Source organism: Flavobacterium sp. ACN6 (assembly GCF_002304005.1).
Taxonomy (GTDB): Bacteria; Bacteroidota; Bacteroidia; order Flavobacteriales; family Flavobacteriaceae; genus Flavobacterium.
Window position 1 is genome coordinate 115,343 of sequence record NZ_MRCQ01000014.1, and the last position, 46,849, is coordinate 162,191.

At 35.8% G+C, this 46,849-nt stretch carries 38 protein-coding genes and 2 pseudogenes (1 of these 40 only partly in view); 21 read left to right on the forward strand and 19 right to left on the reverse strand.

The genetic code is table 11. The features are described from left to right. On the reverse strand, nt 1-371 hold the 5' end (the start) of the coding sequence (locus BSF42_RS18725) for a PcfJ domain-containing protein (protein WP_095954628.1). 946 nt of this gene lie to the left of the window's left edge; 371 of the gene's 1,317 nt are visible here — the first part of the coding sequence; it begins with the start codon at nt 369-371; its stop codon lies off the left edge, out of view. Further along, nucleotides 368-874, reverse strand: a complete 507-nt coding sequence (locus BSF42_RS18730) for a Cas9 inhibitor AcrIIA9 family protein (RefSeq protein WP_095954629.1) — start codon at nt 872-874, stop codon at nt 368-370. Before BSF42_RS18730 ends, BSF42_RS18725 begins: the two co-directional genes overlap by 4 nt. Before the next feature lie 735 nt (nt 875-1,609). Between BSF42_RS18730 and BSF42_RS18735 the strand changes: the two genes are divergently transcribed. The 7 genes from BSF42_RS18735 (at nt 1,610) to BSF42_RS18760 (ending at nt 9,193) form a co-directional block, all read left to right on the forward strand. Beyond that, nucleotides 1,610-3,010 (forward strand): N-6 DNA methylase, encoded by a 1,401-nt coding sequence (locus BSF42_RS18735; protein ID WP_095954630.1) that lies wholly within the window; start codon nt 1,610-1,612, stop codon nt 3,008-3,010. Continuing rightward, a complete protein-coding gene (locus BSF42_RS18740) occupies nt 3,003-4,742 on the forward strand; it encodes a restriction endonuclease subunit S (RefSeq protein ID WP_172426722.1) in 1,740 nt (579 codons plus the stop codon). The genes BSF42_RS18735 and BSF42_RS18740 overlap by 8 nt, the downstream gene beginning before the upstream one ends. Then, nucleotides 4,729-6,261, forward strand: a complete 1,533-nt coding sequence (locus BSF42_RS18745) for an AAA family ATPase (protein WP_141248484.1) — start codon at nt 4,729-4,731, stop codon at nt 6,259-6,261. Before BSF42_RS18740 ends, BSF42_RS18745 begins: the two co-directional genes overlap by 14 nt. Beyond that, nucleotides 6,258-7,130 (forward strand): hypothetical protein, encoded by an 873-nt coding sequence (locus BSF42_RS18750; RefSeq protein ID WP_095954633.1) that lies wholly within the window; start codon nt 6,258-6,260, stop codon nt 7,128-7,130. The genes BSF42_RS18745 and BSF42_RS18750 overlap by 4 nt, the downstream gene beginning before the upstream one ends. A gap of 60 nt (nt 7,131-7,190) precedes the next feature. Continuing rightward, a complete protein-coding gene (locus BSF42_RS22535; protein WP_172426723.1) occupies nt 7,191-7,328 on the forward strand; it encodes a hypothetical protein in 138 nt (45 codons plus the stop codon). Nucleotides 7,329-7,507: 179 nt separating this feature from the next. Next, nucleotides 7,508-8,551 (forward strand): hypothetical protein, encoded by a 1,044-nt coding sequence (locus BSF42_RS18755; RefSeq protein WP_095954634.1) that lies wholly within the window; start codon nt 7,508-7,510, stop codon nt 8,549-8,551. Between the two features lie 27 nt (nt 8,552-8,578). Next, a complete protein-coding gene (locus BSF42_RS18760; protein ID WP_216360292.1) occupies nt 8,579-9,193 on the forward strand; it encodes an NADAR family protein in 615 nt (204 codons plus the stop codon). 22 nt (nt 9,194-9,215) lie between these two features. Here BSF42_RS18760 and BSF42_RS18765 read toward each other — a convergent pair whose 3' ends face one another. From BSF42_RS18765 to BSF42_RS18775, 3 genes are read right to left on the reverse strand one after another with little or no spacing between them, the layout of a single operon-like run. Beyond that, nucleotides 9,216-9,890 carry a hypothetical protein gene (locus tag BSF42_RS18765; RefSeq protein ID WP_095954635.1) on the reverse strand — a complete coding sequence of 225 codons (675 nt, stop codon included), beginning with the start codon at nt 9,888-9,890 and terminating at the stop codon, nt 9,216-9,218. Continuing rightward, nucleotides 9,868-10,896 (reverse strand): adenylate/guanylate cyclase domain-containing protein, encoded by a 1,029-nt coding sequence (locus BSF42_RS18770; protein WP_095954636.1) that lies wholly within the window; start codon nt 10,894-10,896, stop codon nt 9,868-9,870. The genes BSF42_RS18765 and BSF42_RS18770 overlap by 23 nt, the downstream gene beginning before the upstream one ends. Before the next feature lie 7 nt (nt 10,897-10,903). After that, complete coding sequence (locus BSF42_RS18775) at nt 10,904-11,476, reverse strand: hypothetical protein (RefSeq protein ID WP_095954637.1); 573 nt, start codon at nt 11,474-11,476, stop codon at nt 10,904-10,906. 62 nt (nt 11,477-11,538) lie between these two features. Here BSF42_RS18775 and BSF42_RS18780 point away from each other — a divergent pair, with 62 nt between their 5' ends. Genes BSF42_RS18780 through BSF42_RS18795 form a run of 4 tightly spaced genes read left to right on the forward strand, consistent with a single transcriptional unit; the run spans nt 11,539 to nt 13,910 of the window. After that, nucleotides 11,539-12,147 (forward strand): hypothetical protein, encoded by a 609-nt coding sequence (locus BSF42_RS18780; RefSeq protein WP_095954638.1) that lies wholly within the window; start codon nt 11,539-11,541, stop codon nt 12,145-12,147. Continuing rightward, the gene (locus tag BSF42_RS18785; protein WP_095954639.1) at nt 12,144-12,539 is read left to right on the forward strand and encodes a hypothetical protein; all 396 of its coding nucleotides are present in this window, start codon (nt 12,144-12,146) and stop codon (nt 12,537-12,539) included. The genes BSF42_RS18780 and BSF42_RS18785 overlap by 4 nt, the downstream gene beginning before the upstream one ends. Then, nucleotides 12,539-13,312: an ImmA/IrrE family metallo-endopeptidase gene (locus tag BSF42_RS18790; protein ID WP_095954640.1), complete on the forward strand. Its 774-nt coding sequence runs from the start codon at nt 12,539-12,541 to the stop codon at nt 13,310-13,312. The genes BSF42_RS18785 and BSF42_RS18790 overlap by 1 nt, the downstream gene beginning before the upstream one ends. 28 nt (nt 13,313-13,340) lie before the next feature. Further along, a complete protein-coding gene (locus BSF42_RS18795) occupies nt 13,341-13,910 on the forward strand; it encodes a hypothetical protein (RefSeq protein ID WP_141248485.1) in 570 nt (189 codons plus the stop codon). A 99-nt stretch (nt 13,911-14,009) separates the two neighbouring features. Here BSF42_RS18795 and BSF42_RS18800 read toward each other — a convergent pair whose 3' ends face one another. The 3 genes from BSF42_RS18800 to BSF42_RS18810 form a co-directional block, all read right to left on the reverse strand. Next, nucleotides 14,010-14,693: a hypothetical protein gene (locus tag BSF42_RS18800; protein WP_095954642.1), complete on the reverse strand. Its 684-nt coding sequence runs from the start codon at nt 14,691-14,693 to the stop codon at nt 14,010-14,012. Between the two features lie 977 nt (nt 14,694-15,670). Then, nucleotides 15,671-16,138: a hypothetical protein gene (locus BSF42_RS18805; RefSeq protein WP_095954643.1), complete on the reverse strand. Its 468-nt coding sequence runs from the start codon at nt 16,136-16,138 to the stop codon at nt 15,671-15,673. A 9-nt stretch (nt 16,139-16,147) separates the two neighbouring features. Beyond that, nucleotides 16,148-17,752 carry an RHS repeat-associated core domain-containing protein gene (locus BSF42_RS18810; RefSeq protein ID WP_253251124.1) on the reverse strand — a complete coding sequence of 535 codons (1,605 nt, stop codon included), beginning with the start codon at nt 17,750-17,752 and terminating at the stop codon, nt 16,148-16,150. A gap of 629 nt (nt 17,753-18,381) precedes the next feature. Between BSF42_RS18810 and dinB the strand changes: the two genes are divergently transcribed. After that, entirely contained in the window at nt 18,382-19,563 is a 1,182-nt protein-coding gene (dinB, locus tag BSF42_RS18815; protein ID WP_095954644.1) for a DNA polymerase IV, read from the forward strand. Between the two features lie 4 nt (nt 19,564-19,567). After that, entirely contained in the window at nt 19,568-22,621 is a 3,054-nt protein-coding gene (locus BSF42_RS18820; protein WP_095954645.1) for a DNA polymerase III subunit alpha, read from the forward strand. 54 nt (nt 22,622-22,675) lie between these two features. Here the strand turns inward: BSF42_RS18820 and BSF42_RS22645 are convergent, their stop codons facing one another. Beyond that, nucleotides 22,676-22,840, reverse strand: coding sequence for a hypothetical protein (locus BSF42_RS22645; protein ID WP_216360293.1), 165 nt, complete (start codon nt 22,838-22,840; stop codon nt 22,676-22,678). A 74-nt stretch (nt 22,841-22,914) separates the two neighbouring features. On the opposite strand from BSF42_RS22645, the gene BSF42_RS18825 reads away from it, so the two are divergent. Continuing rightward, complete coding sequence (locus tag BSF42_RS18825) at nt 22,915-23,538, forward strand: SOS response-associated peptidase (RefSeq protein ID WP_095954646.1); 624 nt, start codon at nt 22,915-22,917, stop codon at nt 23,536-23,538. An 11-nt stretch (nt 23,539-23,549) separates the two neighbouring features. After that, complete coding sequence (locus BSF42_RS18830; protein WP_095954647.1) at nt 23,550-24,005, forward strand: hypothetical protein; 456 nt, start codon at nt 23,550-23,552, stop codon at nt 24,003-24,005. Nucleotides 24,006-24,248: 243 nt separating this feature from the next. Here BSF42_RS18830 and BSF42_RS18835 read toward each other — a convergent pair whose 3' ends face one another. The 3 genes from BSF42_RS18835 to BSF42_RS18845 all read right to left on the reverse strand — a co-directional run bounded on the left by BSF42_RS18835 (nt 24,249) and on the right by BSF42_RS18845 (nt 26,180). Further along, nucleotides 24,249-24,689, reverse strand: a complete 441-nt coding sequence (locus BSF42_RS18835) for a DUF1810 domain-containing protein (protein ID WP_095954648.1) — start codon at nt 24,687-24,689, stop codon at nt 24,249-24,251. Nucleotides 24,690-24,911: 222 nt separating this feature from the next. Continuing rightward, nucleotides 24,912-25,328, reverse strand: coding sequence for an Imm51 family immunity protein (locus tag BSF42_RS18840; protein WP_095954649.1), 417 nt, complete (start codon nt 25,326-25,328; stop codon nt 24,912-24,914). Nucleotides 25,329-25,568: 240 nt separating this feature from the next. Continuing rightward, nucleotides 25,569-26,180, reverse strand: coding sequence for a hypothetical protein (locus BSF42_RS18845; protein WP_095954650.1), 612 nt, complete (start codon nt 26,178-26,180; stop codon nt 25,569-25,571). A 312-nt stretch (nt 26,181-26,492) separates the two neighbouring features. Between BSF42_RS18845 and BSF42_RS22540 the strand changes: the two genes are divergently transcribed. Both BSF42_RS22540 and BSF42_RS18850 read left to right on the forward strand, forming a co-directional pair. Further along, nucleotides 26,493-26,663 carry a hypothetical protein gene (locus tag BSF42_RS22540; protein WP_172426724.1) on the forward strand — a complete coding sequence of 57 codons (171 nt, stop codon included), beginning with the start codon at nt 26,493-26,495 and terminating at the stop codon, nt 26,661-26,663. A gap of 477 nt (nt 26,664-27,140) precedes the next feature. Then, nucleotides 27,141-27,359 carry a hypothetical protein gene (locus tag BSF42_RS18850; protein WP_095954651.1) on the forward strand — a complete coding sequence of 73 codons (219 nt, stop codon included), beginning with the start codon at nt 27,141-27,143 and terminating at the stop codon, nt 27,357-27,359. Nucleotides 27,360-27,604: 245 nt separating this feature from the next. Here BSF42_RS18850 and BSF42_RS18855 read toward each other — a convergent pair whose 3' ends face one another. Next, nucleotides 27,605-28,828: a hypothetical protein gene (locus BSF42_RS18855; RefSeq protein ID WP_095954652.1), complete on the reverse strand. Its 1,224-nt coding sequence runs from the start codon at nt 28,826-28,828 to the stop codon at nt 27,605-27,607. A gap of 612 nt (nt 28,829-29,440) precedes the next feature. Here BSF42_RS18855 and BSF42_RS18860 point away from each other — a divergent pair. Continuing rightward, nucleotides 29,441-30,058: a hypothetical protein gene (locus BSF42_RS18860; RefSeq protein ID WP_095954653.1), complete on the forward strand. Its 618-nt coding sequence runs from the start codon at nt 29,441-29,443 to the stop codon at nt 30,056-30,058. 225 nt (nt 30,059-30,283) lie between these two features. Here the strand turns inward: BSF42_RS18860 and BSF42_RS18865 are convergent, their stop codons facing one another. From BSF42_RS18865 to BSF42_RS18875, 3 genes are all read right to left on the reverse strand, one after another. Continuing rightward, entirely contained in the window at nt 30,284-31,567 is a 1,284-nt protein-coding gene (locus BSF42_RS18865) for an amidohydrolase family protein (RefSeq protein ID WP_095954654.1), read from the reverse strand. Nucleotides 31,568-31,570: 3 nt separating this feature from the next. Further along, nucleotides 31,571-32,683, reverse strand: a complete 1,113-nt coding sequence (locus BSF42_RS18870) for a hypothetical protein (RefSeq protein ID WP_095954655.1) — start codon at nt 32,681-32,683, stop codon at nt 31,571-31,573. 75 nt (nt 32,684-32,758) lie between these two features. Then, on the reverse strand, nt 32,759-34,180 hold the full coding sequence (locus BSF42_RS18875) for a Dyp-type peroxidase (protein ID WP_141248486.1): 1,422 nt from the start codon (nt 34,178-34,180) through the stop codon (nt 32,759-32,761). Nucleotides 34,181-35,758: 1,578 nt separating this feature from the next. On the opposite strand from BSF42_RS18875, the pseudogene BSF42_RS22860 reads away from it, so the two are divergent. From BSF42_RS22860 to BSF42_RS18890, 3 genes and pseudogenes are all read left to right on the forward strand, one after another. Beyond that, a pseudogene (locus BSF42_RS22860) lies at nt 35,759-36,046 on the forward strand (ferredoxin); the annotation flags it as partial. Nucleotides 36,047-36,864: 818 nt separating this feature from the next. Continuing rightward, nucleotides 36,865-37,263 (forward strand): hypothetical protein, encoded by a 399-nt coding sequence (locus BSF42_RS18885; protein WP_095954657.1) that lies wholly within the window; start codon nt 36,865-36,867, stop codon nt 37,261-37,263. A gap of 1,169 nt (nt 37,264-38,432) precedes the next feature. Continuing rightward, nucleotides 38,433-38,840, forward strand: a complete 408-nt coding sequence (locus BSF42_RS18890) for an ACT domain-containing protein (protein ID WP_095954658.1) — start codon at nt 38,433-38,435, stop codon at nt 38,838-38,840. A 459-nt stretch (nt 38,841-39,299) separates the two neighbouring features. Here BSF42_RS18890 and BSF42_RS18895 read toward each other — a convergent pair whose 3' ends face one another. The 3 genes and pseudogenes from BSF42_RS18895 to BSF42_RS22545 all read right to left on the reverse strand — a co-directional run. Then, entirely contained in the window at nt 39,300-40,457 is a 1,158-nt protein-coding gene (locus tag BSF42_RS18895) for a glycosyltransferase family 9 protein (RefSeq protein WP_095954659.1), read from the reverse strand. A 404-nt stretch (nt 40,458-40,861) separates the two neighbouring features. Further along, complete coding sequence (locus BSF42_RS18900; protein WP_095954660.1) at nt 40,862-41,206, reverse strand: hypothetical protein; 345 nt, start codon at nt 41,204-41,206, stop codon at nt 40,862-40,864. A 290-nt stretch (nt 41,207-41,496) separates the two neighbouring features. Next, a pseudogene (locus tag BSF42_RS22545) lies at nt 41,497-46,849 on the reverse strand (hypothetical protein); the annotation flags it as partial.

The window sequence follows — 46,849 nt, forward strand, 5'->3', positions numbered from 1 at the left end:
TTATGAAAGTAGGTCGGCAGGAATTTCTTTTTCATGTTCATGTGCGAACACATGATGCGCACAACCTGAAATCCGCCGCAGACCTGCAGCACTGCCCAGTATTCTATTTCCTTAAAATGCGACTGATTGTAATGCTGCATTCTGAGTTTCCCCCTGCACGCCGTGCAGTTCATGTACTTCTGACAGCAGGCTTTCTGCGCATCAGGTTTCCAAGCATGCGTGCACTGCAGACAGTGGAATTTTCCCCTAGAGAGCACGCCCCATTTCAGGAATATATTTTTCTCCGCCCACAGCTGCATCTTATCCGTTACAGGAGCAAGGGCTGCGCTCAAACCTGAAATCTGCTTTTCGATGATGGTTTTAGGTATCATAGGTCAAAGAGCGTTAAGGTTTGCGGCTGTTTTTTTGATGCATGAGCGACTTTTTTGGGAACAGCGGTATTCTGCACAGCGGCGGCAGTCTGTTCAGGAGAAGTATTCTGCAGAGCGGCACTGTTTTCATCAGCAGAAATGCCCTGCGCAACCAAACTATCCTGCGCAACGGAAATCTTTTCCTTAACTGAAGCATCCTGCGGCACTTCAGGAGCGGCAGTAAACAAATCATGTTCAGCAGACTGTCTTACAACAGCTCTGCCGCTTACAGGCAGCGGCTTTCCGATGGTATCATCGGTGTAATACTTAACAGCCATGTCAAATATTTCCTGATTGTCAAAGGCGCACAGCCCTGTCTTTTTTACCTCTCCAAAGATGTAATTGATACAGCTCTCCAAATTTTTGGATTCTTTAGCGTAATGCTGTGCAAAGTCTCCGTCACTCTGCGCTGTCTGATTGAGGTAATTTTCAATAGCGGTCTTAAATTGGTCTGAACCTTTCATAACTCATTTCTTTAGGCTTAAACATCTACTCGCTTCCCTTAAGTCCCGCTCCGCCCTAGAAAACTGTTTTCAAAAGAAAAAACGAAAAAAAAGAAAGCTCAGATCAAGTGGCCGCTAATGGATGCGGAGTGCTATAAGTCCCGAAGGGATGACGGAAGGAAACTGGAGTCAGTTATGCGCATGCAGCAGACGGCTGCCACTAACTTGGCTGCCCTTTTTGTCCGTTTTGAATGAAAACAGAACCTTGTACGAATATATTGCAATTGATCTACCGAAAACTAAAAAACAGATTTCGTAAACAAATTCTCCTAAAATTATCATTTACTGCAATAATTAAAAAGAAAAAAAGATACTTAAGAAGAAAGGACAGATTAAGGAGAAGTTATAAGAATAACTAGGAGCAATACATTCTAAAAGTATGACGAAAGTAAATTGAATAGGTTATGTATATGTAATAGACCTCTTGTTATAATTGCTTATAATTTTGATTGTTAAAAATGAAAAAAAAATTATCTATGTTAACTTTTAAAGAAATTCTTTTTATTAAAATATTCAAATCCTATATCTTATAATTTCATATTTTTAAATAAACCTTATACCAATACCCAACAGAAACTTAGCAATAAACTCCTCGAAAATACTGTCATAAAAAAGCGAAAAGATTTTTACTTATATTTTTATATTATAAATCAGTGTTATTATTTTCCTACGTATCTTAGCATTTTAAATTAGAAAATGGATTTAGTAAGTAAGTTTTGGGGATTTTGCCATACACTCCGCCACGAGGGTGTTGACTATAGTGACTACATAGAGGAACTCACATATTTAATTTTTTTAAAAATCGCTGAGGAAAAGAGAATTATGATTCCATTAGGTTGCTCGTGGAATGATCTGATTATTCATGATAAAGAAAACTTATTAATTAAATATAACGAGGTACTAAATGAATTAAGTACAGAGAAAAGTATTTTAGGAAATATTTTTAGCCAACCAATGGCAAAAATAAGAAGTTCACAAAGTCTTAAACGGCTATTAACACTAATTGATCAAATTAATTGGTCAACCTATAATGAGGATGTTTTAGGCGCCATGTTCGAAGGCTTGCTAGAGAAAGCTGCTAATGAAAGTAAGAAAGGTGCAGGTCAATATTTTACACCTCGTCCATTAATTGATTCTATTGTGAATGTTATGCAACCAAATCCATTTGAAAGCGACACATTTAAAATGTCAGATGTTGCGTGCGGTACCGGAGGATTTATAATCTCAAGTTATGAATGGTATAAAAAAAATAAAGACCATAAACAATTATCGAAAGAACATAGCGAAAAATTGATTAATGAAACGTATTTCGGTCAAGAGCTCGTTATAAGGCCAAGAAGAATGGCACAAATGAATCTATTTCTACATGGATTAAATCCAAGTATAAAATTAGGAGACACTATTTACGAGCCATTCGACAATATACGCTACACTTGCATCCTGACAAATCCCCCTTTTGGCAACAAGGGTTCAAATCAAATACCAGAAAGAAAGGATTTCCAAATCAAAACAAGCAATAAACAACTAAACTTTATACAACATGTTTTAAGTAGTTTAGATATTAAAGGACGTGCTGCAATTGTTTTACCGGACAATATTTTGTCAGACGAAAAAGCCGTTGAACTTTGGAAAATCTCGTTTACAAAATATAATATACACACTATACTAAAGTTACCTAATGGCACATTCTTGCCATATACAAATGTTAAAGCTGTTGTGATTTTTATAGAAAAAGGCATACAAACAACAGACACGTGGATTTATGACGCTAGAACAAACGTCGAAAGTATTACTAAAAAAGGCAGACCACTGACTCATAATCACTTTAAAAATTTTCTAGATTGTTATGGATCTAAACCAAATGGTAGTTGTCCTAGTAGAAAATTAAAATCTGACATAAGATTTCGTAATTTTAAAATTGATGAAATAAAAAAGCGAAATTTTAACCTAGATATAAACTGGATCGCCGACAATCAAAATTTAGAAAACGAATATTTTGAAATTGACGACATTACAAATGATGCAATTATTGAACTTGAATCAATTATTGAAGGACTTAAAGAATTGTCAAATATGTTAGATGATACCGATGAATAAAATTTTACCTAGGCATTGGGAGTTAATTGAGCTTGGTGACTTCTGCAACATGTTTTATGGCAAATCTCTATTAACAAAAGAGTTGGTAAATGATGGTTTTCCAGTATATGGTGCAAATGGCATTATTGGAGCTTTTTCAGATTACATGTTTGAAGATTCGAAATTACTTATCTCTAGTAGAGGATCTATGAGCGGAATAACGCATATTACATTACCAAAATCGTATGTCACGTCAAACTCAATTGTAATAGAATCATTAGTTCCCAAAATTACTAACGAATATTTAAAATTCGCAATAGATTCAACCGAGAAAAATAATATAATAACTGGATCGGCTCAGCCGCAAATTACAATTCAGAATTTAAGACGGCTGAAAATTCCTATTCCACCAATTGACGAACAAAAGCAAATAGTTAGCTTACTTAACAAGTCATTAAATAAAATTGACTCATTTAAAACAGCCCGCGAATCAATACCCCAAGCTATAATACAAATTAGGAAGAAAATAATCGATGACGCTGTCAAGGGCAAATTGTCAAGAAATTTTCGTAACAAACTTGTCAATTATAAAAAAAGCTCAGAATTAGTTGAAGAATTAATATCTATTAGAATTAAAGACAATCCAAAGGTAAAACTCAGTAAAAAAATTATTCCTAACTCACAAAAACTACAAATTCCTGAAACTTGGACTTGGTCAAAATTGATAAACATAGCTGATGTGGTTGGCGGTATAACGAAAGGAAAAAAAATCATAAGTAACGAAACAATCCTACTACCGTATTTACGAGTTGCGAATGTTCAAGACGGATATTTAGATTTATCTAGCATCAAATATATTGAAGCATTACCCGCTGATCTAAGTAAATACAAATTACAAAGAGGAGATATTTTATTTACTGAAGGTGGTGATAGAGACAAATTAGGAAGAGGTACTGTTTGGAATGACGAAATATATGATTGCATCCATCAAAATCATATATTTAGAGCCCGAACCAACCCTAATTATATTAATCCTTACTATATCGGAATTTATACTAAATCAGAAACAGCCAAAGAATATTTTTTCAACAATGCAAGTCAAACAGTAAACCTTGCCTCTATCAACTTGACAGCCCTATCTAATATATCTATACCTATTCCGCCTATTGATGAGCAAAATTATATTTGTCAAAAAGTAAATAACTTATTGCAAGAACTCATTAAAATTTCAGAAAGCCACAATAAATTTTGCGGACTATTAAATCGTATTGAAAGATTGATTTTTGTTAAAGCCTTTAACGGCGATTTCTCTTATAGCAATGTTCACGATAATGACACAAAACATTTGATTGAAAATATTAAGGATTTTGCTGTTAATTTTAAAGCTAAAAGCCAAAGAAAAAACCTTCCAAATCATAAGGAACAAAGCTCTGAAAATAAAGAAAACTTAATAAAAGTTCAAAACAATATAAGTATGCTTGTGAAAAATGTAAACAGTAATACATCAAACACTAAAATTAAATCAAACAAACAGATGAAAGTTAAACCTGTAGAAACTTACAATGAATTGATTGAATGTCTTGAAAAACTTGGAGGTGAGGCATACCCCGAAGCTCTCTTAATTGCAGCTTCATTGGAAGATGATGTAGATTTATTTTACGATTTATTAAGGGACGCAAGAGATAACGAAATAGTGATTGTACCTGTTGGGCATATTGGAAAAATTAAAAAGATTAGAAATGAGATTAATTGAATTGAATATCAATAGTCAATGGAAAAATCTAGCTGGTTTTTCAATCAAATTTAATTCTAACAATGACATAGTTGTTCTTTTAGGTAAAAACGGATCGGCTAAAAGTAACTTGTTAGAAACCTTAATCAAAATATTCCGAGACGTTGATTTAAGAACTCCTAGTCTATTTTCATACACTTTGGCATATAAAATTAACGGAAGTGTAGTAAATATAGAGGCCGAAAAAGGAAAAGTTGTAAAAGGAAAAGTTGATAATGTACCAGTTTCACATTCTGACTTAAAAAATTCTTGGACACCCAAATACATAGTAGGATATTATTCAGGAGCATCAGATAGATTTGAAGAAATTTTTCAAACCCACGATAAAAATGCTCTAAAAAACACTTTGCATCCTATTAAACCTGGTGAGAAGCTTTCTTTTAGAAGCTTTATATTGGCCAGACCTGTTCATGGTCTTTTTGCACTTCTTTCATTCTATTTATCATTTGATAAGGAAATTGTTCATTTTTTAGAAAGTTATCCTCGAATAGAAGACTTTGATTCGGCGCTTATCACAATAAAAAAACCTAGCTGGGCAAAGAAAGGTGCATCCGCAGATGATTTCTGGGGCGCGAAAGGCCCCGTGGGTGACTTGTTAAATAGCATTCTAAAACACAGTATGGCTCCATTTACCAGAAAGGTTGTCGTCAATACTGATTTTAGACGTCGAGAAACACGTGAACTTATTTTTTTACATCTGCCAGATCTTTCTTCTTTGCATAATCTCTCATCAGAATATGGAAGTGATCCAAGATCATTTTTCCAAGCGCTAGATACCATGAGATTAAGTGATCTTATTGAAGATTTCAAAGTAAGAGTTAAAGTAAAAGGAGCTAACTCAGCTATACATACTCGACAGCTGAGTGAAGGTGAGCAACAGTTATTAACAGTTCTTGGATTAATGAGGTTTACGCAAGATGCGGAGTCACTTTACATCCTGGACGAACCTGATACCCATCTTAATCCAGCATGGGGGCTAGATTATCTAGAAAAACTACGCATAATTGGAGGAATTAATAAAGATAGTCACACTATCTTAGCAACTCATGATCCATTATTAGTTGCTGGATTATTAAAAGAAGAAATTAAAGTTTTATCACGATCTGATGATGGAAAAATAACCGCAACCCAACCTGAAGATAGTCCACGAGGAACGGGTGTAGCTGGAGTATTAACAAGTGAATTGTATGGTTTGGAAAGTCAGCTTGATAAATTTAGCTTAAAGGTATTAAAGAGAATATACGAAGTTTCATTATTAGAAAATTATCCCCAAAAGAAAGTGCATTTAATGCGACTAAGAAAAATTGTCCCTGGATTAAACGCGACAGACATCTCTCCTGACCCATACAGAAACATCGCTAAAATAGCCTATAAAGAAGCCGTTGATTTAGTCATTAATTCGGAAAACATTAGTGAAGTAAAAATTAAAGCAATTGAGAAATTATCTTCAATGCTTTACAAAAAAGCAAGTGAAATATGATTTATATAAACCCCACTCTAATCAAAATTCCACATGAATGGGAGAAACAAGCTTCAAAACTTAAAAAAGAATTATATTTAAAAGATATTGATCAAAGAACTGCATTTATAAACAGCAAACGTGAGGAATCATGGGGACATCCAGACATTTTAAGTTCGCTTCGAAAAATAGTTGGGAACAAGTGTTGGTATTCGGAAGTTGACCTTACAGGTGCTGATCCAAATATAGATCACTTTCGTCCTAAAGGCAAAGTTCGGGAAATAGATATAGATTCATTAAAAATATCTAAAAATGAGTCAGTAGGATATTGGTGGCTTGCTTTCGATTCTGGTAACTTTAGACTATCAAGTATGCATACTAATCAAAGAAGGGTTGATGAAAATACTGATGGCGGTAAGTGGGACTTTTTTCCCATTGATGGAGAGCGCGCAAAAGAAAAAACTAAATTGACATTAATAAATGAAGCAGTTCTACCTTTTGATCCGTGTTCCGCTACGGATGTTGCATTAATGTGGTTTGGACCTGACGGCAAACCTGGATTCAAAGACTGGAGAAGATCGCCAACATTGCATGAAGAGCGACGTATGAAGGTGACTGTTTGGCTATTCCACTTGGATAAAGTAGAATTAGCTACGAAAAGATCAAATGCAATGGAGGAAATTAGACTTGCATTGCAAAGTGCTGATGCTATCTATCAAATATGGATGCAGAAAGGACAAAATTCTACCGACCAAGAGAAAAATTATTTTGATAGAGCCCTCGCTGATATAAAGAATAATGTTTGTGATGAAGCTCCGTTTGCTGGTGCTAAAAGATGTGCTCTGCAAATGGCTAAGTCTGAATACTTGTGGATGGAAGAATACTTTTGAAAATAAAAATCAAAGCATTTTCAACTACATACATATACTTCTATTTAACAACGGTGGTGAATGAAGTATAAAACAGTAATTGAAATGGAAAACTTATTACATACATTGGAAAAGAAAAACAGCGGCAGGGAAATTAACGGTAAAACATACGATGACATGCCTGATTTTGAAGGGGTTTTAGCTGATACAGGATATTAATTCGTGAAACCCGCTAAAATTTCTAAAGCAGATCAATTATTGGCAGTAGCTCATAATTGGACAGCACCAACAAAAATATAAGCGATTTTAAATTATATTTTTATGCCATTTAGCTAATTTCGAAAAAATGATAATAATGATAAATTATATATTTTTGAATCCAAAACGATAATTATTGAATGAAAGACATTGCAGATAAAATAGTTGAAACCATTAAGGACTACAGAAACGGGGACGGAATTTTTTTAGATAGTAAATACGTTGTGAATTGGGCAAATCAGTTTGGGGAAGATGCTAAATTTGTATTGGAAGAAATAAGCCACATACTCCCGCAGGTCTACATTTCAAAGGAGAAAGCAAAACTTTTCATAGATGGGCATATTGAGGCTTTAATGAAACGATTCAATTATTCCAATATTTCTGATTTTTTAATCAATACTGAATTTTTAGATTTGCAACTGCCTCATAAAAGCCAACCTGCAATTTTGGATATACTGGAAAATCTACTGAATGAAAAATACGGGGAATCTTATATAAAATACAAAACTTTTCCTAAAATAAATTACGTATATTTTGACGATATTTTAGCTTCAGGTAGCACAATAGGTAATCATTTAGTGCAATGGCTACAAGCTAAAAATGGGGAAAATGTAACAAATGCGGAAAATGTTCTAAATGATAATTACCAATTATCCGTAAATTTGTTCGGATTGCATAATTGGGGAAGATCGTTTCAGGAATACAGGCTCATGAAAACATTTGAAGATAAAATCAGCAGAAAAATCGGATGGTATTACAATTATGAGATCCAAAACCACGCTAGATTCAATAACCAATCTTTGAACGTTGCTTTTCCGACTGATGAGCAGCCGACAAATGTAAAGTCTTATCTGGCAAATTTAACCGCTGAAAAATACGAGAGTTATGCTTACCGAAAGCCAAATCTGCCCACTATCGAGCGATTCTTCAGTTCTGCTGAAAATAGAGTCCGATATGAGAATATTTTGCTTCAGAAAGGAATTTCTATTATTGAGATGATAAAAGGAGAAATAAAACCTAACATAAGGCCGTTAGGATTAATTAATCCCAGCTACAAGACTTTTGGTCTGGGGACTCACTTCTTTACCTGGAGAAATATTCCCAACAACAGTCCGCTGGTCTTTTGGTGGGGTGTTGACGATCATGCCTGGGTTCCTTTATTTCCTGTTGCAAATAGAGGTTAATATTATAAAATTGTTTTAATTTGCATTATGAAAATTAGCGAAAGAACATACAACAAAAATGAAGTAATTACTTTTAGTAAAACTACTGGCAAATTTGGAGGTCTTTCAAATATGGCTCCCGGATATTCTTTATTTGTAAATGAAACTAATATAGCCAATACTGAAATTTTATATCAGGCTTGCAGGTTTCCTCTTTTTCCTGCCATTCAGGAAGAAATAATTTCTGTAACCAATCCTATGGACGCAAAAGAAATCAGCCGTAAGCACCACCAATTTACCAGACAGGATTGGGAAATAATAAAGTTTGACGTGATGCGCTGGTGTCTGCAGATTAAACTGATTCAGAATTTCAGCAGATTTTCTGATTTACTTTTGAGCACTGGGAGCAATACAATCGTCGAGTTCTCAACCAAGGACAGCACCTGGGGAGCAGTGCCTGTCAATAAGAATGAATTGAAAGGAAAAAATGCTCTTGGAAGACTATTGATGGAGATTCGTGAAACCCACTTGAAAAATTCTGTGGAATTGGAATTTATAAAACCTTTAAATATTCCTGCATTTTTACTTTTTGACAATCCAATTGACAAATCATACAAACCCGACTTTGTAATTCATGACCTTGATGATATCTATGCATACTAAATAAAACTTTTCAAATCAAAAATTAATCAGTTTTTAAAGCGAATTTCTTTTTGATTTTTTCTAAATCATACAACATTTTTTCTCTCCCGATTGTTTTTATGGCTTCGATTGCTTTTTCATGGCAATTCTTTATTTTCTCACCGCTCTTACATGGGCATAATCTGTTTCTGGTAAGATCTTTTTTATTAAGTATGTGCTCAAGAAAAACTATTGTGTCCTCAGCTGTTGGAATTTTTAAATCTTCAATATAATGTTGGATTATTCCATCAACATGATGTTTGTATTCCTGTCCTGCATATTTATTTTCCTGTAGTTTGTATAACTGATTTGCAAAAAAAGGATATATTTTTTTTGCAATAAAATCTCTTAAATTAATTCCGTGTCGGCTCAGCAATATAAGATTATTATCGAAATCCAGACAGCAGATCCCATTCTCAGAAATATGCCAGTCGATATCACGCGGGATTATCTCGCTCATTTCTATTACTATAGGCACGCAATACGGATATGATTCAGGAACTACGATTTTGATGTCAAAGGTATTCCAGTAGTTACCTTTGACATCACATATATCCAATTCTCCAGAAATTATCCAAATTTTGTTTTTCCTATTTCTTCCGTAGCTTAGTTTGGGAAAGTATTCTTTAGTCTCACCAAAATCGCGCTCAAATAGACTAACTTTCTTTACTAAATCCATAAAAAGGTTTACTTGCAGCTGCTATAGGAGCTAAATTATTGATGTTGCGGTCGAAATTTGGCATTGTCGCTTTATGCTTCAGTTGAAGAACACCTTGTAGATCAGTAGCTATATAATCTTGTTTTTTAAGAAACGATAGCCAGGCAAAGTCAAATTGTGTGTAATTCCAATTGTCATCCTGTATTCTAAAGATATAACGGTCATTCTCATTCTTTGTTCTTTGGCTAACGGGCGTAAAAAATTCTGACAGCTCGGGAACTTCTTTTTTTATATGGTCTCCAACAACTATCCCATTACTCACTGCGCTTGACTGCATCTTGCTGGCTAAACTTGTATGCAGACTGCAGGTCGTTACCTCGCTTATCTCTCCAATACCAGCCATTCCCCATACTACATCGCGATCATATCCAAGATCAATACCTATCCTGGTGTATATATCTTCAATCCCCTGTTCATTAAACAGTTCTTTTAGATCTGTTTTCACAAAATATGTAAAAATCCCTGCAAACTGAAGTGCTCTTTTCACAGAAAGCTGTGTCGATGTATTTTTATCTCCAAAATACACAAATAAACCATCTCCCTGAAGTCGATGCACATAACCTCCAAAAATCAGACAGGTGTGTATTGCCGCTCGCTGGATGGTATTGGTAATAATCCAAACTGTCTGCGGAAGATAACGTTTAAAAAGATTGGTAGAACCTTTAATATCGACAAACATTGAAATAATATAATCGTTCTCGATGTTGTCGGTATGCTTTAAATGTGCGTGATCTGGATGAAGGCCCAATTTTTGATTAAAATCCGGCTTTAGTCCGAGTTCGCTCGCAAAGTTTTCTAAGCTCGGAAGCAGGCGTTCTTCCGGAACAGCAAGTCCTAGTGCAGCAGCATCGAACGCTTTACGCAGCTCGCCTTTAGCAGGATTCCAGCTTTCATTTAAATTTTTAAATTTAGGATCTGCTGCCATTGCAGCTTTTACTGTCGAAAGGTAATCTTCAAAAATTTTCATATATAAATTATTTTAAGTTATGTATTATAAGCATCAATAGAGGTATAAAAAGAGTAAACTGGATTGTAAATAAAACTCCTGCCGTTTTTAGTCTGTAGAATTTTGAAGATAGTCCGCAGGCAAGCTGGTGGACTTGCATCCTTAAATCCTTAAGTTCATCTTCCTCTGAAATGCATTCGATAGATTTTGTGCAGAATTCCTCGTGACTCTTGCATGATATTGAACCAAAATAATGCAGGGAGTCAGTGTCTTTTGAGACGAAAGGAGTTGCGGCAAGTATTACAATAATCATAATTACAATACCAATTAAAATGAGGGCTATCATTAATAGATAGATACAGGGTGTGCATGCCACAAAATCTTTGATCGCAAAAAAGCCCACTGTCAAACCTCCGACAATAAAGGTACTTAGTCCCAAAAAAACAGAACTTTTGTTGTTAACGCTGTCATAATAGTGATCATAGCGTCCAATGCATAATAATAATCTTTCTTTTTCCATAATTATAAAATCAATTTTAACATAGCTTAAATAGAAAGCCCATATAATTTTATATGCTCCATAAAGTTTTTTTTTTGCCATGTGGCAAAAAAAATAATTAAAAGAGCATATATTTATAGATACCAAACTAAACCAACTAACATATGATAGATTCCAAAACTTTAGAACGTCTCAGAAGCATTGATGATCGATCCTGGGGCCTGATTTACAAATCACTGGTATTATATGCTTCACAAAAATTAAACAAGGCAGGGTTCGAAGTACGATCTGAAAAGGATAGTGTTGATGCAGAACACTTTGCAGTGCTTGCAATTGAAAAGGTTTTTACGGGAGTGCGCAAATGGGATTATAATAAGTATCCAGATATTACACATCATCTTATATGGGTCGTAAAAAGCCTTATATCCAGTCATTTTAAATCATCAAGCCGATCAATTGTGAGCGCTGGCGTGGCAAATGAATTCTTAAGCGATAGTGAAGAGTTTGATACATTTGAAAATTATGATGAACTGACAGATGAGGAAATCCGAATCAGGGATATTCCAGATGAAATTTTCATTGAAAATGAATTTTGGGAAATCATTGAAAAAAGTTTCGGCGAAAATAAAGATGACTACGCCATATTCAGCGAATGGCTCCAAGGAGCTTCAAGAAAGGAAATTTCAAAAGTATTGGATATTCCAATGAAAGAAATAAATAATTCAATAAAAAGAGGATTGCGGATTGTTAAAAAAATATTTAAAAAGTCATGAAAAATATAAAAGTAAATGTTGATAAATTAAATCGTGATATTTATCTTTTAACTGTAGAAGAACCAGAAATTCTAAATGAACTTTTAAAAGAAGAAGGTTATGATCCTGCACAGCTTGAAAAAAATGGAATAGCAGCGGTTAAAAAAATGCTGTTCCAACAGACAGTGGCGCTGAAAAAAGAGCAGAATAATAATTTATACACAAAAGCATTATCGCTATTTGAGGAAACAAAAGAAGCCACAAGGGAAGCAATTTTAGGATTGCTTATTCAAAGATCACCGCAGCTGCAATTTAATAATCTTGATAAAATGGACGAGCAAGATCTCAAAGACATTCTCAATGAAACCGATTTGCTTGATTTAATGGATAAAATTGAAAAAGGAGAGCTTTAATGATGAGAAAGAACCCTGCACTTACTGCAAGATCTGTAATAGATGAATTAGGAATTGAAGATATTCCATCCATTGATATTGCTGATTTGATTGTTTACCATAATGGAATTGTTAATCAAAAGGATTTAAAAAATTCTGATGGAAGGCTAGTTATGAAAAACGGAAAGTCTATTGTTACTGTAGATTCTAAAATTGAATTCCCACAGCGAAAGAGATATGTTTTGGCACACGAATTGGGACATATGCTTTTACATTCTGACCATACTGCCTCATTTACCGATGACGATACCACTCTTGAAGGATACAAGAGGGGGCCGCAAGAAAAAGAGGCAAATGATTTTGCCGCAGAATTATTAATGCCCGCTGATAAATTCAGCAAAGCATGCGAAAGAAAAAAATTCAATCCGCAACTGCTTTTTGATCTTTCAAACAGATTCAACACAAGCATTACATCCACGGTATATAGATACATTGATTTAGGGAATCATCCTATTGCAGTCTTTTATAGCAAACGAGGTAAAGTGCAATATTGGAAAAAATCTAAATTCATGTATTACAGGATTTCTGATATCAACAAACTTGATGTCCCTAGAAATTCTGTAGCAGAAGAATATTACCGCTTTAAAACCATCTATAAAAACAATGACATTCAAGAAATTGAAAAATCAACGTGGTTCGAATTAGGGAAATATGACAATGATATGCCAATGTATGAATACTGTATCATCACACCGCGATACGATTCGGTATTGAGCATTATTTGGGAGGATTAGTTTTATTACAACTACAATGATTAAAGTTATGCAGAACCTAATCCCTTATGATAACCTTATCAGAAACTTAATTTCTGATATCATTGCTGAAAATAATGATGTAATAAGCATTGCAATTCAGAATAGGAATAAGTTTGAAGGCTGGCTAAAATTTGAGCTGGCAAATAAACTCCAGAAACAAAAGTTTAAGGAAGTCTTTGTGGAATCAAAATATGAAAGAAGGAGAGATAGATATGACTTAATTTTTACAGATGACGAATATCTCTCTTATTCCATAGAATTAAAAACTCCAAATACCAATTGGAGCATTACGGGCGTTAGTAAGTGCTCAAGACCCATCACCAAAAACATCAATTCAATTATTTCCGATACAAAAAAATTAAATTCAAGATACGGCATTATCGCATTTGTCTTATTCCCTATTCCAAAAGGCTGCAATAAGTGGACACGCTATTTTGAAAAAATAAAAAACGAATGTAATCTGCCAATAGAAATAGAAGAAAACTGCAAGAGAATAAAAATAAAATTTGATGAAAAACATAACGAATGCGATGTTATAGTATGCACATATTTCTCCAAACAATACAGTTGGATCTAACGTGTACTATTTAAAAACTCAATTTTCGACTCCTGCACCTCAGCTGCCTGCAAGATTCATCATTCAAAAAGCTGATCAATCACTTAAATACGTTTGCATCTACAGCATAAAATCGTGCGTAAATTCTGTGAACTCCGCTATCCTTCCGTCATACTTGTTTCGAGTGTTCCCGCCCTGCACTACATTTTCCCGATGCACTGCAGATCCAATGCTGATGCATATGGAAAATCCCACATCAGGTTTTTCCATAAACTCTTTTTTGTCCTCTCTGTTCAGTACAAAGTTATTCTGATAAAGGCTGGGTTCATTATCTCTGACTGCTCGGCTGTATGCCGTCATGGACTGTCCCCCACTTTGGGTCCTGCTTATGAAATCTTCCAGAAATCCGATTGTATGGTCCAGCTCGCCGATAAGCTGATTGATGTAAAAACCCATAAAAATCGGCTTTTCAAGTTTATCATAGTACCTGATCTTAAATGCGTTTTCCAGTATTGCCACAAAGGTTGGGTCAAACCCTTCGGTCACATCGCTGTTCACTTTCGCCAGCAGATTTTTGAGCTTCTCGAACCGGTCTAAATGATAATTGTACCTTTCTTTTTCCTGAAGGTTAAAAACGATTACAGCTTTGAGATATTTCTCTACAGCAGTGCTTGCTAGAGTCAGTCCCTGAACAATGAAATGGCTGTTAAGCAGAAAACGCGCTGCAATATAATCCCTGTAGCCAAGGTCCACAAGTGCATATCCATTGAATAGCTTTTCCATAAAAGTAATTGATCTTTCCATAATACTATACTGTTTAAATTAAACTTATCTAAAATAACTGCTGATTAATGCTTCAAAGATACAAAAGCAGTACGCAGTTATTTTGCGCAGTTGAATTACCCTTAATTGGCTTCTGCTGTTTTACATCAGAAACAAACCTGAGGAAAGCGGCATTAACTGCCGGCCAAAACAAAAATTAAGACCAATCTAATAGAAAAACAAAGAGAAGAAAAACAAAACTAACTAACTAACTAACTAACTAACTAACTAACTAACTAACTTTTAAATAGTCTATCCATTTAAACAAATTCGCTAACCTAATCAATTTTACCGTCACCGTTCAAAATCATAATTAGAAAACATCTTTAGAAAGAAAGAAAGAAAGAAAGAAAGAAAGAAAGAAAGAAAGGATTAGTTTCTTAATTCTCATTGCTAAACCACCCTCCACCCTATACTATAAATTGTTTCCAAAAGAAAAAACGAAAAAAAAGAAAGCACAGATCAGGTGTCAGAGCGACTGCGCAGTGCTATAAGTCCCGAAGGGCGGACAAAGGAAATGAAGTCCGTTATGCGCACGCAGCAGACGCAATGGCGCTATCTTGGCTGCCCTTTTTAGCCGTTTGGAATGAAAACTGATACTAAACAAATAACTGTATTCCCTCTGCATTTTGTCATCACACCCCATACACGGACTTGACTGGAGTAAGAATGGAATAAAACGACATGTTATTTTTGTGGCAAAATCATCGCACACGATGCTCTCAAAATTAGAACTTCTGTAAAATCAACTGCTGACTAGTTTTGGTTCGAAACTTTCAGAAATTAAGCTCTATTCAATTTATTCAAATCATCCATGAAATGGTTCGAGAATTGTCCTGTTAGGTTTCAAAGATAAAAAGATCTGTCTGAATCTTTAATCTTTGTCTTTAATGTAAAACGGATGAGAATAAAAGATATGATGTAAATTTTCACAGGGAAACCCTTCGCGAACAAGCAAACTATTTCTTCTTTCGACTCTCAAATTCTAAAATTAAATCATTTAAAAGAGCAACTTCTTGCTGGTCAATAAGTCCTTCCTGCTGATATGGAACTATCACATCAATTACAAAATCATACTCACGAACATTGTTGATTTTTTTTCTTTTGAAAATTTTCTCCATTTTATTCTCTCTTTTATAAGGTAGATTTTGAGCTTTTATTTCCTTCCAGAATTCTTCTACTTCGATACCATGACCTTCTTGAAATCTTGTAAAAATAGCTTCAGCTTCATATTTTAGACTTTTTAAATTTCTATACTCCGGAGAGGGATTTAGCACATTTTGTTTTGATTCTAATCTTACATTAATTACATGCTGGCATGTCTTATCATCCCAACCTTTTGGGGGAAATTTCTTTATTACACTAATAGAGATATCAATTGCTTTAGACAATTTGATTGACTCTTCATCATACTTATCGTTTTTCATTTTTTTATATTAAAATAACAATTTAATACCATATTTCAGATATTTATTAATCATTCTATTTGTAGGACTTATTCCATTAAGAGTATTACCAGACATACCTTTCTTTCTCCATTGCTCAATTTGGATCTGCTCACTACCTCTGATCGCCCAATATGCCGGATCATCATATCTCTCACCATATCCCCCAGGAATTGTTGCTGGTAATGAACTAGAAAGCTCTGCCGTTCCATACTTGATTAATCCCTTATTAAGATGGTGATCCGCATCTCTACGTTTGACAATATCCTCAGGAGTACCGTAGCCACTAGATCTTCCAACATACACTAATCTGCCGTCAAAACTTGTTTTGGTGTATGTTACATAATGGAAGTCTTTAGGATCAAGCGATCTATGTATTGCATCGACGATTTCCCTAGCGTCATCCTTTATAACTTCTCTATTATCCCATACCCATACTGTTGTAGCTGCTCCCCAAGCTACTGGAATTAAAACATCATCTGCAACTCCTATACCTGTCACATCATCTGCAACTAGTCCAGCAGTCACTATCCCAGCTGATTTAAATGCATCATAATTATATCTAGAATTTTCTGCACCAGTGATATTTGAATGATATACTGCAGTATATTCATTTCCAGAGCTTAGTGAACTTTCTCCTAAAACTGGTTTATTATTATAGTTTTCAATATAACTATTTGCACGGCCAGTCGCATAAGAAGAAGCTAAACTCGAAGCTGTGCCCGTAAAAGCAGTCATCCAAGTACTTAAATTCCATTTGAAGGGATTGATTTCACCACTAGATGCCCCTCCATGTATGTAAGCTGAAAAAAGCAATCCTCCAATAAAATTCCAAAACTCACCGCTGGGATCAGTATATTTTAAAGGATTATTTAAAACATATCCATAACGGTTAAAATTCTGTGTATTAAACGGATCCTGAATATTATTGTCAGGCTGCAAAAATCTACGAAGCTTCGGATCATACAAACGACCGTTCATTTTTATAATTCCAATGCTTTGTATGTGCTCATGGCCGGTATAACCTCTGTCCAGAACTGTCAGCCCATTTAATGCAGCACCAGCTCCATCCTGAACCTTTATGATTCCTCCCCAGGCATCAAACAAACGTTTCTCAAGCACATTCCCATTTGAATCTGTTATAGACAAAATACTTCCCTGGAAATCACGCTGTAAATATAAAACATTTTGGGAATTTCCATCACTTTTAAGAACTGCTGGGGCAGAGTAGCCGTCTCCGCCAAGGTATGTTACAAATTCAAATGTATTTGTCACCCTGTTTTCCTTTATCTCCATCGTTCCATCTGATGAATAATGCTTTCGAAATGGCCTGTTTAATTTATCATCAAGACTGCCATAAAACATAGTACTTCGCTGATTGTCATCATTATAAACAAAATCTATCTTATCTACTCCTTCTTCTGTAATCTCGACTGGAGATTTAAAAACATTATATTCAATTAAAAGTTCCTTATTAATTGCTGGTGCATTAGCTGCCTTACGAATTTGCACATCATCAAACCACACGTTGCCACTGCCCACAGCATCCAGACGAAGTCTTAAAATTTTAATACTTGCCGGAACCAAGACTGTCATTTGGATAGGAACCCAAGTGTTTAAAGTTGTAGTACTTATACTTTTAACATAAATTAAATTAGAAAATAAAAGAATTGTTGATATTTATGCATTAAGTCCATTTTGAGAAGAATTGGAATTCAACACATAGAGGGCAAGTTAAAAAATCATCTTTAAATTAGAAATTAATTCCCGCTACTTAATAAAGAAGCAGAATAGTTAAGGAATACTGACAGAAAATCTTGATAGCAATAAATCATATTCATTTACAGCGGTATCTTACTCGCGGATACAGACCTCTACCCTACCCCCTTTAAATCTTAAATATCTAAATAATACATATCAATCAACTACCAAATACTTCCCCCTCAAAATAATCCCCCACTCCATCGATCTCCCTTTTACCGGTCATAATAAAGAAAATAAAGAAAATAAAAAAAATATATAAAATATAAAAATTAAAACAAGCACCAACAAAGCTTCTATCAATCTTCCGTAATTTCTGAATAAAGCCAAAATAACACTACTCTCCCTGTTTTGCAACCCATCCTAAAATAAGGACTTTTCAATTTTGTTATTATTAATAACAACTATATTTTATTTTTTGCTGCTGTCTGTACTAATTTTGACAAGTATAAAATGAAAAGAATATGAGCAGGGCTATTGTACACATTGACATGAACACGTTTTTCGTTTCCTGCGAAAGACTGACCAATTCACAGCTTAACGGAATTCCTTTAATTATTGGCGGCGGGGAAAGAGGTGTGGTCGCTTCATGTTCCTATGAAGCGCGAAGATTCGGCGTGCGCTCGGCCATGCCGATACATATGGCCGTGAAGCTCTGCCCGCAGGCTAAAATCATGAAAGGTGATATGGAACTCTATTCCAGACTATCGCATGATATTACTGAAATCATCCAGGAGAAAGCCCCCGTAGTGGAAAAAGCCAGCATAGACGAGTTTTATCTGGACATAACGGGAATGGATAAATTCTACGGCAGTTACAAATGGACTGATGAACTCGCGCAGCATATTACCAAGCAGACAGGGCTTCCCCTCACCTTTGCGCTTTCGGTCAACAAAACAGTTTCCAAAATCGGCACCGGGGAAGGAAAGCAGCAACAGAACCTTGAGATACCAGAGCATCTGGTACAGCCTTTTTTAAATCCGCTGTCCATTCAAAAAATTCCAATGGTAGGACAAAAAACCTTTGAGCTGCTCTCGCGCATCGGCATCCGCACCATTCAGACCCTTTCTGAAATGCCGGCTGAAGCCCTGCAGCAGCTGATCGGAAAAAACGGCATCGAACTCTGGAAAAAAGCCAACGGCATTGACAATAATCCTGTTGAACCTTACACCGAAAGAAAGTCCATTTCTACCGAACATACTTTCTCCCAAGACACCATCGATATGCCCAAACTGAACAGGGTGCTGCTCGGCATGGTGGAGAAACTCGCCTATCAGCTCCGCTCCGAGCAATGGCTGGCCTCTACTGTAACGGTTAAAATCCGATATGCCAATTTTGATACTGAAACCAAACAGTGCCGCGTGCAGTATACCGCAGCGGATCATATTCTGACCAAAACCGTTACGGAGTTATTCGATAAACTCTACCAGAGAAGAATGAGACTGCGCCTTATCGGGCTGCGGTTCAGCGGACTGGTCAGGGGCACCTGCCAGATTGATCTTTTTACCGATACCGAGGAAATGCTGGCACTCTATCAGGCCATGGATCGAATGAAAACACGCTACGGTTTTGACGCAGTAATGCGGTGCGCCGGGGCCTCCATGAAACCCAACAATAAAAATGAAATTTTAAAACGCAAACCCTGATTCCATGTTTCTCAACTGCCACTCTTTCCACTCGCTCCGTTACGGCACCATTCCAGTTGAAGATCTCCTGCAGCAGGCGGTTTCTTGCGGCGTTAAAGCCATGGCGCTGACCGATATTAATACCGTAACTGGAATTTATGAATTCCTTAAACGCTGTACTGCCGCAGGCATAAAACCGCTTGTTGGAATAGAATTTAGATGCAGCCATAAACTGCGCTACATCGGGCTGGCTGAAAATGCAGCAGGCCTTGCCGGCATGAACCGTTTTCTAACCGAGCACAATTTCAGCGGACAGCCCCTGCCCGAGTCCGCTCCTTCACTGGAATCAGTTTATTTTATTTATCCTCTTGGAAATGAACCCGCAAACTTAAGCGCAAATGAATTTATCGGCATACAGCCCGACCAGCTCAGCAGGCTTTATACTCCAAGCCTTAAAGAAAAAACAGCCAAAATGGTCATCCTGCAGCCTGTTGTATTCAGGACTAAAAGGGAATACAACCTGCACAGGATCCTTCGCGCAGTGGATCTAAATGAGCTTTTATCCAAATTAACAGCTGCAGATTTCTGCAAAAAAACCGACCTGATGCTGCCGCTGGAGCAGCTTATGGCTTATTATAAAGATTATCCTGTGATCATCCAGAACACCGAAAAAATAATTGACAGCTGTAATTTTAACTATGACTTTGAGAGTCCCAAGAATAAAAAGTTCTATACCCAAAATAAAAAAGGCGATATCAATCTACTGACCACGCTGGCCGAGGAAGGTCTGGTCTGGCGGTACGGCAGCAGTAATCCAGCTGCAAAAGCAAGGGTTGAAAAAGAGCTCAAAGTAATTAATGAGCTTGAATTCAGCGGCTATTTCCTTATTACCTGGGATATCATCCGCTACAGTAACAGCAGAGGATTTCTGCATATCGGCAGAGGAAGCGGCGCCAACAGTATAATTGCTTACTGCCTGGGCATTACCGATATCTGCCCCTTGGAACTGGATTTATACTTTGAACGGTTTCTAAATGAAAACCGCAAAAGTCCTCCTGACTTTGATATTGACTGGTCTTGGAAAGAGCGCGATGTCATATTGAAATACATCTTTGACCGCTACGGCTATGAGAACGTGGCATTCTGCGGCACTAATGTGGAATTTAAATACAGATCCATATTCCGAGAAGTCGGAAAAGTATTCGGGCTGCCCAAAGACGAACTGGACCAGCTGGCAAAAAATCCAATGAAATTACACCAGACCAATTCCATAGTCAAGCTGGTGCAGCAGTACGGCATGATGCTCGAGAAATATCCCAACATGAGAAGCATGCACTCGTGCGGTATCTTAATTTCTGAGGAACCGCTGACCAACTACACCCCGCTGGAAATGCCTCCTAAAGGTTTTCCAATTGTACTTTTTGATATGCATACCGCGGAGGACATCGGGTTTGAAAAATTTGATATCCTGAGCCAGAGAGGCATAGGACATATTGATGATACGGTAAAACTCATTGAGAAAAACAGAGGCCTGCGCATCAATATCAGGGATACCCGCTTGTCAAAAAACGAAGCTGCAGCCAATACCTATCTGGCTCAAGGCAGGACAATCGGGTGTTTTTATATTGAAAGTCCCGCAATGCGGGGACTGCTGCGCCGTTTAAAATGTGACAATTACAAAACCCTGGTCGCCGCTTCCTCGATCATCCGTCCCGGCGTTGCCCAGTCCGGAATGATGAAGGAATATATTTTCAGACACAATAACCCGTCAAAGTTTGAATACTTCCATCCCGTTTTTGAACAGCAGCTCGGTGAAACTTACGGCATTATGGTCTATCAGGAAGATGTGATCAAAATTGCACTGCATTTCGGCGGGCTCTCTGCAGCTGACGGCGACATCCTCAGACGGGCTATGTCGGGTAAAGGACGATCTAAAGCTGCCCTTCAGAAAGTAAAAGACGATTTCTTTAAATCCTGTGAAGTTAAAGGACATCCACTGGGACTGAGCCAGGAAATCTACCGCCAGATTGAATCCTTTGCCGGTTACTCTTTCTGCAAGGCCCATTCGGCCTCCTATGCCGTGGAGAGCTACCAGAGTCTTTATTTAAAAGTGCACTATCCCGTTGAATTTATGGTAGCGGTAATCAACAATCAGGGCGGGTTTTACAGAACCGAAATATACATCCATGAAGCCAGAATGGCCGGCGCTGTGGTGCATAATCCCTGCGTGAATAAAAGTGACTATGAAACCGTTTTATACGGCACTGCTATTTATCTTGGTTTTATGCATCTTTTGAATATCGATTCCAAACTCTCGCACTTTATTGCAATGGAGCGTACCCGAAACGGGGACTTTTTATCCCTTGAGGACTTCATCAACAGGGTGCCGATGGGAATTGAAAACATCAAGACACTGATCTTTATCGGGGCTTTCCGATTTACAGGTAAAACCAAAAACCAGCTGCTGGTGCTGGTAAGCCTGCTTTTAAATAATTACAAACCTGAAAACCGCAGTCTGATGCTGCTGCAGGAACCCGCAAAGGAATTCAAACTTCCCGTACTGGAACGTTCCCTTTTTGAAGATGCTTTTGATGAAATCGAACTGCTGAGTTTTCCTGTATCGTGCAGTGTATTTGACCTGCTGCAGACCAAATACCGGGGTGATGTTCTGGTTAAAGACCTGCTCCGAAACCATAAAAAGCAGGTCAGGATGCTCGCCTACCTGATCTCAACCAAGCAGGTTCCGACCAAACGGGGAAATATGTATTTTGGAACATGGATTGACGTGCAGGGCGCCTATTTTGATACGGCGCATTTTCCAGACAGCCTAGTTAATTATCCCTTTCAGGGAGGCGGATGCTACCTGCTGTTAGGAACTGTCGAAATTGATTATCATTTTCCGACCATTACCATTGCTAAAATGGCCAAGATGCCCTTCATTCCTGATCCCAGATATTCGGACTCTGATAAAAGGTTTAGCACCCAGCACAATATCAAACAGGACATCAGCAGCACGGAACGAAAGCCTTATCCGCAGGAGCATGAAATTAACCTGCCGCGCCATCGCATGAAATTTTGACTTATATGTTATGTAAAGTCCTAATTATGAATTAAATTTGATAGAGAGTGAAAACTAAACAAAGAAAATAATCCAAAGTATCAGCTGGCTTGTCACTGCTGTCCTTTGCAGGTTATCTTTTGTTTGTGCATTTTCGTTAGGAAGTTTTTCGATATGCCTTACATCAAAGCGTACCGGCTCATTGATACAATGCACCATTCCAAATCCATGAAGGGACATTTCCAAAAACTGCCCGTAAAAGTTTAATTATTAGTAAGATCAGGTGTTTGTATAACTATAAAAACCAGAAAATTATGTGTTATTATACCCAGCAGTCCGCATCCATTGAACATCTTAGAAGACGATTTAATGCAGAGATCGATAACGAAGAAACCTATCTTCAGTCCGATTTCATCAATGGCTTTGCGCATCCCAATATCCCTATAATCCTGAATTCCACGCCGCATTTAATTACGACAGATTATACCTGGGGACTGCTCCCGGGATGGGCTAAGGATGTCGAATTCAGGAAAAATACACTCAATGCCAGAATTGAATCCATTGATGAGAAAGCATCCTTCCAAAACATAACCCATAACAGGTGCCTTATCATAGCATCTGCCTATTACGAATGGCACTGGAATGATGAGAAAGGAAAAAGTAAAGACAAATACCAGATTAACTCACAGGATGATGAAATTTTCACCTTTGCTGGATTATACTCCTCATGGACAAATCCCGTTTCAGATGAAGTTAAAAACACCTACACTATGGTTACGACACAAGCCAATGAATTAATGCGCTATGTCCACAACCATAAAATGCGGATGCCCATAATGCTTAAAAGGCAGGATGAAGCGGCATGGCTGGACCAGTCCGTTAAAATTGAAGATTTTGCATTTCCGTATCAGGGAAACCTTGTGGCGTTTCCAGTATAAAAACATTAATTATGGACCAGATTGATTATTTTAATGGAGTCAGTAATCAGGATTTTATTGATTACTATAAAGAGGATTTGTATTCTAGAATGGAAATCACACTATACACCTATCCGCACGAATTCATTGAGGAAGATCCAAGACCTTTGGAACATTTAAACAGATGTGAGGTAATTCTATTTGAATATCTCTATAGTACCTATGAAAGTGCGAATTATGAAAGACGGCTTGCGCTGCACAACCAAGAATTAGAATTACAAGATAGAAGCGAGCAGCAGAAAGCCGCCCCGATTGAAATTGATCCGGCACCCGAAGAGACCCCTGAAGAAAGAACTCAGAGGCTTGCCTTGCAGCAGCAGCAGCGCAATGACATCGTAGATGCTAAAATGAACGAGCTTGGACCCCTGCTGGATGAGGTGATTGATGAGTATTTAGAAAAAGTAAAACTTAATTTTATCAATTTATAGAGTATCAAAGCAAATCTTTACAATGAATGCTATGCAGTGCCTAAACAGATGGTTAGATAAAATTCCTGAAATCTTCAAACTCTTCGTTACTGTGATTATAGATTAATGATTGCCCCTAATTTCAATAAACCTATTGCTGTACAGCATTTTCAGTAACAGCCTGATGAAAATTGTATGTGATCCGAACAATTAAATTTGAAAATTTAAAATTGTAAATGATTCGCCCGTAATTGATTTAAAGCATTATGACTTACTTTTCTGCTCTGTAAGTATTGCTATGGTTTTATCATCAGGGAATCCCAAATAATATTTTTCCAAAACTTTTTGAAATATAGGATCTGTATTTTGGATCTGGCTGAAGAGCGTCATACAGGATTTAAGTTTTCTATCGTCAGGTTTACCAAAAATCTCTAAGGCTGTTTTTCCCTGCTGGCGGAAAACCGCTTCTGAAATTTCAACCAGGCGTTTTCCCAATATTGGATCATTCAAATATTCCGAAGCTTCATGGATGTCTTTTATTCCATAATACACATTATAGTCCGTAAATCCCAAACCTCTGATCTGAGGAAAAATATACCACATCCAATGACTCTGCTTCTTTCCGTCTTTGATTTCTTCTAAGGCACTCTGGTAAACATCCCACTGTGCCCGCACAAATCTTTCTATCCCGTCATCTAGATTCATAAATTACTATTTATAGTTTAAAATTAATCTCAAACATTTATGTATTCTAAAATATTTCCTGATACAGTATTTCAATTGTAACTTCTTTTTTTGGATAAATTAAGCCCATTATTCCGATTGCCATCCGAGCGATAGCGAACAGGCGAAGCAAATCATTCAAATACAAAACTGACTTTCCGTTAAGCTAATTGCCCAAATCCGTTGTAGCTGCTGTGCGCCGTATTATTTTAGGTCTTGATTCCACTTAATTAGTTTTGCGTCAGTTTTTATTTTCTCTAACAGCGCAGATTCATTTTCCATTAATTCTATTATTATATCGATTAATTTGTTTGCTTTTTCTTCATTTTCTGTACTATAACTATAAAAAGCAACATACATTCCTGCTTCCGGATCTGTTTCCATATTCGGCAAAACATCTGGATGAATTTTTTGGAGATAATAATTTATAAAGGCGTCCCAATCATAACCGTTCATAAGCGCTACATTTGCAAATAATAAAGTTACCATTTTTCCAAAAGTGTTACTTACACTTTTCTTAATTTTTTTTCCCATTTCTATAACTATGTATTGTTCAGTAAAGAAACATATAGATATGCTTTTAGGATTCTCGGTTACTGCTTTTTTTATGTAGTCAGCCATCAATTAAATTCTATCTGTTTTTTGGTTTTAGATTTATACCGCTTGTTCTAAATATGGCATACAAACGTTCTGTTACTATTCAGGGGGTTTGGTACTAAATTAAGCCTATTTTTTTTATTTGACATCCGAGCGATAGCGAACCGGCGAAGCAAATCATCACAAATACAAACCATCTTTCCATTAAGCAAAATGCCTAAATCCGTTGTAGGCTGTTATGTGTAGTCTTTCTTTCTTCCGTCATTATAGTTCGTTTTTTACCCAACCAATAAAGCGGTCAAATAGTCCTTTCTTTTCAATGTGGTCAATTGTCGTCGAACCACTTTCAATAACTTCACCTTTGTCGTTATTAGTAACGATTTGTCGTTTCATTATTCCAAGTTGATTTAGTTTGAAATTTTCAACGTCAATTTCGATGTAGCATGACTTTTCAATTTTCTCTTCTTCGTCAGTTCCTTCAAGTCCGTTGAACCAATCGTCAACTTTTTTGTCTTTGCGTAATTGTCTGTAAACGTGATTTTTTATTTCAGTATCATAAACATTTATTGGTTTAAGGTCATTCAGTTTTTTTAGTAGGCCAAATGTTTGGTCGATAACAGTTTTGGGACTAACCACAGAAAACCGCAAACTAAAATCTGATAGTTCTGTGTCTGTCGGAGCTAAAATGCAATGTCCCTCAGTCAAACCATTTTCAGTACGTAACTCAAAGTAGTAAGATCCATAATTTTTATCTGTTCGCTTTTCAAATTTTTCAATCAAATGAGTCATTCCAATTTTGTCAAACACCCTAACAATGTCTTGCTCCAAAAGAGGCTCTTTGAATTCAATATTGAAAAGATATGCTTCTAATCCCATAGTCCGTCTGTAAGGTTACACATAACTTATTTATATATGTTACAAAACCACACAAAGCCATCCAAATTTGAGCAGCGATGTGCGATAAATTTCACACATTATTTATTTTCAAATATATCTTTTTTTTCACCGCAAATTTTCAAAATAACTTTTAATTTGAGTCATGATTCTAACATGCATTTTACCACTCATCAATTCATTAGAAAATCAAATGACGATTAAATAATCCTCCCTCTCAAATTAACAAACCTCTCCCGGCCATCTCTCCATAACTGGTTAAAATCAAAATATAAAAATATGAAAAAGTAAAAAATGCCTATAACTAAAGAAAGAAAGAAAGAAAGAAAGAAAGAAAGAAAGAAAGAAAGAAAGAAAGAAAGGATTAGTTTCTTAATTCTCATTGCTAAACCACCCTCCACCCTATACTATAAATTGTTTCCAAAAGAAAAAACGAAAAAAAAGAAAGCCCAGATCAAGCGTTAAAGCGACTGCGCAGTGCTATAAGTCCCGAAGGGCGGACAAAGGAAACGAAGTCCATTATGCGCACGCAGCAGACGCAATGACGCTATCTTGGCTGCCCTTTTTAGCCGTTTGGAATGAAAAGTGATACTAAACAAATAATTGTATTCACTCTTCATTTTGTCATCACACCCCATACACCGCCTTTGACTGGAGTAAGAATGGAATAAAACGATAGGTTATTTTTGTGGCAGAATAATGGCACAGCTGTAGTTTAAAAATAGAAAACGATAAATCAACACCTGACAAATTTAGATTCGAAACTGTATTAGCACGATCTCATAAAATACACTATAAACCCAACGTCCAGCTGCTAATGATCTCACCGATTAAAAACAATCTGAAAAAATAAACAGAGAAAATCACAAATAAAAAAATCTAAAGAGAAACAACTAACTAAAAAAATCATTAAATTTAAAAGCATTTAAAAAACAATCAATTATGATTAAATTTTGGTCCATTACAATTTTGATTTTTGCTGTTTCCACTTATTTAATTTCTAAATTCACCTTAAAGTCTTACAGAAGTGAAACAGGGGAAAGAATCTGGAGATATGGATATGGAAGATCCACGTATTGGCGTGTACTTACTTTGTGCAGTATTGCAATAACAATTCTAACAATGTTTGTACTTTATTGGATAGGAATTCCTATTGTCTAAAAATTCGCCGCTGGCGCGCATGTTACGATAGTGATTACAAAGAGATCTAATAAAAAAAACAGGCTTAGATTTCTTACCAAAGGCCGATTAGAGCATATATTATATTCCATACAAACCAATATAATACCCACTAAGAGAATCTTCACTTTCTCTCAGCAAATTAATTAAGTCCTACAGTCAATATTAAAATCTTAACTTACACTATATCTGCCTTTATTAAAACGCACTACAAAATCTAATCCAGCTTACAATCCAGGCATTACCTGAATACCAACGACCACTTTATTACTTCTTATTTTTTCATCACTTCCAAAAGCATTTACAATTGCTGAGAGTCGAAACTGGTTTAATATGGTAACACCAGCAATTAATTTCCCATTTACAAAAGGCTTTTGTTTATAGAGGCCAAGATTACTATAAAACTCATTGGTTCCTACCGTGTAATTTGCATTACCTTGAAGAAAAAAATTGAATTTTTTATTATCTGAAGAAATACCCAAATAGGCATTAAGTCCGAATGTTCCATTTCCTGTCGAAGTATTTACATTACTGCTGAAGCCTTCTAAATCCATGGCACCTCTTAAATTAGCGTACCCATAAAATGTAATCTGATCTCCATTATTCTGATTGGTTGTAAATACAGGCAGAATAATATCCAGGTAAAAATTACCTCCGCCATTTATTAAACGGCTGAAAGCTTCTTCTTCTGTCTGTTTTTTAGTCTGTTCGGCAGGAGTTTCCGCAGCAGTATCTGCTGCATCATTGTCCTTTGAGATAGAAAGAACACTGCCAAAAGAAACCCTGAAAGACCACATGTTATCAGTAATGACTTCTGTTTGAACTGCTGATGCATCACTATTAGCATTTAATGCAAATGAATTCAGTAAAATAGTTTTATCGGTTTTGTTGCTGTACATATCATGAAAAAACTTTCTTCTATTGACTTTCTTCCAAGTGGGAAAGAACCATGGAAATTTACCCAATGATGCCAGCTTTTCATCTCTATCTACAATTAGCTTTTCAATCTCCTGCCTTTTTTTAGATATTAATCTGTAAATAGAATCCATAGCTGCAAGAGTCAATTTTTCATCTAAGAGTTTTTTCGCATATATATTATTAATAGTATCTCTTTTCTGATTGATTAATTTGGTATAGAGACTATCATAATCCTTTATTGGATAAACATCTCCATAATTTTTTTTTAATTTACGCAGTGTTTTTATAAGTGAATCATTCGCTGCTTTTTCTTTTCCTATTCTTTTTGTAACCACAGAATCGCCTATTGCATTGGAAGCCTTTGCTAAAACTTGATTCTTTTCATTTAATTTTTCTATGTCCTTCTCTATCTTTTTATTAAAGGAATCACTAAGATATGAGATACTCTTAGCTTCATTTATGGAAGGTGTCTGTGCGTGCACTTTCAAAATTAAAAATAGAAATACAGCCATTAAAATGATTCTTGTTTTCATTATTTTGGGTTTTGGTTAGTTTATCTTTCTGCGTAAATATTCAAAATAAAAAACTCAATATTTTATTTATTTTATATCTCGAAAGTTTATCGTTACTAGCGTTAAAATTTTAATTCAACAAAACTGCAAACAACTGGTATACAGCGCTAAATATATTATTTTTATAGCGTATACTATCAAGTAGTTATACCTGTTTTTTTTTCACTTAATGAATAGAAAAGCGACTAATTCCTATAATTGTAATATATAGAATTGATTAGTTATTTTCTCTTCGCGCTTTCAGATGCATCTTATTTGAGAAAGATCCTATAGCATGCTGGTCTATGGGATTTCCACAAAACAGCCTATCAACAATTTAATTTATGACTTTCAAAGAATTAGCTGTGCACATAAAATTACTCTATCGTAAAATAAGCTGGTAAAATTAATTCAATCAGTAATTAACTAAAGCCAGCATGCACTTTATCGAGTTTTAATCAATGATTAACAGATACTTAAACTAAAAAGATAAATTCTACTTACTTTTATCATTTAAATGATCTCATTATCCTTTTATCTAAAATAACTACATAAAAACGATACGATGAATCCCTTATTATAAAGTATTTAGCAATGAACAGAAGAATCGAATATATCCTAGCCGCACTCTGTTTTGGAGCAGTTATTACAGCTGGATTTGTAGGTTACCACAAAAACGAGGCTTTAAAAAACGCAGGCACCTATATTGCGGCTGTAACAGTATTTTGTTTTTTTCTTTATAAATTAGTTACTGGCTGGTTATTTATAAATTTAACAATAAACACAGAAGCATACAGGACTAAAGGCCGTGAAGGTGAAGACGATCACCTGGCTGTAAAAGTAATTCTTTCAAAAGGCGCAATAGATAGTTTGTGGCTGGAAGATATAGAAATCCGTATAAGGAACGTTTCAGAAATTAATGGCTGCAAGCCTGCTATCACAGAGCAGTATATCAAGCCATATAACTTTGAAAAATTCGAGCTTATAAACAGTAAAACAGCCACAGATAAGTACTGGTCAGGTTCTTCTGAGGGTCTTTATGTATCATCTACGGGTGAAGAAACAGTTTTCTCTGCCTATGGAAGGATTAGTGCTGGATATGCTTACAGCACTGAAATTATCGTGGTAGGACACCGGCCTTTTTATTCGCTGACAAGAAAAAAAGAAAAAAAAATCCAATGGAGGGCTTCACTGGTTGTACTTCCTATATAAAATATCCGCTTTCTATTTTGATTCTTCCTGTAATGCAGCCATTGCTTTACCACACAATAAAACTAAGTCTTCTCCCTGAAGTTATAAAATTCCAGTAATATTTAGACCGTAAAAGAAGAGCTTTACTTGATCTTAACCTCGTTTATCTTTTAAATTAAACTGATTTAACCCATAGGTAAGGCATTTTGTATTATACTTGAGGTTGAGGCTTTATAACTTGTAATACTAAGCAGTTTGACTATTATTATACTTACTTTTGAGATAGCTGTCTGGATTTACTTTTGCCATCTGTTCCCACATTGAATTTCCATTTAACAGCTGTGAGCGCATGGCAAAATCTTTGAAACTTTTAACAGCATTCTGCTCCAGTCCGTCTCTCTCTGTCATAAAAAAATCAGTGCCAAAAAGTATTTGTTTTGGATATTTTTTGGCCTGCTCATAAAATTCATCATAAATCATATGGTTTTCTTTGGCCAGGCACTCTGTTATATCGTATGATATATCAGTATAAACTTGTTCTGGATAATCAGTCATCAGTTTTTTGATCTGTTCATACCAATTGGTTTTTGAAACACCAAAAGGCTTAATCTTTTTACTATCTGTGTTATCTCCCAGGGCTGCTTTTATCTGGTCAACACCGCCGAAATGAGCAAAACATATTTTAAGGCCAGCAATTTTATCAAGCATAGTCCTGTAGGAATCAGGTTCAAGAAAATAGGAACAGTTGTTCTTGCAGTCTATAGCTTTTTGCGTTCCAAGCATTCTGCTTTTGAAGTTTCCCCTTTGTTCTAAAAATTTAGGTACATGATAAACCAGTCCTGTATAGGGATCAACAGGATTGAGATTATTAATGATATAATTTTTGTCAAAATTGTACAAACCACCCAGATAGTAGGCATGTGTCATTACCGGCACGCCATGCAAAGCGGCCCATTCAAAAGTCTTTTTCAGCCTTTCATCAAATGCATAATGTCCTGTACTTGGATAAATTTTTAATCCCTGAAAAGGGTAAACTTCAGTTTCGCCCATTTCTATCTTATTATTAAAATAGCGCGCTACGGTTTTTTGAATCTCATCTCCGCTGCTTTTCCATCTTGGGTCAAGTCCAAAAAAAGGTAATATTTGAAACGGAAATTTTCTTTTTATCTTTATCACTTCCTCCAGCTGGCCTTCAAATCCACTAACTGATCTTCCGACCCCTAGATACTCCAGATTCTGGCATAAGGTAACAAACTGAAAAGGTCCTTCACTCTGGTAACGCGACATTAAGTCCTCAAAAACATCTTCTTGAAATTTGTTTTTACCAATCTTTAAAAATGCGGCATATCTCTTAGCCTTGCCGCCGCTTCTGCTGGCTATAGTTCTTATGATCCATGCTCCTAATTCTGTGTTTGTAAAATTATCAGTCGCATCTGCTAAAAAAGGAGGAAGAAACAATCGAAGAAAATCTTTTGGAGCATTATTCATGGTGAATATATGCGTATGGGAATTTTTGTAATAACCTTCCATAATTTAATTTTGTTTAATTACTGTTTGAGTTACCGATGTTGCCTTTTTTAAAAGATCAAACCAAAATGGGGCTCCCAGACTTGCCGCAAAAGCCGAAATAATAATTCCGAGCATCTTCATGAGAACACAGGAGAAGTCCACATTGTATAAAAAAAATTCCTTAGGTTGTTCTCTTACTGTTACACCATTTTTACATTTACACATATTATCTGTTTTAATCCACACCGGGTTATCCCAGCCTAATGGGAGTTTAAGAGTCGTTTTCAGACTGTCAATCTGTTTGTTTAAATTCTCAATGTCTTTTTCAATAACGTTAACAGACACTTGATCAGCAGCAGGAATTGCTGGTTTTGCAGCATCATATTTTACAGCCAGAGTTTCTAACTGTGCCTTATGTTCTAAATAATATTCCACCATTCCTGCCCTTGCTGCCGGATTTCCTTCATAATATTTATACAAATCGATACTGTCTATATTAGCTGCCGCACTTACTAAAAGCCCTATAAGAAACAGACGCTTTCGTGAAAGCTTCTTATACCAAGAACTAGTTCTTTCGCTAAATTGATCAAACCAGGCAGTAATTTCACCTACCAGCTCTTCGTAAAGGATCTTTTCATCATAAAAATCACCAAGTGCAGCTTTTACTTTTGCTTTACTTACTGCATTTTTAAGCATAACAATTACATCGCTCTGTCCTAGATATTTTATTGAGAACTCTACATTGTTTAACAGTACATTTTTATAATCCTTAACCTCTTCATATCCATCTGGACCACCCTCCTTTTTTTTAAGCATTTTAGAGGCCTCTAGATTTGCAACAGCATCAATTAATGCTTCAGCTAAGGTTTTAGATGAAATTTCTGCTGGAGGCGCTTTGTCGGATTTTGTTAGTAATTTTACAGCGCTGCTGAGATAAATTTCCACTCCCCAATTTACGTTGTTAGAAGAATCGTAAAGCTTTTCTAACATCTTATTTCTAAAAAAGCGGCCCCTTTCACTTTTTATCTGTACGGTTATTTCAAGAATCATACTGCTTAATAAAGCAAATAGAGCCCAGCTGATAACAATCGAAACAGCTATCTGAACGATAGTAGAAGAAAAAAAACTTACATCCATAATACCTCATTTAATTATTACTTTAACATTTATAAATGCTGTTTCTTCATAATTGCTATATACCTTTTTTAAATTTTACAGGCTAAGCTGCGCTGTTTCAAGAACCATTTTATGCTCTAATGCCAATGATTTCAAAAAACTAATCGAAGGCGTAAAAAAGTATTCCCCGCCTTTCATTGTCACAAAACCACTTTCTGGATTGGAGAAATCACATGTATTCTTAGGAGTCAGTTCTCCCCATTGTTCTGGTAAATGTTTTTTATCGTTATTTACCCCCTGCCCAATTAATCCGTCCTGTCCGACAAATCTGCCAGGTCTGATTTCACCATGATTTACCCAGCTCTGCTGTATGAATTCAAACTGTCTTTCGATACTGCTTTGATAGCACATAAATAAAAGTCCAACACCATCTGCTGGTTTACCTTCTGTTCCAACACGCCCTATATCATTGTAAGGTATTCCCCTTCTGACTAATCGAACTGATTTTGCAAAATCGTCCCCTACATCACTTCGTGGATTAGTAATTCGTATATGAGAATGGAAAGGGCACTCACTTCCATCAGGATCTGTGGAGTAATTAAAATCATTAATCATGGATTGAGAACTTGTATGGCCGCTTTCAGAACTTTTATTGACCACCTCAGTTCCATCTTCAAATCGCCCGACTATCATCGCCCCGGCTAATTCGTCGTTAGCAGCTCCATTTTGATCCTTAACGGCAGGCAGGCTGTCTTCTTCGGTATTAAACTTCATGACATTTTGTTCGAGTTTTCTAAAAACAAGATAACTCCCAAAACTGTCCGCAAATTTACCGCCTTTGTCTTTGACCAAAGCAAGATTTAACGTCGCTTCATCATTCCAGGCAGCAGTAGAGTTTTGTTCTAAAATTTCTTTTTCTAAAAACAGGGGCTGGCTTACTCCGTCAGCATAGCCAAAGTGCTCAATACCAATAGCTCCGTTTCTTAAAATTTCGCCTGCTTGAACTTTAGCTATATCGAAAATTGGGCTTAGCTGCAAAATCAAATTATCTTTTCTGTTTACAGCTATATCTTTATCAGCATGACCAATAATGATCAAAACATCTATTTGACTTTTAAATTCGTCGTCCCAATCTTCTGGATCATCTGCCAGTTTTGTACTTCTGTTTTTCAAACCTTCCTGAAAAGCCTCATTTTCTGGTATGATTTCAGAATCAATTTCCAGTTTATCATAACCTGATTTTGACAAAGACAGGGTATACACTGTACCGCCGTCAATATCGTACTGCTTTCTAATATTGGAATCTATTAACTGCTTCGCCGTACTGGTAATTTTTGAGGTGGCAAAGTTCGTTATCCAGTTTTTAGCTTCGTCGGCTTTCCCCTCTTTAACAGCCAGAAATAAATGATAGGCAAAATTTCTCCCATGATGTTTTAGGATATTGGCCTGCAGATCGTTGAGCATTTCTGAAAAGTGCTGTTCCGTATTTACTTTTGATTCTTCTAATGTAAGTGCCATTTTTTTTAGTTTTAAGATGTTAAATAAATCGTCTTCGTTTGTTTTTATTGTGTCATTTTCTTTTACTTGATTTTCATGGTTAGATACACCGCGGCAACTACCATTTACAACATTTTTATGGCATTGCCATTTTGAATTGTAAATAGAATGCAAATTTTACTGCTTAAACTACTAGACGTCGTCATTAGAAAATTTAAACGTTCAATTAAATTGGAAGTTAAATTTCTATGATTCTTAATTGGGATAGCAGGACGTGAAAGCCCCTGCTTAAATTGGCTGAAAAATCGGCGTTAAAAAATAAAAGGCCTGTAAAATATTTCATTGCTTAATAGAATTAACAATGACATTTTTGGAAAGTATCAAACTTGAGAGTAGAAGCTGATTTACAGTAAAGCTTTTTTCTTTATTGTAATTCTTGAAGTGCTTATAGGAAGTCTTAATTATAAAATATGAACTAATCTATAAAAATATAATTTCCGATATCTAAAAAAACGTTTAACTGTTAAGAAATCTGTTTAAAGACACTTTTTGATAAGTGATAAAGTATTTTATGTGAAGATTGGCACATATGCTTCTTTTTTATATCATTATAAATTAAGAAATACAGAATTAAGGATCAAATTTACATTTCGCTTTTCAAATAAACCCCCAGTGTAGCCTGATTCAGGACTGCTATTTTCATTTTTTTTGTTTAAAAGTAAGCATCAGCTTTTAAATTATTTTATTGTTAATCGGATAAACCATTATTATAATCAAATAATTTTTAAATAATACAATTAATTGAAATACAGTATACATCAGAATATTCTCAAAATTCTAATGATTTTTTAATGTTTAATCTTGTTTTAAAATATACTTTTACAAAATAAACCTACAAAATTAAAAATGATGTTGCTTCTTAAATTCAGCTCCTCAAAAACATTTATATGCGGCTTTTCAATATTTCAGCAAAAAGGTCAGGTTTTACAAAATATAATCTAGAATTTTCAATTTTAATATTCTCAAATTCATAATAACCATTATTCAACCAAACCTAAAATGAAAAAGATTAAATCATCTTTAAAATGTGCATTTCTTACAGTGGTAATCCTGTTTTCGACAGGCTGTGAAACCGAAAAAAATGTAATAGAAAACAGTGAAGCAGTTCAAGAAGCTGACCACTCTACAATACACGGCTTAAGTAATTCGATTGCAATATTCAATAAAGTTTTAGATAATATCGAAAGTAATATTATTGAAAATCAGGAAATTTTAATAAGCCAGAAAGAGTTCAATTTAATTAATTTAAGTATAGCTAAAAAACAAGATTTTAAATTATCTCAAAAGAACAGCGAGCTGCTTGTTTATAAAATGCTGGAGATAAGCCGAAAAAGTCTTTTAAATAAATTTAGTGATGAAGAAGCTCAGAAAATCAGTTATACACTTCGAAATAATGCCATTTTAGATTTTATAAATAACGAAGATCTGGATAATATTTTAAACAAATTTATCTATTTTCAGCGTAAATTAAGTAATGAATTAAAATTAGGTTATAATAAGTCATCAAAGAGATTTCAGAATGGAACCACATCAAAAAAAATGGCAACCTACAAGGTTACACTGCAGACACCAGACGGCACGTACGAAATAGAATGCCCAGATGACGTATATATTCTGGATGCCGCAGAGGAAAGAGGTCTAGATCTTCCCTATTCCTGCAGAGTCGGCGCCTGTTCGACAGATGCTTCAAAACTTATCGCAGGATCAGTGGACCAGAGCAATCAGTCGTTTCTTAGTGATGATCAGATTATGTGCGGATGGATTTTGACTTCAGTAGCTTATCCAACTTCTGATTGTGTTATTCAAACTCATCAAGAAGAATTTTTAACTGAAGAAAAGTGCGGAGGAGGTATTAATTTAAATCCTGTAGTAATTCACAATGGATATACAAACCCAGTTGTGAGTTCAGGATGGCAAAGCATTGGAACAATTTATTTAGCAGGTGGTTCTATACAATCACCAAACCCTTATCAAATTACATCGAAACTAGGAGGAAAAGAAAACTGCCTCAACGCTTTGTTAAATCAAAAAGGAAATAATTTTGTGCAAAAATTATTAGCTAATTTTACGGGAGATTCTGAGTTTGACATCATGATTATTTCCAAAGATAAAGTTACTAACCTAAAGGCAGGCATTCTTCGTGAGCTTAACGGCAAGACATACTATGTTCCAGGAGGTAAACAAATTACAATAGAGATCAGTACATCCAGAGCTAATGCACATTCTGCTTTGGAAACCGCCAGAGTTATATTACATGAATATATCCATGCAGATTTAGCTAGAAAATTATACACCAAATCACAAGAAATCGGAAATACAGCAGAAGATTTTAAATTGATTTATAATGTCTATAAAAATGACCATAATAACATTGCCAACTTATATTTAGACAGTATGACGACAGCGTTGAAAGATTTTCATAAAAATGTTCTGTCTAATGATTATAATGCCTATATCAACAACTTTGGATCAGCTCCACCTGATGCATTTTACAGAGCAATGGCTTGGAATGGGTTAAAAGAGCAAGATGTTCCAGCTTGGACAGAATTATCTCAAGCAGAGCAAGATGCCATTAATGGATGGACCTTAATTGCTAACCAATTAGGTAAATCAGTACCATGTGCATTTTAATTTAAACAACGAATATGAAAACTGTAATAGTAACACTAACATTTCTATCCACATTGTTTTTGAACTCTTTACAAGCTCAAGAGATAATAAAAGATAGTCTTTTTTTTAAATACGATCCTAAATATATATTAAACTTCAAGGAAGCCCCAGAGGTTTATTATCTGCAGGACAGCCATGACGGAAGTACAGGAACATTTTTTTTCAAAGAGGTTAAACGCATCAGCTCCGTTAAAAAGAAAAATATTAAGTGCCTGAAAAAATTTATTAGATCCTCTGAATTTTACAGCAGAGAGAGTCATCTAGACGATAGAGAAGCTGCCGTTTTTTTTAATAATTTTATAGTTTTTCTGATGAAAAAAGAAGACAAAAAAACAACATATATTCAAGTTCAGGGAAGTTTTGAAATTGAATAATTCGCCTGAATTAATTAAACATAAAAGCAATAGAATTTTATATTAGATTCTATTGCTTTTTTTTTGAAAATATTATTTTCATTTTTCAATACAACTAAATAAAAACAAAGAAACAAAGAAAGAAACAAAAAAAGGATTTCTCCATTCTCTTTCCTAAATCACCCTCCACCCTATACTATAAATTGTTTCCAAAAGAAAAAACGAAAAAAAAGAAAGCCCAGATCAAGCGTTAAAGCGGATGCGCAGTGCTATAAGTCCCGAAGGGCGGACAAAGGAAATGAAGTCCGTTATGCGCACGCAGCAGATGCAATGGCGCTATCTTGGCTGCACTTTTTAGCCGTTTGGAATGAATACTGGTTCTAAATAACTAACTGCAATCCCAACATTATATTATCAAACTTACGGAGGATAAAATATTGATAGAGTATTAATTTGATTTGGGTGCAGAATCGGTGCATCGAGAATTAAAATATGGTTTAAAACACTGACTGAATGCAACTTGCAAGCAAAAGTTCAGATCATTACTAAAGGCTGTTTTTATTCTATTCATTCAATTTCGTTATCAGGTTCGAGTCCCGTTCCCGCTATTACAAAAAGCACATTTAACTATGTTGAAATCTTTTAAAGTAAGTTTTGTGGCAAAATCGTGGCACATGGTGTTTGAAGTTGTCTTCAATTTTGCCACAAAAAGTTAAGATGATTTTTAAACTCAATTTCACTTGTATAAATTTTTCAGCAGAATCGCGTCGAATTCGTACTTTTGTATATGTACCAACAGTGATATTAATATTTGAAACAAACATCTCTGCTAGAAAAACATAAATTACAACTAAGTTCATATTACAAGTTAATAAGCATTTACTTGAGCTTATAGCTGAAAAAGCTTATAAAATAAGTGACTTAGCAGATTCACTTTTATCAAAAAATATTTAAGTGAGATAGCCGGGTTGAAATTTCAAAAAAATCACTTTTAAAATAAAGTTAACCAATAAGTAAAATTACATTTATATTAGATTATGATCCTTTAACATTACAGAATTTAAAAAAAATACTGGTAAAACTAATAAACAGTATAGAAATAAAACGCATTCCTGCGAGATTCATTACTGTTTTCTAGAGTTTTTATTTAAATAAAAAATCAAATTATAACCCATAATCAAATAAACTTTATGGAGGGCGAAATCGATCTACATATTATTCTAAAAAACTTAAATCCGCTATTGAATGATGGGCAGTATGTATACTTAAAGGTAGATACTCTTGGCAATATTCCACTTTCTAAAATTTTGTTCTTTTTTAATGAACGGGAAGGCATTACAATAGTGATGAAAAAGCAAGATGCCATCGAATTAGAACTAAAATTTTCATATGTTGCGGCTTGGATAACTCTTGAAATTCATTCTTCATTAGCTGCTGTTGGACTGACTGCAGCCTTTTCACAAGCTTTAGGAAATGCGAATATAAGCTGTAATGTCGTTGCTGCATACCTACATGATCATATATTTGTGGATGAGCGAGATGCTTTAAAAGCACTCGAAGTACTATCTAAGCTTAAGATAGGTAACTCTGAAATATGAGTCCGCTGAAACAATACCTATTTTCTTTCTGCGTAGAATTAAACTGTTAATGTAAAAACGAAGTCTTCAATATTTTTAACGCTGTGTAGTTTTCAACTTTGTCCTGCTATTTTATAGAGTAACATCAGCAAATTAATTGAAAAAAGATATCCATTTTAAAATAAGGAGTGTTACTCAGGAGTTTGCTGTTAGATCTTAATCACACTGGTATGCAAGCCAATATGCAACTAGTAAAGATAGTTATAAATATGCGTTATGGAACACTGTGCGAGTTATTAAGTCATCTGATTAAGGTGTTATTTACAGAGGGGAATAATGGATCGCAAAAATATGCAGATTGATCTCCTCTAAAAAGCAACACCTACAAAATCGAATGAATTTGAAGGTTTATAAATAGAAATCCTTACGGCATTAAAGCCTGAATTGTTTTTTTATTACTAAACGGATTTTCTATAATCACTATTTGGGATCACGTGTACCTCCCGTAGGGATAATGCTTCTTATTTTACAGGTCGCCAATAACTGCTTTTCCTTTTTTTTGACTATATAATCATCCATGTTCTGAAATGATGCTGCTGATTTTAATCTTTTTTGTATGATGGACACGCATTCCTCAATCGTAATAGCATTTGTATTTAAAGCAATACTGTTTTTATTGTATGGCTTGTAGACTTCCATATCGGTACAGGAAAAAAGCCCTGCGGTCGGTATACCGGAAGCGCTGGCCAGATGCATTATTCCACTATCTGCACCAATGAACAAAGTGCAGTTGGCAATAACTGCTGCAATTTCCCTGACATTATCGCTGTAATACACAGGAATAATATTATCTATATTTGATTTATTTGTCGCTGGTAAAATCTCTATAAAATTATAGTGGCTGTGCTCTTTGCTGAGTTTTCCATAGAATTTGAGCCACCATACTGCTGAGTAACATTTTTGTCCTGTTGCGTAAGTGAATAGGCAAATTGTTTGTTTTTGATTTTGAACCAATTTTTTTAACTGTGCTTGTCCATGATTTATTTCAGTCTGATCCAATTTAATATCCAGATCGGGCACTGAGGCTGTATTATATTCAAATCCCAGTCGATTAATGCAGTTTCTAAAATCAAATACGGGGATTTTAGCCATATGCTTTAGCGAATCATCGCTTAATGGATAATGATGCTGATACCCGAAAAATTTATAGTGAGACCAAGCTAATTTAGTCATAAGTTTGCCTGATGCTGAATTGTTTACTGCGTTTATCACTATATCATAATGTGTAAATTTTAAACAAATCCATTTATATATATAGGTAAAGGGCTTATTGAAAGGCCTTTGCGGAAGTTTTATGATCTGACCTATATTTTTATAATTCTTGAAAAGTAATGGAGCCAGATTTCCTTTAACCAGCACATCTATGTAACAATCAGGAAAAGTTTTAGTAATTTCCTGTAGCAACGGAGTCAGTAAAAGCTGATTGCCCAGTCTTGCATTAGGCCTCACAACTAAGATCTTTTTGATCACCACTGTCTCCATAACAGCTAAATTGTATGGAGCTGATCTGCCAATATTTTTGGTCAGATTCCCCATTATAGCTTTTCTGCCAATATTAATTCTATCTTTAATTTTCATACTTTACGATTTTAAAAGTGATTGTTTTTTATACAATACTTTATACATTTCTGGTTTCGTCTTCAGCATTACAGCAGAATAATTCTAAATAAGCCAGTCTGTAATCAAAACAATTAACCTTTAAATGTAATATTGAAACTGGTATACATACCTGCTATTCTCCTTACACTGACGGCTCCTTCCAGGGCTTCAATTTGATTTTAGTATCCGGAGGAAAAAAATCCAAAATTAATTGTTTTAGGAGCGTTGAAATGAAAATGGCTTATCAAACAAATAAACTGCTGTTTTAATGGTATTGCCTTTTATTAAATTTACATCGCATCAACGATTTATTACTTTTTGCAATTTGTAAGCAAATAAAATAATATCAGTGGGACTTTGATATTACCCCCTTACCCCCTGGTTTACGCAACAAGATTTATAAAGTGCCTTAAATCATCTCTCATTTCTGACTTTATTTTAGTTGGATCAAATACAATTATATCCTCTAAGTCTTCCAGTTTTGCCTTTAGATCTATATTAAAAGTAGAAACAATCAGCGGAACCCCTCTTTTATAAATTCGCAGTAAATCAATTAATTCGTCATGGGAATACACCACAAATAATATAATGCAATAGTCTGTGATGCCATCATTAAAATTTTTAAAATTCCTATAAACGTCAAATTCAAAATACTCCTTAAATTCATACTTCAAAAATCTGGAAAAACATTTTTGACTGTCGTAAACTAACCCTTTTTTCTTTTTCATAATTTTCCTTTTTAGCTCCAAAGCCCATTGTTAAACTAACCGCCTCAATATTGAAGCTTGAATTTCAGCCTGTCTTTTACTTTATTGTGCGCTATAGTTACCCTCTAACTGTTTTTGAGACTATCTCTCAACCGGTGTCTCCGGAACTTGTCATCTTTAATGATTACTGATGAGCGACTGACAAAAAGCAGCAAAATATAAAAATGCCTGTTTATTTTTTTGCTGCTTTTAAGCTTTGTCAATTATGTACCATTTAAATTTCTACCGGATTTTTAACACTTTCATATATTTTAATTAATTGGCACAGCATAGATTAAATTTTCAGCCGCAATGGTATTATTAGCACCGAAATTTTTTATAGTCGCAAACGTCCCATAATGATCTTCGGCCCCTGCAAAATAATAAAGAGTCTGATCGTACGGAGCAGCATTTCGCATAATAACTGAACCTGATATCATAGAAGCTTTTGCAGGTCCGGTGACATCTCCGCTTATCAATGGTGAGCCGACGATTCCTGAAGGTGGTGCATAAGTAACATTGCTGGTCGAAAAAGCACTTTTTATCCAGGTGAAAGACCCATTAATAGTACTATCTGGAACTGCTTTTATTTTAACTGTAATTATATAACTGGAATTGGCAGGAATAGTAATAGATGTTCCAGTATATCTCCAATTTACGGTTCCAGCTGGAACAGGTGGAAGGTCAACTCCCGCTCCCAAGTTTGCCATGACTACCGGCGCAGCAGTTCCCAAGGTAGACGGTGCCCACTCACCTCGTCCATTATACTGTAAAAATTGACCTGTAGTGGGTGCAGTACTCGAAACAGCTCTACCCTGTATTTTTTCTGCATTCCAAACTGCGGTACTACTTTTAATCGTTACTGTATTTATGCCTGCAGTCGTAACATTTGTTACCGCTTGACCAGCATCAGCAGTAAACCTACGGGTTACCTTTGTAATGTTTCCCGACGCGTCTGTAGTTAAATCTGTATCTGTAACCGATCCATTCGGTATATTTCTCACCAATACTCTTCCATTAAGATCTATAACCCCAGTCCCTTTTGGCGAAATTCTAAAATTACTGTTTGCATTATTACCTGTTTTACGTATTTCTGACCAGCCTATTGCAAAGCCTTCACTTCTGTTAGCTGGCAAAAAGGAAGCAAGATTCTGATCATTTGTAGGGCTTTGTACATCAAGAGCGTAAATTGAAGTACTAATACCAGTACCTATAGCAAATCGACCATCTGCAGTAATAACCATTTTCTCAGTGTTATTGGTTCTAAAACGCAGAGCCTGATTGTTGGTTGATCCAATAAAATTTGCTGCTGTTACAGTGTTTCCACTCAGTCCCCATCCGGTTAATCCCGAAAGGTCGGCAACATTACTACTAAAGCCATTTATTGTACTGGTCAGATTAGTACCGGTTAGTGTTAATGCATTTGTATTTAAGATATTAGCCGTACTCGAAATACCATTTACATTTGAGGTCATAACATTGGCAGTACTGCTTAAAACATTTGTTGTAGTAAGAGTTCTTTTTCGAAGGTTACCATAAGCATCTGTTGTAATCACTGCATCCGCAGGAGTTCCGGTAGGCAGGGTTTTGATGTAAACCGGTCCATCCAGATTGATCAGTCCAGTGCCTTGCGGGGAAATTTTAAAATTACTGTTTGCAGTATTACCTATTTTACTAATACCTGTCCATCCTATTGCAACACCTTCAGTTCCGTTACCTGGCATAAAACGAGCCAAATATTCATCACTAGTAGGACTTTTTACATCAAGAGCATACGTTATAGCAGCGGTACCTGTACCTATACCAACTCTACCATCCGCGGCAATAATCATTTTTTCAGTGTTATTGGTTCTAAAACGCAATGGCAGATTGTTGGTTGAACCAATAAAATTGGTCGCCGTTACAGCGTTACCAGTCAATCCCCAGCCAGTTAATCCCGAAAGATTTGCCACATTACTAGAAACACCATTTATAGTACTTGTTAAATTAGTACCGGTTAGTGTTAATGCATTTGTATTAACCACGTTTGCTGTTCTGGAAATCCCATTTACATTTGAGGTTAGAACATTTCCTGAACTGGTTAAATCGTTAGTTGTCGCAGGCAAAATACTCGACAATGGCACTCTTTTTAAATTTCCTTTTGTTGCAGCAGCAGCAGAGCCATCTACAACTACAATCTGATCTGTAGAATCAGGAGCTGCAGCTGCTGTTAATCCATCTATACGAGCAGTTCCCTGAACATGTAAAGTAGAGGTAGGATTGGTGACCTTAATACCCAGATTGCCAGATCCCGTAAGACGCATTAATTCATTTGAAGATGTTGCAGAAGTTGCTGCAAACCAGCCAAAACTGGCTCCACTTGTAATATTAGATCTAAACATTCCTGACGAGATACCTAAACCGTAAAATTGAAAGTCGTTGTTCGCTTGGTCATACAAAACTATTTTACGATGGGCTACCGAATTAGAAAATTGCAAAGGCGCATTAGGTGCAGTCATACCAATACCTACAAACCCGTTTGCAGTAATGGTCATTCTCTCTGTATTATTACTTCTAAAACGCAGAGGCTGATTATTAGTTGTTCCTAAAAAACTTGTAGCTGTTCCTGTATTTCCCGTTAATCCCCAGCCTGTTAATCCAGAAAGATCTATAGCCGTGCTGGCGAATCCATTTATTGTACTGGTCAAATTAGAACCAGTAAGTGTTAATGCATTTGTATTAACCACGTTTGCTGTTCTGGAAATCCCATTTACATTGGAAGTCATAATATTCCCTGTACTGGTTAAATCGTTAGTTGTTGGCACCACAGGAGGTAAAATGTCTGCAAGAGCTCGCTTTCTAAGATTTCCACTTGCGTCTGTTGTAACAATACCATCTGCAGCAGCACCTGTTGGAAGTGTTTTTATAAATACATGTCCGTCAAGGTTAATAACTCCGGTGCCTTTTGGCGAAATTTTAAAATTACTGTTTGGAGCGCCTCCGATTTTACTCATACCTGTCCAACCTATCGCAACACCTTCCCATTGATTAAGAGGTAAAAACTTAGCTAAAAATTCATCATTGGCCGTACTTACTACATTTAGAGAGTGGGTTAAAACATCGGTACCAGTACCTATACCCACTTTTCCATCTGCGCCAATGATCATCTTTTCACTGTTATTAGCCCTAAAGCGCAAAGGCGTATTGTTTGTCGTTCCTAAAAAACTCGTTGTTGTCCCTGCATTTCCTGCCAAGCCCCAGCCAGCTAATCCCGAAAGATTTGCCAGATTACTAGTAACACCATTTATAGTGCTGGTTAAATTAGTACCGGTAAGAGTTAATACATTTGTATTAACCATGTTTGCTGTTCTGGAAACCCCATTTACATTGGAGGTCATAACATTCCCTATACTGCTTAAATCGTTAGTAGTCGCAGCCAAAATACTCGATAATGGAACTCTTTTTAAATTTCCTTTTGTTGCAGCAGCAGCAGAGCCATCTACAAGGACAATCTGATCTGTAGAATCAAGAGCTGTAACTGCTGTTAATCCATCTATACGAGCAGTTCCTTGAACATGCAAAGTAGAAGTAGGATTAGTTACCTTAATACCCAGATTGCCCGATCCCGTAAGACGCATTAATTCATTTGAAGATGTTACAGAAGTTCCTGAAAACCAACCGAAATTGCTCGTTGTACTATTCACATTAGATCTAAACATTCCTGATGAGATACCTAAACCGTAAAATTGAAAGTCGTTGTTCGCTTGGTCATACAAAACTATTTTACGATGGGCTACCGAATTAGAAAATTGCAAAGGCGCATTTGGTGCAGTCATACCAATACCTACAAACCCGTTTGCAGTAACCGGGCCATCAAGAATTATCCGTCCAGTACCTTGCGGCGAAATTTTAAAATTACTGTTTGCAGTATTACCTATCTTTCTAATACCTGTCCACCCTATAGCAACACCTTCAGTTCCGTTACCTGGCATAAAACGAGCCAAATATTCATCACTAGTAGGACTTTTGACATCAAGAGCATATGTTACAGCAGCGGTACCTGTACCTATACCTACTCTACCATCCGCGGCAATAATCATTTTTTCAGTGTTATTGGTTCTAAAACGCAATGGCAGATTGTTGGTAGAACCAATAAAATCGGTAGCCGTTACAGCGTTACCAGTTAATCCCCAGCCAGTTAATCCCGAAAGATTTGCCACATTACTAGAAACACCATTTATAGTACTTGTTAAATTAGAACCAGTTAGTGTTAATGCATTTGTATTAATCACGTTTGCTGTTCTGGAAATCCCATTTACATCTGAGGTCAGAACATTTCCTGAACTGGTTAAATCGTTAGTAGTCGCAGGCAAAATACTCGACAATGGTACTCTTTTTAAATTTCCTTTTGTTGCTGCCGCAGCAGAGCCATCTACAACTACTATCTCATCTGTAGAATCAGGAGTTGCAGCTGCTGTTAGTCCATCGATACGAGCAGTTCCTTGAACATGTAAAGTAGAAGTAGGATTAGTGACCTTAATACCCAGATTGCCCGATCCCGTAAGACGCATTAATTCATTTGAAGATGTTGCAGAAGCTGCTGCAAACCAGCCAAAACTGGCTCCATTACTGCTAATATTAGATCTAAACATAGCTGGTGAGATACCAAAGCCGTAAAATTCAAAATCGTTATTACGATCTTCCCATAATACTATTTTACGAGGGACGTTCGTATTAGAAAACTGCAAAGGTGCATTGGGTGCAGTGTTACCAATTCCTACAAACCCGTTTGCAGTAATGGTCATTCTCTCTGTATTATTACTTCTAAAACGCAAAGGCTGATTATTAGTTGTTCCTAAAAAACTTGTAGCTGTTCCTGCATTTCCCGCCAATCCCCAGCCTGTTAATCCAGACAGATCTACAGCCGTGCTGGCAAATCCATTTATCGTACTTGTCAAATTAGAACCAGAAAGTGTTAATGCATTTGTATTAACCACGTTTGCTGTTCTGGAAATCCCATTTACATTGGAAGTCAAAATATTCCCTGTACTGGTTAAATCATTTGTCGTAACATCAGCAACTGCTGTGGTCAGGTCAACTACAGAGGAAACTCCGTTTACCGTTGATGTCAAATCTTTTCCTGAAAGCGTTAAATCATTTGTCGTAACATCAGCAACTGCTGTGGTCAGGTCAACTACAGAGGAAACTCCATTTACCGTTGATGTCAAATCTTTTCCTGAAAGACTTAAATCATTTGTTGTAACATCAGCAACTGCTGTGGTCAGGTCAACTACAGAGGAAACTCCGTTCACAGTTGATGTCAAATCTTTTCCTGAAAGCGTTAAATCATTTGTTGTAGCATCAGCTAAAGCTGGTGTTAAATCAATAGGAGTTCCTGCTACACCGTTTACTGTCGTTGTTAAATTCTTTCCTGTCAAGGTGTTTTCCACCGTGTTTACAGCAGGTGCCGTTTTGCTTACTCCATTTACAGTAGAGGTAATCGTATTGACTGTATTCTCTAAATCATTTGTCGTAACATCAGCAACTGCCGTTGTCAGGTCAACTACAGAGGAAACTCCATTTACCGTTGATGTCAAATCTTTTCCTGAAAGACTTAAATCATTTGTTGTAACATCAGCAACTGCT

Excerpts from the sequence above, each read along its gene's own strand:
- BSF42_RS18855 (WP_095954652.1), bottom strand. The coding sequence starts at position 28,828 with ATGAAAACAAGAATCATTTTAATGGCTGTATTTCTATTTTTAATTTTG.
- BSF42_RS18900 (WP_095954660.1), bottom strand. The coding sequence starts at position 41,206 with ATGAAAAAGAAAAAAGGGTTAGTTTACGACAGTCAAAAATGTTTTTCC.
- BSF42_RS18745 (WP_141248484.1), top strand. The coding sequence starts at position 4,729 with ATGAGATTAATTGAATTGAATATCAATAGTCAATGGAAAAATCTAGCT.
- BSF42_RS18805 (WP_095954643.1), bottom strand. The coding sequence starts at position 16,138 with ATGAAAAACGATAAGTATGATGAAGAGTCAATCAAATTGTCTAAAGCA.
- BSF42_RS18765 (WP_095954635.1), bottom strand. The coding sequence starts at position 9,890 with ATGGATTTAGTAAAGAAAGTTAGTCTATTTGAGCGCGATTTTGGTGAG.
- BSF42_RS18730 (WP_095954629.1), bottom strand. The coding sequence starts at position 874 with ATGAAAGGTTCAGACCAATTTAAGACCGCTATTGAAAATTACCTCAAT.
- BSF42_RS18850 (WP_095954651.1), top strand. The coding sequence starts at position 27,141 with ATGATTAAATTTTGGTCCATTACAATTTTGATTTTTGCTGTTTCCACT.
- BSF42_RS18790 (WP_095954640.1), top strand. The coding sequence starts at position 12,539 with ATGATGAGAAAGAACCCTGCACTTACTGCAAGATCTGTAATAGATGAA.
- BSF42_RS22645 (WP_216360293.1), bottom strand. The coding sequence starts at position 22,840 with ATGTCCCTTCATGGATTTGGAATGGTGCATTGTATCAATGAGCCGGTA.
- BSF42_RS18875 (WP_141248486.1), bottom strand. The coding sequence starts at position 34,180 with ATGGCACTTACATTAGAAGAATCAAAAGTAAATACGGAACAGCACTTT.
- BSF42_RS18735 (WP_095954630.1), top strand. The coding sequence starts at position 1,610 with ATGGATTTAGTAAGTAAGTTTTGGGGATTTTGCCATACACTCCGCCAC.
- BSF42_RS18870 (WP_095954655.1), bottom strand. The coding sequence starts at position 32,683 with ATGGATGTAAGTTTTTTTTCTTCTACTATCGTTCAGATAGCTGTTTCG.
- BSF42_RS18810 (WP_253251124.1), bottom strand. The coding sequence starts at position 17,752 with ATGACAGTCTTGGTTCCGGCAAGTATTAAAATTTTAAGACTTCGTCTG.
- BSF42_RS18890 (WP_095954658.1), top strand. The coding sequence starts at position 38,433 with ATGGAGGGCGAAATCGATCTACATATTATTCTAAAAAACTTAAATCCG.
- BSF42_RS18860 (WP_095954653.1), top strand. The coding sequence starts at position 29,441 with ATGAACAGAAGAATCGAATATATCCTAGCCGCACTCTGTTTTGGAGCA.
- BSF42_RS18785 (WP_095954639.1), top strand. The coding sequence starts at position 12,144 with ATGAAAAATATAAAAGTAAATGTTGATAAATTAAATCGTGATATTTAT.
- dinB (WP_095954644.1), top strand. The coding sequence starts at position 18,382 with ATGAGCAGGGCTATTGTACACATTGACATGAACACGTTTTTCGTTTCC.
- BSF42_RS18865 (WP_095954654.1), bottom strand. The coding sequence starts at position 31,567 with ATGGAAGGTTATTACAAAAATTCCCATACGCATATATTCACCATGAAT.
- BSF42_RS22535 (WP_172426723.1), top strand. The coding sequence starts at position 7,191 with ATGAAGTATAAAACAGTAATTGAAATGGAAAACTTATTACATACATTG.
- BSF42_RS18820 (WP_095954645.1), top strand. The coding sequence starts at position 19,568 with ATGTTTCTCAACTGCCACTCTTTCCACTCGCTCCGTTACGGCACCATT.
- BSF42_RS18770 (WP_095954636.1), bottom strand. The coding sequence starts at position 10,896 with ATGAAAATTTTTGAAGATTACCTTTCGACAGTAAAAGCTGCAATGGCA.
- BSF42_RS22540 (WP_172426724.1), top strand. The coding sequence starts at position 26,493 with ATGCCTATAACTAAAGAAAGAAAGAAAGAAAGAAAGAAAGAAAGAAAG.
- BSF42_RS18840 (WP_095954649.1), bottom strand. The coding sequence starts at position 25,328 with ATGGCTGACTACATAAAAAAAGCAGTAACCGAGAATCCTAAAAGCATA.
- BSF42_RS18795 (WP_141248485.1), top strand. The coding sequence starts at position 13,341 with ATGCAGAACCTAATCCCTTATGATAACCTTATCAGAAACTTAATTTCT.
- BSF42_RS18885 (WP_095954657.1), top strand. The coding sequence starts at position 36,865 with ATGAAAACTGTAATAGTAACACTAACATTTCTATCCACATTGTTTTTG.
- BSF42_RS18750 (WP_095954633.1), top strand. The coding sequence starts at position 6,258 with ATGATTTATATAAACCCCACTCTAATCAAAATTCCACATGAATGGGAG.
- BSF42_RS18775 (WP_095954637.1), bottom strand. The coding sequence starts at position 11,476 with ATGGCAAAAAAAAAACTTTATGGAGCATATAAAATTATATGGGCTTTC.
- BSF42_RS18825 (WP_095954646.1), top strand. The coding sequence starts at position 22,915 with ATGTGTTATTATACCCAGCAGTCCGCATCCATTGAACATCTTAGAAGA.
- BSF42_RS18740 (WP_172426722.1), top strand. The coding sequence starts at position 3,003 with ATGAATAAAATTTTACCTAGGCATTGGGAGTTAATTGAGCTTGGTGAC.
- BSF42_RS18755 (WP_095954634.1), top strand. The coding sequence starts at position 7,508 with ATGAAAGACATTGCAGATAAAATAGTTGAAACCATTAAGGACTACAGA.
- BSF42_RS18760 (WP_216360292.1), top strand. The coding sequence starts at position 8,579 with ATGAAAATTAGCGAAAGAACATACAACAAAAATGAAGTAATTACTTTT.
- BSF42_RS18830 (WP_095954647.1), top strand. The coding sequence starts at position 23,550 with ATGGACCAGATTGATTATTTTAATGGAGTCAGTAATCAGGATTTTATT.
- BSF42_RS18895 (WP_095954659.1), bottom strand. The coding sequence starts at position 40,457 with ATGAAAATTAAAGATAGAATTAATATTGGCAGAAAAGCTATAATGGGG.
- BSF42_RS18800 (WP_095954642.1), bottom strand. The coding sequence starts at position 14,693 with ATGGAAAGATCAATTACTTTTATGGAAAAGCTATTCAATGGATATGCA.
- BSF42_RS18780 (WP_095954638.1), top strand. The coding sequence starts at position 11,539 with ATGATAGATTCCAAAACTTTAGAACGTCTCAGAAGCATTGATGATCGA.
- BSF42_RS18845 (WP_095954650.1), bottom strand. The coding sequence starts at position 26,180 with ATGGGATTAGAAGCATATCTTTTCAATATTGAATTCAAAGAGCCTCTT.
- BSF42_RS18835 (WP_095954648.1), bottom strand. The coding sequence starts at position 24,689 with ATGAATCTAGATGACGGGATAGAAAGATTTGTGCGGGCACAGTGGGAT.